Consider the following 57671-nt stretch of genomic DNA (forward strand, 5'->3'; position numbering starts at 1 on the left):
ACGGGGAGGCGCGGGGTGACCGCGGGTTCCCGGTCGGCCGTCGGCCGCTCCAGCAGGCTGGTCACCGGAGCACCTCCCTGGTGGGTCTGTCCCTCCCGCCGGGCTGCCGAGCGGCAGACCGCCGGGGGAGCGGCGGCGGCGCGGGCGACCGGTGCTGGTCGCCCTCCGGTGGTCCGGATGCCGTGATCGGACGGTAACGATCCGTCATTGCAACCATCGGCCGGCGCAGGCGCGTGTCGCCTTGTCTGCAACCCGTGTGACGAATGAGCCGGATGAGCAGGGAGCGACACCCGGGGCCCGGCCCCTGACGGGCCGGTCCTCCCGGGCACCGCCCCGAGCGTGCGAGGGCTGGGGAGGGCGTGGCCCTCTTCCAGGGGCCCGCCCCGAGCGTGCGAGGGGTGGGGAGGAAGAGGGTCCTTTCTCAGGCGGCGGCGGTGGTCGCGAGCGGCGCGGCGACCGGCCGGTGCCCGGCGAGGGTCGCGGCCACCTCGTCGAGGACCTGCCGGTGGAACGGCAGGGTCATGTGCCCGATGCCGCGGACCAGCACGTTGCGGACCTGCAGGTCCGGGTGGTCGCAGCGGCCCGCGCGGGTGGGGAGCACCACCTGGTCCAGGTCGCTGTAGACCGCGGTGATCGGGGTCCGGACCCCCGGGGCCGGCCGGGCCAGCTCCTCGAGCACGTCGGAGCCCGGGCGCAGCTGCCGGACCAGCGGGGTGGGCAGCAGGTGGGCGAGCAGGGATCCCTGGTGCGGCGTCCCGAGGGTCACGAGCGAGGCCACCCGTGCGTCGCCGCCCTGCCGCTGGACGTGGTAGCGCGCGATCAGGCCGCCCAGGCTGTGCCCGACCACGTGCACCCGCTCGTAGCCGGTCCGCTGGCAGACCTGCTCCAGGTGCGTGCCGAGGTCGGCGGCGCCGCGGGCGACGTCGTCCAGCAGCGGGCTGTAGTTCCACGAGCAGACGTGGGCGAAGCCGCGCCGGCGGAGGCTGCGCCGCATCACGGCGAAGATCGAGCAGTTGTCGATCAGCCCGTGCACCAGGACGACGGGGGTCCGCGCGGCCAGCGGGTCGGTGGCGAACAGCGCCCGTGCCGCGGGGTTGCCGACGCCGGGCCGGCGGCTGGGATCGGGGCGCACGGGCTCCACCCGCGTGCCCAGCGGGTACATCAGCAGGTGGGCTCCGACGAGGGCCAGCTCGGTGATCCCGCCGGTCAGGGCCGCCCGGGACGCCAGGGACCGCAGACCCCGTGGCGCGGCCGGGAGGACGGCCTCGGTGTGCGAGGCTGGAGCGGTCGACGGGTCGGCGGCCGGACGCACGGTCTGCGCCTCCCGTCCCCGGTCCGGGGGCTCCCCGGCTCGACCGACCCGCCGAGGCGGGTGCACCGCCGCAGCGGTGCCCTGTTCACTCGACGGTAATGCCCGTGTGTGTCGGTCGTCACACGCACGACAGCACCCGGCCGCCGATCGAGGCCGGTTCGTGACCTACCGACGGAAGGGGGACCGTGACCGCCCGAGACGGCTCGACCCGGAGGCGCCCGGCCGCAGGGGCCCGCACGCCGTCGGCCCGGCGGCCGCCGGCCCGGGGTGCGGCCGACGCGCGCGGCGGCGGGGCGCGCCCCGGGCCCCCGCCCGGTGACGGGCTCGTCGTGGGGCCGGTCCCGCCGCTCGCCCGGGCGGCCGGCGTGCTGCTCGTCCTCGCCGGGGTGGTGGGGCTCGTGGCACCGTTCCCGACCTACCTGGTCGTCGGCGGGCAGGAGCTCGTCCGGGGGGACGGGGTGGCCGGCGTCCTCGCGGCGTGGGTGGTGCCCGCGGTCTCGGCCGCGGTGGGGGCCGGGCTGGCCGCCGGGCGGGTGCCGCGGTTCGGGCTGGCCTTCGCCGGCGTCCTCGGCGCACCCGCCCTCGGGCTGCTGGTCATCGAGCTGTACCGGGCCCGGGACTCGACGGTGCGCCCGGCGGTGGAGGTGCTCGCCGGCGAGCGGGTGCTCACGAGCTCGGTCGAGGTCGGCGCCGGCTGGGTGCTCGGTGCGGTGTCCCTCGGCCTCCTCGTCCTGGCCGGGGTGGTGGCCGCGGCGGCGTGGGGTCGCACGGTCATGGAGGACGGCGGCGCCCTGGACCCGCTGCGCCCGGTGCTCGCCGGGGCCGGCGCGGTGCTGGGGGTGGCGACCGTGCTGTGCCTGGTGCTGCCGGCGGCCGACGTGCCCGACCGGATCGTGACCGACCCCGTCACCGGCCTGCAGACCGTGGTCGGGCAGCCGGGCCCGCAGGGGCTCCTCGAGCGCCCCGGGCTGGCGCTGCTCGGCGGCTTGCTGCTGGCCGCGGCCCTGGTGCTGGGAGCGGTCGTGGCGCCGTCCCTGCGCCCCCGGCTGGCGGCGGTCGGCGGGCTGCTCGCGATCACCGTCGTCGTCCTGGCCGCCGGTCTGGGCGGGCTGCGGGACGCCGGTTCGCCCGACCTCCGGTGGACGGTCGCCGGCGCGGGCCTGCTGGTCGCCGGCCTCGCGTGGGCGGGGCTCACCGCGGTGGCCTGGCGTGCCCGCCGCGCACCCGCGGCAGATCCGGGAGGGCGCTGAGCAGGGCCTCCGCCCGGCGGTGCTGTGATGCGGCCCACGACCCCCGACGTCGGGGGGACGGTGCCCGCGCGCGGGGTCTACGGTGCCTTCCCGTGGATCTCTTCGAGTACCAGGCCCGTGACCTGTTGGCCTCGCACGGCGTGCCCGTGCTGCCCGGCGGCGTCGCCGAGACCCCCGAGCAGGCCGAGGCGATCGCACGGGAGATCGCCGCCCCCGTCGTCGTCAAGGCGCAGGTGAAGACCGGTGGCCGGGGCAAGGCCGGGGGCGTCAAGCTCGCCGACGACGCCGAGACCGCCCGGGCCCGTGCGGAGGACATCCTGGGCCTGGACATCAAGGGCCACATCACCCACCGCGTGATGGTCGCCCAGGCCAGCGACATCGCCGAGGAGTACTACTTCTCCTACCTGCTCGACCGCTCCAACCGGACCTTCCTGGCCATGGCCAGCGTCGAGGGCGGCATGGAGATCGAGCAGCTGGCCGTCGAGCGGCCCGAGGCGCTGGCCCGGGTCCCGGTCGACGCCACGGTCGGGGTCGACACCGCCAAGGCCGCCGAGATCGTCGACGCCGCCGGCTTCCCGGCCGAGGTCCGCGACCAGGTGATCGCCATCGCCGTCCAGCTGTGGGACGTCTTCAGCAAGGAGGACGCCACCCTGGTCGAGGTCAACCCGCTGGCCAAGGCCCCCGACGGGACCGTGCTGGCGCTCGACGCGAAGGTGACCCTCGACGACAACGCCGCGTTCCGGCACGAGAGCCACGCCGCCCTGGAGGACAGCGCCTCGGCCGACCCGCTCGAGGCGGCGGCCAAGGAGAAGGACCTCAACTACGTCAAGCTCGACGGCGCGGTGGGCATCATCGGCAACGGCGCCGGCCTGGTGATGAGCACGCTGGACGTCGTCGCCTACGCCGGCGAGGAGTTCGGGGGCGTCAAGCCGGCCAACTTCCTCGACATCGGCGGTGGCGCCTCGGCCGAGGTCATGGCCAACGGCCTGCACATCATCCTCTCCGACCCCGCCGTGAAGAGCGTCTTCGTCAACGTCTTCGGCGGGATCACCGCCTGCGACGCGGTGGCCAACGGCATCGTGCACGCGCTGCAGCTGCTCGGGGACGAGGCGACCAAGCCGCTGGTGGTCCGGCTCGACGGCAACAACGTGGAGGAGGGCCGGCGGATCCTCGCCGAGGCCAACCACCCGCTGGTGACCCTGGTGGACACGATGGACGGCGCCGCCCGCCGGGCCGCCGAACTCGCCGCCTAGAAGGACCCCCTTCCTCCCCACCACTCGCAAGCTCGCGGCGGGCCCCTGGAAGGGGGCCGCTCCGTGCTCCTCCGAACAGGACCAACAGAGATGTCGATCTTCCTCAACGAGAACAGCAAGGTCATCGTCCAGGGCATGACCGGCTCCGAGGGGCGCAAGCACACCCAGCGCATGCTCTCCTCCGGCACCGCGATCGTCGGCGGGGTCAACCCGAAGAAGGCCGGCCAGAGCGTCGACTTCGAGGGCGCCAGCGTGCCGGTGTTCGGCTCGGTCGGCGAGGCGATGAAGGAGACCGGCGCCGACGTCAGCGTCATCTTCGTGCCGCCGGCCGGGGCGAAGGGCGCCGTCATCGAGGCCGTGGACGCGCAGATCGGGCTGGCCGTCGTGATCACCGAGGGGATCCCGGTGCACGACTCGACCTCCTTCTGGGCGCACGCCCAGGGCGGCTCCACCCGGATCATCGGCCCGAACTGCCCGGGGCTGATCAGCCCCGGGCGCTCGAACGCCGGGATCATCCCGGCCAACATCACCAAGCAGGGCACGATCGGGCTGGTCAGCAAGTCCGGCACGCTGACCTACCAGATGATGTACGAGCTCCGGGACATCGGGTTCTCCACCTGCGTGGGCATCGGCGGTGACCCGGTCATCGGCACGACGCACATCGACTGCCTGCAGGCCTTCCAGGACGACCCGGAGACCGAGGCCATCGTGATGATCGGCGAGATCGGCGGGGACGCCGAGGAGCGGGCCGCCGACTTCATCAAGGCCAACGTGACCAAGCCCGTCGTCGGGTACGTCGCCGGTTTCACCGCCCCCGAGGGCAAGACGATGGGCCACGCCGGCGCGATCGTCTCCGGCTCGGCCGGGACCGCGCAGGCCAAGAAGGAGGCCCTGGAGGCCGCCGGGGTCAAGGTCGGCAAGACGCCGTCGGAGACCGCCCGTCTCATGCGCGAGATCGTCGGCTGACCGCTCCTCGCCGACGGCACCGCCCGCTGCCCCACCCCGGGGCAGCGGGCGGTGCTGCGCCGGGGACTCGGTAGCGTCACGGACGTCGGCCGCAGGGCGTGCCGCGATTGCCTGGCGGGGCGCCGCTCGTCAGCATGCGCCCCCGTGAAGCCCGTCCGACGGAGGAGTGCTCCGCGATGACCAGCCAGCCCCCGCCCCCGGGCGGGTACGGAGAGCCGGGGTACGGGCAGGAGCCCCCGGAGGAGCCTCGCCACGGGCAGGCCCCGTACGGCCAGCCGCCCTACGGTCAGCCGCCCTACGGTCAGCCGCCGTATGGTCAGGACCCCTACGGTCAGGTGCCCCCCACGGGTCCCCAGGGTCAGCGGCCGTACGGGCAGCCGCCGACCTGGGGTCAGCCGGGGGCGGGGCAGCACCCCGGCCACGGGCAGCCGGCGCCCTGGGCCCAGCCGGGCCCCGGTCAGCAGGGGCCCTACGGGCAGCCCGGCGGTCCGGCCCCCCACGGCGCGCCGGGGGGAGCCCCGTACGGGCAGCGCCCGGGCGGCGGGCCCCCGTTCGACGTCAGGAAGCTGAGACTGGCCGACCTCGTGGTCGCCGGCGGCACCCTGCTCTTCTTCGTCCTGGCGTTCCTCCCCTGGTACCGGTTCGAGGACGTCTTCTTCGGCGCGGACGTCAGCCTCCGGGGGTGGAGCTCCGGCCAGGTCACCACGGCGTTCTTCCTGTTCCTGCTCGCCTCGGTGTGGGCCGTGCTGCCGGCGTTCGTGCGCCTCGACCTCGGCTTCCCCCGGTCGTGGATCACCGTGGGCCTGGCCGGCCTCGGGTTCCTCATGGCCCTGCTGGCCTGGATCGACACCTTCAGCGACGGGTTGTCCTTCTCGCTGTGGGCGCTGCTCGGGTTCCTCACGGCGCTCGCCGTCCTGGCCTTCGCCGTGCTGTCCCTGCTGCCCGAGCTGACGGCGCGGCCCGCGCTGCCGGGTGGGCTGTCCCACGCCGCGCAGTGGGCCGGCCAGCGGGCTCCGCAGTTCGGCCCCGCGGCCGGGCAGCGGCCCGACGACCGGCAGCCGCCGGCGCCCGGGCAGCCGGCCGCCCACGGTCAGCCCCCGTACGGTCAGCCCCCGTACGGCCAGCCCCCGTACGGCCAGGTCCCGTACGGCCAGGTCCCGTACGGCCGGGCCGCCTCCGGGCAGCAGCCCCAGGCGCAGCCCCCCTACGGCCAGCAGCCTCCGTACGGCCGGGCTCCCCACGGCCAGCAGCCTCCGTACGGCCGGGCTCCCCACGGCCAGCAGGCCGCCTACGGGCAGTTCCCCCCGCCGCCGCCCGGCCGGCCGGCCGGCCCGGCGCCGCACGGGCTGCCCGGCACGCCCCCCGGCGACCACACGCAGCCCGGCGGTGCCGCCCCTCGCGATCCGGGGGCGGACCCGGGTCCCGGGACCCCGTCCGGCGGGTCCACCGCCTCCGGGCAGGAGGAGGACCCCGAGCGGCCGTCGGGGGCCTGACCCGGCGCGCTGCCGCAGGCGGCGGACCGGTGGGGACCGCCGGGTCAGACCGTCGTGCCCGGCCCCGGCGCGGTGCCCACGACCTCCGCCGCGGCTTGGGACAGTGGGGGCGTGGTCTCCCTCCTGGCGCGACTGACCCTGCCCCGGCAGCGCGCGGCCGGTGCCCGCTGGCCGGACCGGGCACCGGCCGTGGCCGCCGTCGCGGCCGCGGCGGTCACCGCCCTCGGCCTGGCCGGTCTGGCGCTGGCCGTGGTGGTCGTGCAGACGCTCGACCCGTCCGGGGGCCTCCCCTTCGGCGGCTCGCTGCGCCTGGCCGGCCAGCTCTGGCTCCTGGCCCAGGGAGGGGAGCTGACGCTCCCCTGGGGGCCCCTGGCGCTCGCTCCGCTGCTCGTCACCCTGCTGCTGGCCTGCGGGCTGGCGAGCGCCGGCCGGGTCGTCGTCCGCGCCTGCGACCTGACCGGCACCCGCGCCGCGGCCACCGCGGTGGGCGTGCTCGCCGCCGTCCACGCGCTGCTCACCGTCGGGGTCGCCCTCGCCGTCGACACGGCGAGCGCCCGCGTCGGCCTGGTGCCCGCGGTCCTGGGCGCGGCCGTCCTCGCCCTCGCCGCGGCCGGGTGGGGGGTCGGCCGCGAGTCCGGGGCGCTCGACCTCGTCGTGGGACGCCTCCCCGACGCCGTGCGCCCGCTGCTGCGCGGCGTGCTGGCCGGCTGGCTCACCGCGGTGGCCCTCGGCCTGGCCGTCGTCGCCGTGGCGCTGGCCTCCGACACCGGGGGCTACGCGGCGGTGTCCCGTTCGCTGGGGGGTGCCGGCGCCGGGGCGCTCGGCCTGCTGGCCCTCGGCGTCCTCCTCCTGCCGAACGCCGCCGCGGGCGCCCTCGGCGTCGCGGCCGGACCGGGCCTGGCCGTCGGCAGCGGGACCCTGGTCTCCGTCCACGGCGTCACCCTCGGCACCGTGCCCGCGCTCCCCCTGCTGGCGGCGCTGCCCGACACCCAGGCCGTGCCGCTGCTGGCGTTCGCCTCTCAGGTGGTGCCCGCGCTGGCCGGGGTCGTCACGGGCACCACGCTCGGCCGGCACCTCGGCGACAGCAGCGCCGGGTCGGTCGTCGCCGGCCTGTGGGGCGTGCTGGCCGGCGTGCTGCTGGGGGTGGCCTGCGGGCTGTTCGCCTGGGTCGCGGGCGGCTCGCTCGGGGACGGCGCCCTGGCCCAGGTCGGGGCGCCCCCGGTGGCGACGGCGCTGTCCGTCGCCGCCCAGGCCGGCATCGCCGCTGGCCTGGGCGCCGCGGTGGCCCGGTGGCGGTCCCCGGCCTGACCGGCCGCGTCCCGGTGCCCGCGCCGCCCCGCGAGGCGTCGGGAGGCCCCGCCCGGGACCCGTCGACGGTGGGGACGGGCTCGTCCCGAGGGCCTCATAGGATCGCTGCCGTGCCCGCACCCGAGCAGTCCCCGCGGGCGCGGGTCGTCGTCCTGCTGTCCGGCACCGGCTCGCTCTGCGCCGCGCTGCTGGCCGCCACCGACGACCCGGCCTACCCCGCGCAGGTGGTCGCGGTCGGCAGCGACCGGGAGGCCGCCGGGCTCGAGCACGCCCGCCGCCGCGGCATCCCGACGTTCACCTGCCGGCTGGGGGAGCACCCCGACCGCGCCTCCTGGGACCGCGCCCTGGCCGGCGAGATCACCGCGCACGCGCCGGACCTGGTGGTCTCCGCGGGCTTCATGAAGATCGTCGGGCCGGCGGTCCTGGCCGCCTTCGAGGGCAGGTTGCTGAACACCCACCCGGCGCTGCTGCCGGCCTTCCCCGGGGCCCACGCGGTGCGCGACGCGCTCGCCGCGGGCGTCCCGGTCACCGGCAGCACGGTGCACCTGGTCGACGCGGGCGTGGACACCGGCCCGGTGCTCGCGCAGCGGGAGGTGCCGGTCGAGCCCGGGGACGACGAGGCCCGGCTGCACGAACGGATCAAGACGGTGGAGCGCGAGCTCCTGGTGGAGACGGTGGCCCGCCTGGTCCCCGCCGTCCGAGGAACGGAGACCCCTGGATGACCGATCGGACCGCGATCCGCCGCGCGCTGCTGGGCGTGTACGACAAGAGCGGCATCGAGGACCTGGCGCGCGGGCTGGCCGCCGCCGGGGTCGAGCTGGTCAGCACCGGGGCGACGGCCCGGCGCATCGCCGACGCCGGGGTCCCGGTCACCCCGGTCGAGGAGGTGACCGGCTTCCCCGAGTGCCTGGACGGGCGGGTCAAGACCCTGCACCCGGCCGTGCACGCCGGCATCCTGGCCGACCGCCGCAAGCCCGACCACGTCGCGCAGCTCGACGAGCTCGGCATCGCCGCGTTCGACCTCGTGGTGGTCAACCTCTACCCGTTCACGCAGACCGTCGCCTCCGGCGCCACCCCCGACGAGTGCGTGGAGCAGATCGACATCGGCGGCCCGGCGATGGTGCGGGCCGCGGCGAAGAACCACCCGTCGGTCGCGGTCGTCGTCGACCCCGCGCGCTACGACGACGTCCTGGCCGCGGTGCGGGACGGCGGCTTCACCCTGGCCGAGCGGCAGCGGCTGGCCGCCGCGGCGTTCCGGCACACCGCCACCTACGACATCGCCGTGGCCTCCTGGATGGGCAACGCGGTGGCCCCGGACGACGACTCGGGCTTCCCCGCCTGGGTCGGCGCGAGCTGGGAGCGGGCCGAGGTGCTGCGCTACGGCGAGAACCCGCACCAGGCCGCGGCGCTCTACCGCAGCGACCGGCCCGGGTTGGCCCACGCCGAGCAGCTGCACGGCAAGCAGATGTCGTACAACAACTACGTCGACACCGACGCCGCGTGGCGGGCCGCGCACGACCACAGCGACCCCTGCGTGGCGATCATCAAGCACGCCAACCCCTGCGGGATCGCCGTCGGGCCGGACATCGCCTCGGCCCACCGCAAGGCGCACGCCTGCGACCCCGTCTCGGCCTTCGGCGGGGTCATCGCCGCCAACCGGGAGGTGGACCTCGCGATGGCCGAGCAGGTCGCCGAGGTGTTCACCGAGGTCGTGGTCGCACCGTCCTTCACCGCCGACGCGGTGGACGTGCTGAGGGCCAAGAAGAACATCCGGCTGCTGCGGCTGCCCGACGAGACCCGGCCGCCCACCGAGCTGCGGCCGGTCGGCGGCGGGCTGCTGCTCCAGGTCGCCGACCGCATCGACGCCGCCGGCGACGACCCGACGACCTGGACGCTCGCGACCGGCCAGCCGCTGGACGCCGCCGGGCTCGACGACCTCGTCTTCGCCTGGCGCAGCGTCCGCGCGGTGCGCAGCAACGCCATCCTGCTGGCCCACGACCGGGCGACGGTCGGCGTCGGCATGGGCCAGGTCAACCGGGTGGACGCCGCCCGGCTGGCGGTGACCCGCGCCGGCGACCGCGCGACCGGGGCGGTGGCGGCCTCCGACGCCTTCTTCCCGTTCGCCGACGGCCTGCAGGTGCTGCTCGAGGCGGGCGTGCGGGCGGTGGTGCAGCCGGGCGGGTCGGTGCGCGACGCCGAGGTGGTCGCGGCGGCGGAGGCCGCCGGCGTGCCGCTGTACCTGACCGGCACCCGACACTTCGCGCACTGAAAGGACCCCGTCCTCCTCACCCCTCGCGAGCTCGGGGCGAGCCTCTGGACGGGGCCGTTCCAGCCCGTCACCGGGCTCGGCGCGGGGCACTGGAGGGCGGCCGTTCCAGCACGTCACCGGGCTCGCGGCGGGCCCCTACCCTGCACGGGTGCACAGCAGCCGACCGCACGTCCGACCGCCCGAGGCCGGGGCGGTGGTCGAGGGGCAGGACCTCGCCCGCGTCGACTGGTGGGGCGCCGAGCTCGAGGCCGTCACGTTCACCGGCTGCCGCTTCGAGGACGCCGGGCTGGAGGAGCTGGTCACCCGGCGCTGCGTGTTCGACTCGTGCGTGCTCACCGGCGTCCGCATGGGCGGCTCCCGGCACACCGGGTCGGCGTTCCTCTCCTGCCGCTTCGACCGGGCCCGGCTGTTCGACACCGTGTGGAGCGGCTGCAAGCTCACCGGCTCGCAGTTCCCCGGCGCGGAGCTGCGGCCCATGACCTCGGTGGACTGCGACTGGTCGTGGACGTCGCTGCGCGGGGTTGACCTCTCCGGCTCCGACCTCTCCGGCCAGCGGTTCCGGGAGGCGGACCTGACCGGCGCCGACCTGCGCGAGTGCGACCCTCACCCGCGCCGACCTCGACAACGCCCGCCTGCAGGGGGCCGCGCTGCGCGGTTCCGACCTCCGGGGCGCCTCCACCGACGCCGTCCCCTGGCGTGCGCTGGACCTCACCGGCGTGCGGCTGGACCTCCAGCAGTCCGTGCAGGTCGCCCGCGCCCACGGCGCGCTGGTCACCGACTGACGGCCCCGGCCGGGCGGGACGACGTCCCCGCCGGCTACCTCCGTGGACCGGTGAACATCGCCTTCAGCGCGCCGAGCAGGCCCAGCGCCGGGACGGCGGCGGCGAACCAGAACCCGGTGTCGACCTGCTCGAGGTCCCACCCCACGTCGTCCAGCGGCACGAGCACCCCCGCGGCCGCCACCAGGCCGACCAGCAGGGCCAGCACCCCCAGGAAGCGGTGCGTGCGGGCCGGCAGCACGGCCAGCAGCCCCAGCACGAAGAGGACCCCGCCGCCGAGGACCACGACGAGGGGCTGCCAGAAACCGGTGTCGAGCAGCTCCCCGAAGCCCTGCTCGAGGTCGTCGAGGCCGCGGGTGACCAGGTCCCAGCCGGACAGCTCGCTGCCGGGCAGCCAGGTCAGGAGCAGGCTCACCGCCGCCGCGATGCCGGCCAGGATGAGCAGCAGGCTGGCCAGCGAGTCCGGGCGCCGGACGGTGACCGGCTTGGTCGAGTACTCCGGGGTGGTGGGCGGCACGCCGTACCCGGGCGCGGTGCCGTACCCCGGCGCGGCGCCGTACCCGGTCGCGCCGGGCGGCCCCCAGCCCGGCCCCGCGCCGGTGTGCTCGCCCACCGGCTGCAGGCCCGGCGTCGTGGTCTCGCGCCAGTCGGCGGCGGGGGACTGCTCGCGCTCGGTCATCTGCGCTCCTCGCGGGTCGGCAGCGGGGGAGGCCCTGCCGTCGAGCGTAGGACCGTCGGCGGCTCCCCGGCCCGATGTCGGGCACACTGTGCAGCCGTGGGCGCGACGATCCTCGACGGCAAGGCCACTGCGGCCGCCATCCGGGCCGAGCTGACCGAGCGGGTCGCGGCGCTGGCCGCCGCCGGCCACCGGCCCGGCCTCGGCACGCTGCTGGTCGGCGACGACCCGGGCAGCCGGTGGTACGTCAACGCCAAGCACTCCGACTGCGCGCAGGTCGGCATCGCCAGCATCCAACGCGAGCTGCCCGCGACCGCCACGCTGGACGACGTCCTCGGGGTCGTCGACGAGCTCAACGCCGACCCGGCCTGCACCGGTTACATCGTCCAGCTCCCGCTGCCGGCGGGCATCGAGGAGAGCACCGTCCTCGAGCGCATGGACCCCGCCAAGGACGCCGACGGCCTGCACCCGGTCAACCTCGGCCGGCTGGTCCTCAACGTCCCCGGCCCGCTCCCGTGCACCCCGGTCGGCATCGTCGAGCTGCTCCGCCGGTACGACGTGCCGATCGCCGGTGCGGAGGTCGTCGTGGTCGGCCGCGGTATCACCGTGGGCCGGCCGCTCGGCCTGCTGCTCACGCGGCGCACCGAGAACGCCACGGTGACGCTCTGCCACACCGGGACGCGCGACCTGGCCGCGCACCTGCGCCGGGCCGACGTCGTCGTCGCCGCGGCCGGCGTGCCCGGCCTGGTCACCGCGGACGTCGTCAAGCCGGGGGCCGCCGTCCTGGACGTGGGGGTGAGCCGGGTCGACGGCAAGATCGCCGGGGACGTCGCGAAGGACGTCGTCGAGGTCGCCGGCTTCGTGGCCCCCAACCCCGGCGGGGTCGGGCCGATGACCCGGGCGATGCTGCTGCAGAACGTCGTCCTCGCGGCCGAGCAGGCGGTCGCCGCCGAGGTCCTGACGTCCTCGTGACCGGGTGGGGCGCGGGGAGCCGGGGCGCGTGGCCGTGACCCGGCCGCCGCTGTACCGGCGACGGCCGGTGCTGGCCGGGGTGCTCCGCCAGCTCCCGCTGTTCGTGGTGCTCCTCGTGGTGGCCGCGGGCATGGTCATGGTGGTGCTCGAGCACTGGCGGCGCGGGCTGGTCGTGCTCGGGGCGGCGCTGGTGCTGGCGGCCCTGCTGCGGCTGCTGCTGCCGGCCCGTCGCATCGGCTTCCTCGCCGTCCGCAGCCGGCCGGTCGACGTCGTCCTCATGGCCGCGGCCGGGGTGACCCTCGCGGCCGTCGCGCTGGCCATCCCGGCCGGCTGACGAGAGGACCCCCTCCCACCCCACGCCCCGCAGGCGCGACGCGGGGCCGTTCCAGGCCGTCACCGCCCCTCGCCGCTCGCACGCTCCGGGAGGGGGTGGGCACCCGCGCGGGCGCCGGGTGGCGACCGGCGATAGGTTCACGCCCATGGCAGAGCAGCCCCGGAACGGCAAGGTCACCGTCGTCGGTGCCGGTTTCTACGGCTCCACCACCGCCCTGCGCCTCGCTGAGTACGACGTCTTCGAGACGGTCGTGCTCACCGACATCGTCGAGGGCAAGCCCGAGGGCCTGGCCCTCGACATGAACCAGTCGCGGCCCATCGAGGGCTTCGAGACGAAGGTCGTCGGGGTCGGCGGGGGGTCCTACGAGGGCACCGAGGGCTCGGACGTCGTCGTCGTCACCGCCGGGCTGCCCCGCAAGCCGGGCATGAGCCGCATGGACCTCATCGAGACCAACGCCAAGATCGTCCGCCAGGTCTCCGAGAACATCGCGCGGACCTCGCCGGACGCCGTCGTCATCGTGGTGTCCAACCCGCTCGACGAGATGACCGCGCTGGCCCAGCTGGCGACCGGCTTCCCGAAGAACCGGGTGATGGGCCAGGCCGGCATGCTCGACACCGCCCGGTTCACCAACAACGTCGCCGAGGAGCTCGGCGTCCCGGTGGGCTCGGTGCGCACCCTGACGCTGGGCTCGCACGGCGACACGATGGTGCCGGTGCCCTCGCGCTGCACCGTCGACGGCAAGCCGCTGACCGACGTCATGGCCGCCGACCGCATCGAGCACCTGGTCGACCGCACCCGCAACGGCGGCGCCGAGGTGGTCGCCCTGCTGAAGACCGGCTCGGCGTACTACGCCCCGTCGGCCGCCGCGGCCCGCATGGCGCGCGCCGTGATGGAGGACGCAGGCAGCGTCATGCCGGTGTGCGCCTGGGTCGACGGCGAGTACGGCATCTCCGGGGTCTACCTGGGCGTCGAGGCCGAGATCGGGCGGGAGGGCGTCCGCCGGGTGGTCGAAGGGGACCTGTCCGAGAGCGAGCTGAACGGACTGCGCGAGGCCGCCGAGGCCGTGCGCGCCAAGCAGGCCGACGTAGCCGACCTCTGAGCCGGACCGGCTCGGAGCATGTAGAGAGGGACCCGCACGTGGCAAAGATCAAGGTCGAGGGCACCGTCGTCGAGCTCGACGGCGACGAGATGACCCGGATCATCTGGCAGTTCATCAAGGACCAGCTGATCCTCCCGTACCTCGATGTCGACCTCGAGTACTACGACCTGGGCATCGAGAAGCGCGACGAGACCGACGACCAGATCACCGTCGACGCCGCGAACGCGATCAAGCAGCACGGCGTCGGCGTCAAGTGCGCGACGATCACCCCGGACGAGGCGCGGGTCGAGGAGTTCGGGCTCAAGCGGATGTACCGCTCGCCCAACGGGACGATCCGCAACATCCTCGGCGGGGTCATCTTCCGCGAGCCGATCATCATGTCCAACGTGCCGCGGCTGGTACCGGGCTGGACGCAGCCGATCGTCGTCGGCCGTCACGCCTTCGGTGACCAGTACCGCGCCACCGACTTCCGGTTCCCCGGCGAGGGCACGCTGACGATCACCTTCCAGCCGAAGGACGGCGGGGAGCCGATCCAGCACGAGGTGTTCCAGTCGCCGGGTGCCGGTGTCGCGCTGGCCATGTACAACCTCGACGAGTCGATCCGGGACTTCGCGCGGGCCTCGATGAACTACGGCCTGCAGCGCGGCTACCCGGTGTACCTGTCGACCAAGAACACGATCCTCAAGGCCTACGACGGCCGGTTCAAGGACCTCTTCCAGGAGGTCTTCGACAGCGAGTTCAAGTCGAAGTTCGACGAGGCCGGCATCACCTACGAGCACCGGCTGATCGACGACATGGTCGCGGCGTCCCTCAAGTGGGAGGGCGGCTACGTCTGGGCCTGCAAGAACTACGACGGCGACGTCCAGTCCGACACCGTCGCGCAGGGCTTCGGGTCGCTGGGCCTGATGACCTCGGTGCTGATGAGCCCCGACGGCCGCACCGTCGAGGCCGAGGCCGCCCACGGCACGGTGACCCGCCACTTCCGCCAGCACCAGCGCGGCGAGGCCACCTCGACCAACCCGATCGCCTCGATCTTCGCCTGGACCCGGGGCCTGGCCCACCGCGGCAAGCTGGACGGCACCCCCGAGGTGACCCGGTTCGCCGAGACGCTGGAGAAGGTCTGCATCGACACCGTCGAGGGCGGTCAGATGACCAAGGACCTCGCCCTGCTGATCAGCAAGGACCAGCCGTGGCTGAACACCCAGGACTTCCTGGCGGCCATCGACGGCAACCTGCAGAAGGCCATGGCCTGACTGCAAGCGATGGCCTGAGCAGGACGGCCTGAACGACAGCCTGAGCGGGACGGTCCGGCTCCGCCTGGCACCGCGTCGACGGGCCCCCGACCCCACCGGGTCGGGGGCCCGTCCGCAGTTGCGGCACCCCGGTGCCGCAGCTGCCGGGAAGTCGCGGCCTGACGCCGTGCCCGGGGCGCGACTTCCCGGCAGTCGTCCACCTGTGGACGACGACGGCGGCGCTGGGTCCCGCGGTGCAGGCTGCGACGGTGCCCACAGCCCGTCGCCCGGCGGCCCTCCGCGGCTGCGTCTTCCGCAAGCAGGACGTCCTCGTCGCGCGGTCGGCCTCGCGGATGGCCGCGCGGAGTCACCCCAGGAATCCCGGGTCCGGGTGCCCCTTGCGCTGGCGGGGCTGATCGCCGTCCCGCAGCACGTGGTGAGGGGCGGGACGGGGGAGTTCGTGGCCCGCGTCGACCTCGCGTTCCCCGGTGAGCGGGTGGCGGTCGAGTACGACGGTGCCTGGCACGGCGAACCGGGGCAGCCGGCCCGCGACCGTCGACGGCTGAACACGCTCGTCGCGGCCGGCTGGACGGTTCTCCACGTCACCGCGCGCGACCTGGCCGAACCCGGGGAACTCATCGCGCGGGTGCGGGAGCCCCTCCGCCGGGCGACTGCGGGGAAGTAGTCGCTCCTCGAGCGCGGCGAGCGACGACTTCCCAGCAGTCGTCGGCCACTGGTAGGGGCGGGAGGGCGCTCGGCGTGCGGTGGTCCCTGCCGGTACCGGTCAGGCGCCGAAGAGCTGGGTCCACCACGGGCCGCCCGGCCCCTCGGCCACACCCACGCCCATGGTGCGCAGGTCGCAGTCGAGGATGTTCGCCCGGTGGCCCTCGCTGCCCAGCCAGGCCGTCACCACGGCCTGCGCGTCGGCCTGCCCGTAGGCGATGTTCTCCGCCCGCGCGGTGTCGATGCCGGCCGCCTCGGCGCGGTCGAACGGGTCGAGGCCGTCGGGGTCGGTGTGCGAGAAGTAGTCCCGGTCGCGCATGTCGGCGCTGTGGGCGCGCGCGACGGCGGCCAGCCCCTCGTCGGGGGCCAGCGCCCCGCACCCGGCCTCGGCCCGGGCCGCGTTGACCAGGGTCAGCACCCCGTCCTCCGCGGCCGGGTCGGCGGCGGGCTGCGCCGCCGCGACGGGCGCCCCGGCGCGGGACCCCGGGGCACCGCCGGTGACCGGGCTGCCGGTCGCGCCGCCCGCCGCGGCGGTCGGCGGCGCCGGCTCGTCGGCCTCGGGGGAGGCGGGGGTGGCGGGGGTGCCGGCGGGACCGGCACTGCCGGGGGCGGACGGCGTCGCCTCGGCGGGCGGCGCGACGGGCGCCGTCCCCTCCGCCACCGCGGACGGCGCCGCCGGCGCCGCCGAGCCACCGGCGGGGGCCTCGACCACCGCCCCGGCGCCCGGGATGCCGTCGACACCCATCCGGACCGGTCCGGTGCTGGTCCCGCCGTCGTGCACTGCCGGCGCGGTGGAGGTGGCGGCGGTGGCGTCCAGGCCGACGACCCGGGAGACGGCCGGCACCCCGACCGCCACCGCACCGGTCAGGACGACGCCGACGAACAGCGGCAGGACGACCCGGCGGGCCCGGAACGCGCGGCGGAGGGTGGAGGGGATCCGGGACGGGGGGCCTGCCGGCATGTGGTGCACGAGGGGGTCCTCACGTGGTGCTGGACTCGGGGACGAGACTTCGGCAAGACTAGCCGTAGGCAAGTGATCACGCACAGTCAGATGTGAGCGGCTTCACCCCGGTTCGACGTCACCCGGACGGGAGCCGTGTCCGGTGTCGGGCCGGGGTCCCGGCAGGCAGCATGGTCGTCGTCCGCTGACCACCCACACCGAGGAGCGCGCCGCCGGTGAGCGACGTCTGGCTCAACATCGTCATGGTCGTGGCCTTCGTGCTGGTCGGGGGTGCCTTCGCCGGCGCGGAGATCGCCCTGGTCAGCCTGCGCGAGTCGCAGGTGCGGGGCATGTCCGACCGGGGCCGGCGCGGCCGCACCGTGGCCCGCCTGCTGGAGGACCCCAACCGGTTCCTCGCCGCGGTGCAGGTCGGCGTCACCCTGGCCGGCTTCTTCTCCGCGGCCTTCGGTGCGAGCACGCTCTCCGAGCCGCTGGCCGACCGGCTGGCCGGGCTCGGCGTCGGCAGCGGCCTCGCCGGCACGCTCGCGTTCGTGCTGGTCACCCTCGCGATCAGCTACCTCTCGCTGGTCGTCGGCGAGCTCGTGCCCAAGCGGCTCGCCCTGCAGCGGGCGGAGGGCTTCTCCCTGCTCGTCGCCTCGCCGCTCAACGCCATCGCGACCCTGTTCCGCCCGGTCATCTGGCTGCTGTCGGTGTCGACCAACGCGCTCGTCCGGCTGCTCGGCGGTGACCCGCGCGCCAGCGGGGAGGCGATCAGCCAGGAGGAGCTGCGGGACCTGGTGGCCGCCCACGAGTCCCTGAGCAGCGACGAGCGCCGGCTCATCGACGAGGTCTTCCGCGCCGGTGACCGGGAGGTCCGCGAGGTCATGACCCCGCGCACGGAGGTGGACTTCCTCGAGGCCTCGACGACCGTCAGCCGGGCGGCCCGGCAGGTGCACGACTCGAGCCACTCCCGCTACCCGGTGGTGGGGCGGGACGAGGACGACGTCGTGGGGTTCGTGCACGTGCGCGACCTGTTCCTGCCCAACCACCCCGCCGGCCGGGCGGCCACGGTGGGGGACCTCACCCGCGACGTCAAGCGGCTGCCGGGCACCGCCGGCGTCCTCACCGCCCTGTCGGAGATGCGGCGGGAGAACCACCACCTGGCCATCGTGGTCGACGAGTACGGCGGCACCGACGGCATCGTCACCCTCGAGGACCTCATCGAGGAGGTCATCGGGGAGATCTACGACGAGTACGACGAGGGCGTGGCGCCCGAGCCGGAGACGGCCCCCGGCGGCCCGCAGGAGGTCGACGGGCTGCTCAACCTGGAGGACTTCCGGGAGGCCACCGGCCTGCACCTGCCCGAGGGCCCCTACGAGACCGTCGCCGGCTACGTGCTCGCCGAGCTGGGCCGGCTGCCCGAGCCCGGCGACCACGTGGAGGTCGAGGGCCGCGCGGTGACGGTCCTGGAGCTGGACGGACGGCGGATCGCCCGCCTCTCGGTGGCCCGGGCCCCCGAGCCTGCGCCGGCCGACTCCTCGGAAGGGTAGGTGGAGGACCCCGTCCTCCCCACCCTTCGCAGGCTCGGGGCGGGGCCCGGGACGGGGCCGCAACGGGTGCCCGCGGCCGGTGGCCGGCTCAGCGACGGGCGCGGGCGGTCTCCCACGCGTCGCGGACGATCCCGGTCAGGTCGGTGTGCCTCGGCGTCCAGCCGAGGTCGGCGCGGATCCGGTCGCTGGAGGCCACCAGCTGCGCCGGGTCACCCGCCCGCCGCTCGCCGACGACGACCGGGATCGGGTGCCCGGTCACCTCGCGCGCCGCGTCGACCACCTGCTGCACCGAGAACCCGGTGCCGTTGCCCAGGTTGTAGATGCGGTGCTCGCCGGGCTCCGGGGCGGTCAGCGCCAGCAGGTGCGCCTCGGCGAGGTCGGCGACGTGGATGTAGTCGCGGATGCACGTGCCGTCGGGGGTCGGGTAGTCCTCGCCGTAGACGGTCATCGACTCGCGGGTGCCGGCGGCGACCTGCAGGGCGATCGGGATGAGGTGGGTCTCGGTGGTGTGCCGCTCGCCCAGGCCGTGGGCGGCGCCGGCCACGTTGAAGTAGCGCAGGCTCACCGCGGCGAAGTCGTGGGCGGTCGCGTAGGAGGTCAGCATCGCGTCGACGGCCAGCTTCGTGGCGCCGTAGGTGTTGGTCGGCCGGGTCGGCGCGTCCTCCGGGATCGGCACCCGCTCGGGCTCGCCGTAGGTCGCCGCCGTCGAGGAGAACACGATGCGCCGGCAGTCCACCGCCCGCATCGCCTCCAGCAGCGCCAGCGTGCCGGCGACGTTGGTGTCCCAGTAGATCTCCGGCCTGACCTGCGACTCGCCGACCAGGCTCTTGGCCGCGAAGTGCAGCACCGCCTCCGGGCGGACGTCGGCCAGCACGGGGCCCGAGTCGTGCAGCGAGGCCTGCACGAACGCCGCACCCGCGGGCACCGCGTCGGCGTGGCCGGTGGACAGGTCGTCGAGCACGGTCACCTCGTGCCCGCCCTCGAGCAGGGCGGCGGTGACTACGCTGCCGATGTAGCCGGCCCCACCGGCGACGAGAACGCGCATGACGCCCACCCTAGGAGGGCGCGCGGGCACCGGCGTCCCGCGATCGGGCGAGAAGCGGTCAGGAGGCAGAACACGTGGTCAGCGCACGACCGGCGATCGAGCAGCTCCCGGCCTACCGGCCCGGCCGCAACCCCGCGGACCTCGCCCGCGAGATCGGCGTCCCCCGCGCGGTCAAGCTGGCCAGCAACGAGGTGGCCTTCCCCCCGCTGCCCGCCGTGGTCGAGGCGCTCGCCGCGACGGCGGCGGAGACCAACCGCTACCCGGACAACGGCGCCGTCGTCCTCACCGGCGCGCTGGCGAAGCGCTACGGCGTCGACCCGGCGCAGGTCGTGACCGGGTGCGGGGCGGTGATGCTGTGCCAGCAGCTGGCCCAGTCGTTCAACGACCCGGGCACCAGCATCGCCTTCGCCTGGCGGTCGTTCGAGATGTACCCGCTGCTGGCCCGGGTGGCCGGCGCGCGGGCGGTCCAGGTGCCGCTGGTGCCGGGCCGCCCGGCCGGCCCGGCCGACACCCACGACCTCGAGGGCCTGGCCGCGGCGGTCGACGACACCACCCGCGTGGTGTTCGTCTGCAACCCGAACAACCCGACCGGGACGGCGGTGCGGCGGGCGGAGCTGGAGCGCTTCCTGGACGCCGTCCCCCCGACCACCCTCGTCGTCCTGGACGAGGCGTACCGGGAGTTCGTCACCGACCCCGACGTCCCCGACGGGATCGAGCTCATGCGCGGGCGGCCGAACGTGGCGGTGCTGCGCACGTTCTCCAAGGCCTGGGGGCTGGCCGGCCTGCGGGTCGGCTACCTGGTCGCCGAGGACCCCGCCGTCGCCGAGGCGGTGCGCAAGACCCACGTGCCCTTCAGCGTGTCCAGCCTGGCCCAGGCGGCCGCGGTCGCCGCCCTGGCCAGCGAGGACGAGGTGCGGCGGCGCTGCGCGGCGGTCACCGCCGAGCGCGACCGGCTGACCGCAGCGCTGCGCGAGCGCGGGTTCGACGTCACCGACAGCCAGGCCAACTTCGTGTGGCTGCCCGTGGGCGAGGCCGCCGCGCCCCTGGCCGCCGCCCTCGAAGGGCGGGCGGTCATCACCCGACCCTTCGCCGGGGAGGGGATCCGCGTCACCGTGGGCACCCCGGAGGAGGACGACGTGTTCCTCGCCGCCCTCGACGAGGTGCGCGAACCGGCCGGGCTGGGCTGAGCGGAACGCCGTGGGGACCAGGCGCGTCGGGGCGCGTGGCGCACGAGGGCCGGGGTGGCTGGTTTGATGGCCGTCGTGCCTCCTCCCCGTGTGCTCTCCGGCATCCAGCCGACGGCGGGCTCGTTCCACCTCGGCAACCACCTCGGTGCGTTGCGGCAGTGGGTCCAGCTGCAGGAGACCACCGAGGCGTTCTACTGCGTGGTCGACCTGCACGCGATCACCGTCCCGCAGGACCCCGAGGAGCTGCGCCGCAACACCCTGGTCTCGGCCGCGCAGCTGCTCGCCCTCGGCGTGGACCCCTTGCGCAGCAGCCTGTTCGTGCAGAGCCACGTCCCGGAGCACCTGCAGCTGTCCTGGGTGCTGGAGTGCCTCACCGGGTTCGGCGAGGCCAGCCGGATGACGCAGTTCAAGGACAAGAGCCAGCGCGAGGGGACGGCCGGCGCCTCGGTGGGGCTGTTCACCTACCCGGTGCTGCAGGCCGCCGACATCCTGCTGTACCAGGCCGACCAGGTCCCGGTGGGGGAGGACCAGCGCCAGCACCTGGAGCTGACCCGCGACCTCGCCACGCGCTTCAACAGCCGGTTCGGGACGACGTTCACGGTGCCCGCGCCGCACATCCCGCAGGGTGCGGCGAAGATCCTCGACCTGCAGTCCCCGGACAAGAAGATGAGCAAGAGCCTGCCCCCGGCCGGCTGCATCTACCTGCTCGACGATCCCAGGGTGACCGCGAAGAAGATCCGGTCCGCGGTCACCGACACCGGCCGCGAGGTGGTGGCCGACCCGGTCGGCAAGCCCGGCGTGACCAACCTGCTGACCATCCACAGCGCCCTGTCGGGGACGACGGTCGCCGAGCTCGAGGAGCGCTTCGCCGGCCGCGGCTACGGGGACCTCAAGAAGGAGGTCGCCGAGGTCGTCACCGACGCCCTCGAGCCGATCCGCACCCGCACCCTCGAGCTGCTCGACGACCGGGCCGAGCTCGAGCGGGTGCTGGCCGGCGGGGCGGCGCGGGCCCGCGAGGTCGGCGCGGCCACGGTCGCCCGGGTCTACGACCGGGTCGGCTTCCTGCCACCGGCGGGGGCGGGGGCGTGAACGACGACACGTTCGTCCCGCGCGACCCGAGCCCGGACCCGCGGTCGGCCGTGCTGGGCGTGGTCGTGTCCATCCCCGAGCCGTGGGCGCAGCTGTTCGTCGACTGGCGCACCAAGGTCGGCGACTCCCAGGCGGCGCTGGTCCCCCCGCACGTGACCCTGCTCCCGCCCACCGAGGTGGCCGTCGCCGACCGCCCGCTGATCTCCGAGCACCTCGCCGCGGTGGCCCGCGCCCACGCGCCGTTCGACATGCACCTGTCGGGCACCGGCACGTTCTCGCCGGTCTCCGAGGTGGTCTTCGTGACCGTCGCCCGGGGCATCGGGAACTGCGAGCTCATCGCCAACGACGTCCGCTGCGGACCGCTGGCCCGGTCGCTGACCTACCCGTACCACCCGCACGTCACGGTGGCGCACGACGTCCCGCCGGACATGCTCGACCTGGCCTACTACGGCCTGGCCGACCTCGACGCCGAGTTCCGGGTCGACCACTTCACCGAGTTCGAGCAGACCCCGAGCGGTGCCTGGGCCGTGGCCCGGGAGTACCCGCTGACCGGCCCGCCGGTCCGGCGCGCGAGCTGACCCGGCCGTCGGGCGCCGGGCCCGCCGAGGGCCCAGACTGGGGCCGGTGAGCTCCGCCCGGACCGCGCCCGAGCGCACCGACGAGCCGCCCGCGGGCAACCGCTGGTCCCGGGTCAGCGGGGGCTGGGAGTCGTTCCTCCGCGGACGTCGGCGGGCCTGGCCGTGGCTGGACCACCTGGCCCGCGCCGGGGGCCGCTACCGCGGCACGCAGGGCGACCTGATGGCCGCCGGCGTCACCTACTTCGTCTTCCTGGGCCTGGTCCCGGTGCTGCTGCTGGCCGCCTCGGTCATCGGGCTGGTCCTGGCCGGGAACACGCTCCTGCAGGAGCAGCTCTACGACGCCATCCGCGACGCCTTCCCGGGCGCGACCGGCCGGCAGATCGTCGCCGAGCTGCAGAGGGCGGTGGACGCGGCCGGCGTGGTCGGGGTGTTCGCCCTGGCCGGCTTCGTCTACGCGGGCCTGCGCGCGATGGACAAGCTCCGGATCGGCATGGAGCGCATCTGGAAGGGGCGCGCGGACGAGCCCGAGTTCCTCAAGGACAACCTGCACGACCTGTCGGCCCTCCTCGCACTCGGCGTGCTGGGCGTGCTCAGCCTCGGGTTCACCGGCCTGGTCACCCAGGCCACCGGCTGGGTGCTGGGCTGGGCGGGCCTGGCCGAGGCGCCCGGCCTGCCGCTGGTCACCGCCCTGCTGGGCATCGCCCTGGCCCTGGCCAGCGACGTGGCGGTCTTCCTGTGGCTGCTCAAGGTGGTGCCGGCGACCGGGCACCCGCTGCGCCGGCTGCTGCCCGGGGCGTTGTTCGGCGCCGCCGGCTTCGAGGTCATGAAACTCGCGGGCAGCCTCTACGTCTCGCTGATCTCCGGCAGCGTGACCGCCTCGGCGTTCGGCGGAGCGGTCGGCATCCTGGTGTGGATCAACCTGGTGTTCCGCTTCGCGTTCTTCACCGCGGCGTGGACCGCGACCCTCCCGGCGGTGGTCCGGGCGACCCCCGGGGGGCCGGCCGGGCCGGGTCGGCCGCTGCCCGACCGGAGCGGGGGCCCCGCCGCCGAGCGCGGCGACGACCCGTGACCGCCAGCGCGGCGACCGCGACCGCGGCCAGCGCCAGGACCGCGGGCAGCAGCGCGGACGGCGGCGGCTCCGCCGGCGCCGCGGAGGCCCCGGGGGCGGCCACGGCGGGCGGGGGCACCGTCGTCCGGGTCGCGGTGCGGGACGGCGGCGGCGGGACGTCGGCCGCCGAGTCCACCAGCACCCCGACCCCCGGCGTCCCGGCGGGGACGGCGAACCCCCAGTCGAGCAGCAGCGCCGCCTGGTCGGCCGCTCGCAGGGGCACGTTCTCGGTGCCCATGACGCTCACGAACAGCCGGCGGCCGTCGCGCTCGGCGGCGGTCACGAAGGTGTGGCGCGCCGCGTCGGTGAACCCCGTCTTGCCCCCGAGGTTGCCCGGGTAGCGGGACAGCAGCGGGTTCTCGTTCTGGATCTGGAAGCCCGCGAAGCGGCCCTCGACCGGCGGCATCTGCGCGGTCGGCGTCACCAGCAGCGCCGCCGCGCGCGGGTCGGCCAGCAGCTCGCGGAAGACGAGCACCAGGTCGTACGGGGAGGAGCTCTGCCCGGCGACGTCGAGGCCGGACGGCGAGCCGGCGACGGTGTCGTACGCGCCGAGGGCCGCAGCGGTCTCGTTCATGGCGCGCAGCGTCACGTCGACCCCGCCGGCGGCGCGGGCCAGCGCGTGGGCGGCGTCGTTGCCCGACTGCATCACCAGCGCCTCGAACAGCAGCTGGACCGGGTAGCGGCCCCCGGCCACCAGGCCGACGCGGCTGCCCTCGATCGCCTCGTCCTCGACCGTCCCCTCGACCACCCGCGCCGGGTCGAGCAGCGGCAGGAGGGTGAGCAGGGTGAGCGTCTTGAGCGTGCTGGCGGGGGCGTAACGACCGTGCGGGTCCCGCGCGGCCAGGACGGTCCCGTCGGCGTCGGCCACCAGCCAGCCGGGCGCGACCACCCCCTCGGGCAAGGGCGGGGTCCCCTCGGCCACCACGGTGCCGCGGGTGTCGAGCCCCTCGCCGCCGACGGTGACCCCACCGGGGCCGCTGCCCTGGGGCGGGCCGCCGGGCGGCGGGGCGGTGGGGGTCGGCGCCAGCGGGTCGGCGGTGGGCCGGGCGGGCGCGGCCAGCGCGCCGCCGGCCGGCGCCCCCAGCAGGGCGGGCAGCGCGACGAGGACGGCCGCCAGGACGGCGACCAGCCCCGATCCCACCTGCTCCCGTCGCCGCACGGGGGCGACGCTAGCCGTCGGCGCCCCCGCCCGCCGGGCGCGCCCCCCGGGCCGGTGACCCCGGCCACCGGCCGGGCGCGCCTTCGCAACGATCCCATCTCGGTGTCGCCCGGAGGTGGCGGGAACGGGCGAGGTCGCGGTTAGCGTGCCGAGGTCGTGCGCACCGCGCCCCGGTGCGGGAGCGCACGGTCCACGCCCCCACGGGACGCGCCCGGCACCTGTCGCGGGCCGTCCCCCCAGAGAGGAGACCGTCTTGCGCCGAGCGCGGAGGATGAAGGCTGCCGCCTTGCTGCTGGCCGGCAGCATGGCCCTCGCGGCCTGTGCCAGCGACGAGACCGACGGTGGCGGCGGCGGCGGCGAGGGCGGCGGCAGCGCAGCCGAGGAGCTCCAGGTCGGGCTGGCCTACGACACCGGCGGCCGCGGCGACCGCTCGTTCAACGACTCCGCGTACGCCGGCGCCGAGGCGGCCACCGAGGCGCTCGGCGGGGAGATCACCGAGCTGTCCCCGAACGCCGACGCCTCCAACCGCGCGGACCTGCTCACCCAGCTCGCCGACCAGGGGTACGACCCGGTCGTCGCGGTCGGCTTCGCCTACGGCGACGTGATCGGCGAGGTGGCCGAGCAGTACCCGGACACCACCTTCGCCATCATCGACTCCTCGGTCGCCGAGATCGGCGCCGAGAACCTCACCGGCCTGCTCTTCGCCGAGGAGGAGGGCTCCTTCCTCGCCGGCGTCGCGGCGGCGCTGAAGACCGAGACCGACCACATCGGCTTCGTCGGCGGTGTGGAGAGCCCGCTGATCCAGAAGTTCGAGGCCGGCTACGTGGCCGGCGCCCAGGCGGTCAACCCGAACATCACCATCGACCGGCAGTACATCTCGCCGGCCGGTGACTTCTCCGGGTTCAACGACCCCGCCCGCGGCCAGATCGTCGCCCAGGGCATGTACGACGCGGGCGCCGACATCGTGTTCCACGCGGCGGGCGGCTCCGGGATCGGCGTCTTCCAGGCGGCGGCGGCCTCCGGCGGCCGGGCGATCGGCGTCGACTCCGACCAGTACCAGACGGTCGACGACCCGGCCCTGCAGGCCGTGATCATGACCTCGATGCTGAAGCGGGTCGACAACGCGGTGGAGTCGTTCCTGACCGACTACGCCGAGGGCAACGTCCAGGGCGGCATCGACATCGTCAACGACCTCGCCAGCGACGGCGTCGGCCTGGCCACCTCCGGCGGCCAGATCGACGACATCCAGGACCAGATCGAGCAGTACCGCCAGCAGATCATCAACGGTGAGATCGAGGTCCCCACGACCCCGTGACGGCCACCGGCTGAGCACGGACACCACGCGGCGCGGGCCCGGGGGCGCATGCCCCCGGGCCCGCGCCCGTGACCGGGGGACCCTGTCCCCCCGCGCACCCGGGAGTGCGCGATCATGCGGCGGGCCGGTCGTCCCCGGTCCCCCGTGACGGTGGCGACGGTCGACCCCGGGCCGCCGGGACTGCACAGTGGACGCGCCGGACACACCCGCGCCGGCGCAGCGAGGGAGAGGGCGGACCATGCCTCGAGGACCCGGGCACGCGTCGGGCGTGCCCACGGGGGAGACGCCGGACGGCCGCGCCGGGGGCGGGGAGCCGCTCGCGGTGGAGCTGCGCGGGATCACCAAGCGCTTCCCCGGGGTGGTCGCCAACTCCGACATCGAGCTGCGGGTCCGCCGCGGCGAGGTGCACGCGATCGTCGGGGAGAACGGCGCCGGCAAGTCGACGCTGATGAAGACCCTCTACGGCGAGCACCGCCCCGACGAGGGGACGATCCTGCTCGACGGGCGCGAGGTGTCCTTCCGCAGCCCGGCCGACGCGATCGCCGCCGGGATCGGGATGGTCCACCAGCACTTCATGCTGGCCGACAACTTCACCGTCCTGGAGAACGTCGTCCTGGGCAGCGAGCCGACCCGGGGCGGTCGCCTGGACCGCGCCGAGGCCCGCCGCCGCATCGCCGAGATCTCCGACCGCTACGGCCTCGGCCTGGACCCCGACGCGCTGGTCGAGGACCTCGGCGTCGGCGCCCGGCAGCGGGTCGAGATCGCGAAGGTCCTCTACCGCGACGCGCGCACGCTGATCCTCGACGAGCCCACCGCCGTCCTGGTGCCGCAGGAGGTCGACGAGCTGTTCGGCAACCTCGCCGAGCTCAAGCGCGAGGGGCTGACCGTCATCTTCATCTCGCACAAGCTCGACGAGGTGCGCCGGGTCGCCGACTCGATCACCGTCATCCGGCGCGGCACCACCGTCGGCACCGCCGACCCGCGGACGACCAGCACCCGGGAGCTGGCCGAGATGATGGTCGGCGCGGAGCTGCCCTCGCCGGAGACCCGGGACTCCACGGTGCGGGAGACCCCGGTGCTCCAGCTGCGCGGGGTCACCGTGCGCGGGGGCGGCCGGACGCTGGTCGACGCGGTCGACCTCACGGTCCGCGAGGGCGAGGTGGTCGGCATCGCCGGGGTCGAGGGCAACGGCCAGGCCGAGCTCGTCGACGCCGTCATGGGGCTGCGCCCGGTGGCCGCCGGCACCGTCGTCCTCGGCGCCGACGACATCACCGGCTGGAGCACCCGCGCCCGCCGGGAGGCCGGGCTCGGCTTCATCCCCGAGGACCGGCACCGGCAGGGGATGCTGCTCGACGCCACGCTGTGGGAGAACCGCATCCTCGGCCACCAGACCCGCCCGCCGGCGGTCCGCGGGCCGTTCATCGACCGCCGGGCCGCCCGCGCCGACACCGCCCGCATCATGCAGGAGTACGACGTCCGCGCCCCGGGGCCGGACACCCTCGCGGTCGCGCTGTCCGGCGGCAACCAGCAGAAGCTGATCATCGGCCGGGAGATGAGCGCGGAGCCCCGGCTGCTGCTCGCCGCGCACCCCACCCGGGGGGTCGACGTCGGCGCGCAGGCGGTCATCTGGGAGCTGCTCAAGGACGCCCGCGCCCGGGGGATGGGCATCCTGCTGGTCAGCGCGGACCTCGACGAGCTCATCGGGCTGTCGGACACGCTGCAGGTGATGCTCCGCGGCCGGCTGGTCGCGACCCTCGACCCGCGCCAGGTCACGCCCGAGGAGCTCGGCGGGTACATGACCGGCGCCCGGACGACGGCGGGTGCGGCGTGAAGGTGCTGCGCCGCCTCGGGCTGACCCTGTTCGCCCCGGTCCTCGCCGTCGTCGTCGCCCTGCTCATCTCCTCGGCGGTCATGGCCGCGCTGCAGGTCAACCCGTTCGAGGTCTTCGCCGTCATGGTCGACTTCGGCGACAGCCCGCGGCAGCAGATGACCGCGGTCGTCGTCGTCCTCAACCGGGCGGTCCCGCTGTTCCTGGCCGGCCTCGCGGTGGCGATCGCCTTCCGGATGGGGCTGTTCAACATCGGTGTCGAGGGCCAGTACCGGCTGGCCACGATCATGGCCGCCGCGGCCGGGGCCGCCGTCGCGCTGCCCGCCCCGCTGCACGTGCTGCTCATCGTCGTGGTCGCGATGGTGGTGGCCGCGTTCTGGGCCGGCATCGTCGCCGTCCTCAAGGTGACCCGCGGGGTGAGCGAGGTCATCAGCTCGATCATGCTGAACTTCATCGCCCTGGGGCTGGCGTCGTTCTTCCTCACCGGCCCGTTCCGCGGCAGCGCCGAGGGTGCGTCGATCATCAGCACGGCGGAGATCCCCGAGTCCGGCTGGATGCCGGGGCTCAACGGGGTGTTCGACCTCCTCGGCCTGTCCAACCCGCCGCGGCAGCTCTACGGGTTCCTGCTGGTCGCCGTGGTGGTCGGCGTCGTGGTGGCGGTCGTGCTGGGGCGCACCCGGTTCGGGTACGACCTGCGGGCCAGCGGCCTCTCGCCCTCGGCCGCCAGCGCCAGCGGGGTCAACGCCCGGACCATGGTCGTGAAGACGATGCTCTTCTCCGGCGCGGTGGCCGGCCTCATCGGGCTGCCGGACCTCCTCGGTGACACCCACGCCTACACCACCGACTTCACCGCCGGCCTGGGCTTCCTCGGCATCGCGGTGGCGCTGCTCGGCCGCAACAACCCCGTCGGGATCGCGCTGGCCGCGCTGCTGTTCGCCTTCCTGGACCGGGCGCTGGTGCCGCTGCAGATCGCCGACTACCCGGCCTCGGTCGTCACGATCTTCCAGGGCACGATCGTGCTGGCCGTGGTGGTGGCCAACGAGATCGCCCGCCGGGTCATCCGCCGCTCCGCCGAGCGCGGCGCCCGGGAGACCGGCCCCGTCGTGGCCTCCGGCGCCGGCGGCACCGGCGAGGGGCAGACCGTGGGCGCCGGCGGCCGGGGCACCGGCGCCGGCGTGAGCCGCACCGCCGGTGCCGGCCAGCAGACCGACGAGCGGCAGGAGACCGGGGCATGAACGCACTCCTCGACAGCGCCCCGCCGGCGCTCCGCGTCGCCGCGGGGGCCCGGCGGTGAGCACCGTGACGACGGCCCCGGGCCGCACCGGGCGGGGCCCGCTGACCGACCTGCTGACCGGGGGCGGCCGGGCGCGGCGGCTGACGCTGATCGTCGTCGGTGGCCTGGCGCTGCTGTCGCTGGTGCGGGTGGTGAGCGGCGAGCAGGCGCTGACCTCGTCGTCCACCATCGCGGCGGCGCTGCTGCTGGCCGTGCCCATCGGCCTGGCCGCGCTCGGCGGCCTGTACTCCGAGCGCGCGGGCGTGGTCAACATCGGCCTCGAGGGCATGATGATCCTCGGCACCTGGGGGGCCGGCTGGGCCGGCTACCAGTGGGGCTGGTGGGCCGCGGTGCTCGGCGGGCTGGCCTTCGGCGCCCTCGGCGGGCTCCTCCACGCGGTCGCCACGGTGACCTTCGGCGTGGACCACGTCGTCTCCGGCGTGGCCATCAACATCCTCGCCGCCGGGGTCGCCCGCTTCCTGTCCGAGCTCTTCTACTCCGACAACCCGGCCGGCGGTGGCGTCACCCAGTCCCCGCCGCTGGCCAGCGACCCGCCGCGGTTCAGCGTGCCGGTGCTCACCTCGGGCCCGGACCTGCTCGGCGACGTCGAGCGGCTGGACTGGTTCCTCGTCAGCGACGCCGCCGGCGTCCTCCGCGGGCTGACCAGCGGCCTCGGGGTGCTGGTGCTGCTGGCCGTCCTGCTGATCCCCGCGACCTACCTGCTGCTGTGGCGCACGGCGTTCGGCCTGCGGCTGCGCTCCTGCGGTGAGAACCCGGCGGCGGCCGACTCCCTCGGCGTCCCGGTCTACCGGCTGAAGTACATCGCGGTGCTCGTCTCCGGAGCGCTGGCCGGCCTCGGCGGGGTGTTCCTGGTCTTCATCGCCGGCATCTACCGGGAGGGGCAGACCAACGGCCGCGGGTTCATCGGCCTGGCCGCGCTGATCTTCGGCAACTGGCGGCCCGGCGGGCTGGCCGCCGGCGCCGGGCTGTTCGGCTACGCCGACGGGCTGCAGCTGCGCAGCCGGACGGCGGTGGTCGCGCTGTTCCTGCTGGTCGCCGTCCTGCTCGCCGGGGTCGCCGTCTGGCAGGTGGTGCGCGGCAAGCTCGTGCAGGCCTCGCTGGCCGCCGGGTTCGCCGTGCTGTGCCTGGTCGGCTTCCTCACCATCGACGAGCTGGCCCCGGGCCTGGTCTCCTTCACCCCCCACCTGACCACGCTGCTGGTGCTCTCGCTGGCCTCCCAACGCCTGCGGATGCCCAAGGCCGACGGGCTCGTGTACCGACGAGGGGAGCACTGACCGTGCCCGAGATCGACTGGGACGCGCTACGGGCGGCGGCCCGGGAGGCGATGACGCACGCCTACGCGCCGTACTCGAGGTTCCCGGTCGGGGTGGCCGGGCTGGTGGACGACGGCCGGCTCGTCACCGGCTGCAACGTCGAGAACGCCTCGTACGGGCTGGGCCTGTGCGCCGAGTGCGGCATGGTGAGCGACCTCGCCCGCACCGGCGGGGGGCGGCTGGTCGCGGTGGCCTGCGTCGGCGGGGACGGGCAGCCGCTCATGCCCTGCGGCCGCTGCCGGCAGCTGCTGTGGGAGCACGGGGGCGCCGAGATGCTCATCGAGAGCGTGTCGCTGGGCATCGTGCCGATGCGCGAGGTCCTGCCCGACGCCTTCGGCCCCGACGACCTCGACGCGGCGGCCGCGCGCGGGACCGGGCAGGTCCCGGCATGAGCGTCGACGCCATCGACGTCATCCGCGCCAAGCGGGACGGCGTCGAGCTGACCCCCGAGCAGATCCGCTGGGTGATCCGGTCCTACACCGACGGGACGATCCCCGACGAGCAGGTCAGCGCCCTGCTCATGGCCGTGTTCTTCCGCGGGATGACGCCGGCCGAGCTCGCCGTCTGGACCCAGGCGATGATCGACTCGGGGGTGCGCAAGGACCTCTCGTCGCTCGGTCGGCCGACGGCCGACAAGCACTCGACCGGCGGGGTCGGCGACAAGATCACCCTCCCGCTGGCGCCGCTCGTCGCCGCCTGCGGGGTGGCCGTCCCGCAGCTGTCGGGCCGCGGGCTGGGCCACACCGGCGGCACGCTGGACAAGCTGGAGGCGATCCCCGGCTGGCGGGCCGACGTGGGCGAGGCCGACTACCTCCGGCAGCTGCGCGAGGTGGGCGCGGTCGTCTGCGCGGCCGGCAACGACCTGGCCCCCGCGGACAAGAAGCTCTACGCCCTGCGTGACGTCACCGGCACGGTGGAGTCGATCCCGCTGATCGCCAGCTCGATCATGAGCAAGAAGATCGCCGAGGGTGCCGACGCGCTGGTGCTCGACGTCAAGACCGGGTCGGGCGCCTTCATGAAGGACGTCGACTCCTCGCGGGAGCTGGCCCGCACGATGGTCGGCCTCGGCGAGGCGGCCGGCGTCCGCACCGTCGCGCTGGTGACCGCGATGGACCGGCCCCTGGGCCGCGCCGCGGGCAACGCCGTCGAGGTCGCCGAGTCGGTGCAGGTGCTCGCCGGGGGCGGGCCGGCCGACGTCGTCGAGCTCACCCTGGCCCTGGCCCGGGAGATGCTCGCCGCCGCCGGGCGGGACGACGTCGACCCGGCCGAGGCGCTGCGCGACGGCCGGGCGATGGACGTGTGGCGGCGGATGATCGCCGCCCAGGGCGGGGACCCGGACGCGCCGCTGCCGACGCCGCCCGAGAAGCACGTGGTGACCGCCCCGGCGACCGGCACCCTCACCCGGCTGGACGCCTACGCGGTCGGGGTGGCGGCCTGGCGGCTCGGGGCCGGCCGGTCCCGCAAGGAGGACCCGGTGTCGGAGGCCGCGGGCGTGGTCTGGACCGCGGGGGTGGGGGAGCAGGTCACCGCCGGCCGGCCGCTGCTCGAGCTGCACACCCACGACGCCGACCGCATCCCGCGGGCCCTGGAGGCGCTGGAGGGTGCCGTCGGTGTCGACACCGGGGACGAGCCGCTCCCGCTGGTGCTCGACCGGATCACCGCCTGAGGTCCGCCGCGATCATGGGCGCCGGGACCACCTCCGGCGCGTCCGGGGCGGTTCCGGCGCCATGATCGTCGGGGGCCGGGCCGCCGGCTCCCCAGGCCGACGGAGCACACTGGGTCCTCGTGCAGAAGGACTCCCTCCTCCCCACCAGGAAAGGACCCCGTCCTCCCCACCCTTCGCAGGCGCAGGGCGGGACCCGGGACGGGGCCGCGGCGGGACCCGGGAGGGAGCCGGACCCCGACGCCGCGATCTCCATCCGCGGCCTGGTGAAGCGTTACGGCCCGGCCACCGCGGTCGACGGCCTCGACCTCGACATCCACCGCGGGGAGATCTTCGCCCTGCTCGGCCCCAACGGCGCCGGCAAGACGACGACCGTGGAGATCTGCGAGGGGTTCCGCCGGCGCGACGGCGGTGAGGTGCGGGTGCTCGGCACCGACCCTGCGCAGGCCTCGCGGCGGTGGAAGGCGCAGTTGGGCATCGTGCTGCAGTCCGGCGCCGGGGACAGCCAGCTGACCTGCCGCGAGCTGGTGCGGGCGGAGGCGTCCTACCACGCCGACCCGCGCGACCCCGACGAGGTGCTGGAGCTGGTCGGGCTGGCGGAGAAGGCCGACGCCCGCGGCCGGTCGCTCTCCGGCGGCCAGCGGCGCCGGCTCGACGTCGCCCTCGGCATCGTCGGCCGCCCCACCCTGCTGTTCCTCGACGAGCCGACCACCGGCTTCGACCCCGAGGCGCGCCGGCAGTTCTGGTCGCTGATCCGCTCGCTGCGCGACCTCGGCACCACGATGCTGCTGACCACCCACTACCTCGACGAGGCCGAGGCGCTGGCCGACCGGGTGGGCGTCATCGCCCGCGGCCGGCTGGTCGAGGTCGCCGTGCCCGCGGCCCTGGGCGGGCGGGGCCAGGCCCCCGCGGTGGTCAGCTGGACCGAGGACGGCGTCCGGCGCACCACCGACACGGCCACCCCCACCGCCTTCGTGCAGGAGCTGGCCGCCCGCTTCCCCGGCGAGGTGCCCGACCTGGCCGTGGCGCGGCCGACCCTCGAGGACGTCTACCTCCGGATGATCGGACACGAGCAGTGACCACGACCGCCAGCCGCACCGACGTCGCACTGCCACCGCTGACGCGCGTCTACCGGTCCCGCGCCTCGGTCGAGCTCAAGGAGTTCTTCCGGCAGCGCGAGTCGGTGGTGTTCACGCTGCTGTTCCCGGTGATCCTGCTCGGCGTCTTCGGGGCGGTGCTGGACTACGACATCGGCGCCGGCGTCAGCTTCACCCAGTACTTCATGGCCGGCATCATCGCGGCCGGGATCCTCGGCGCGAGCCTGCAGAACATGGCGATCAGCATCGCCACCGAGCGCTCCGACGGCACGCTCAAGCACCTCGCCGGCACGCCCATGCCCAAGAGCGCGTACTTCGTGGGCAAGGTCGTGCAGGTCCTGGCGGTGACCGCCCTGATCGTCGTCATCCTGCTCGCGGTGGGACGGCTGGCCTACGGCGTCCCGCTGCCCTCGGGCGCCGACTGGGTGACGTTCGCCTGGGTCGCCGCGCTCGGCGCCGCGGCCTGCACGCTCCTGGGCATCGCGGTCTCCAGCCTGGCCCGCAACGGCCGCTCCGCCTCGGCCATGGTCACCCCGATCGCCCTGGTCCTGCAGTTCATCTCGGGCGTCTTCTTCCAGTTCAGCCAGGTGCCGACGTGGATGCAGACCATCGCCTCCCTGTTCCCGCTGAAGTGGATGGCCCAGGGCCTGCGGTCGGTCTTCCTGCCCGACGTGCTGGCCGCCCAGGAACCGGCGGGGTCCTGGGAGCTGGGCCGGGTGGCCCTCGTGCTCGGGCTGTGGTGCGTCGCCGGGCTGGTGCTGTGCGTGCTGACCTTCCGCTGGCAGGACCGGTGACGTGCAGGACCGGTGACACGGCGGGGGCACCGGGGGCTGTGGCGCGGACGTCCCGGGGGCGGGGCAGGATGACCCGGTGATCCCGCTCGACGCCGACGTCCTCCACGCCGCACCGAAGGTCCTCCTGCACGACCACCTCGACGGCGGGCTGCGGCCGCAGACGGTGCTGGAGCTGGCCGACGACCTCGGCTACCGCGGGCTGCCGGCCGACGACGCCGACGAGCTGGCCCGCTGGTTCCTGGAGGCCGCCGACTCGGGCTCGCTGGAGCGCTACCTGGAGACGTTCGCGCACACCGTGGCGGTCATGCAGCGCCCGGAGGCGGTGCACCGGGTCGCCCGCGAGTGCGCCCTGGACCTCGCCGCCGACGGGGTCGTCTACGCCGAGGTGCGCATGGCCCCCGAGCTCGCCACCGCGGGCGGGACGCCGATCGAGGAGGTCGTCGAGGCGATGCTCGACGGCTACGCGCAGGGCGCGCGGGAGGCGGCCGCCGCCGGGGAGCCGATCGTCGTCGGCACCCTGCTGTGCGCCATGCGCCAGGAGGACCGCTGGGACGAGGTCGCCGGGCTCGTCGTCCGCTACCGCGACGCGGGGGTGGTCGGCTTCGACCTCGCCGGCCCCGAGGCCGGGTTCCCGCCCGACCGGCACCCCTCGGCGATCGCGCTGCTCGACGCGGCCGGCGCGCACCGCACCGTCCACGCCGGCGAGGCGGCCGGCATCGACAGCATCGTGGCCGCCCTGGACGGCGCCCGGGCCGAGCGGCTGGGCCACGGGGTGCGGATCGCCGACGAGGTGGGCCCGGACGGAGCGCTCGGGCCGGTCGCGGCGCGGGTCCGGGACGCCGGGGTGCCGCTGGAGGTGGCGCCGTCGTCGAACGTGCAGACCGGCGCCTACCCCTCGCTGGCCGAGCACCCGGTCGGCCGGCTGCACGCGCTGGGGTTCGCGGTCACGGTGAACACCGACAACCGGTTGATGAGCGGGGTGACGGTGACCGGCGAGCTGGCCGCCGTGGCCGCGGCGGCCGGGTGGGGCTGGGACGACGTCCAGGCCGTCACCGAGCGCGCGCTCGCCGTCGGCTTCGCCGAGGAGTCGGTGCGCCGGCGCCTGCTCACCGAGGTGATCCGCCCGGGCTACGCCGCCCTCCGGGACTGACCCCGGCGTGGCGGGGGCCACCCCGCGCTCGGGAATCCCGGCGTGACCTGCGCTGCTACGGTGGGTGGGCCGGCACTCGCCGGCCATCCTCCCGGACGGTCCGTCCGGGCATGAGCGCATCCGTGCAGATCCGCAGCGTCTCCTGACGTCGTGATCGCCAGTGAGGACGCCGGTCGACGGTGTCCGCGCACCACCACGGGACGCGCCCGAGAAGCATCGGAGTCCCACACCCGCATGACCACGTCCGACCTCGTCGACGTCCAGACCACCCCCGAGAGCGACCTCGGGACCACCGCCCCCGAGACCACCGCCCCCGAGACCCCCGCCCCCGACGCCGCCGCTCCCGAGCCGGCCGGCCCCACCTTCGCCCAGCTGGGGCTGCCCCAGCTGCTGGTGACCGCGCTGGAGCGGCGCGGCATCCGCCACCCGTTCGCCATCCAGGCCTCCGTGCTGCCCGACGCCCTCGCCGGGCGCGACGTGCTCGGCAAGGCCGCCACCGGGTCGGGCAAGACCCTCGCCTTCGGCCTGCCGATGCTCGCCCGCCTGGGCCTCACGGCCCGCCGCGGCCCGCGCGCTCCGCGTGCGCTGGTGCTCGTCCCCACCCGCGAGCTGGCGCAGCAGGTCTCCGACAACCTGGCCCCGCTCGGCCAGGCCATCGGCGTCCAGTTCGCCACCGTGTACGGCGGCGCCTCGATGGGCCGCCAGATCTCGCAGCTGCGCCGCGGCGTCGACGTCGTCGTCGCCACCCCCGGCCGGCTGCAGGACCTGATCGGCCAGGGCGAGGCCACCCTCGCCGATGTCGAGGTCAGCGTCATCGACGAGGCCGACTTCATGTCCGACCTCGGCTTCCTGCCGGTCGTGCAGGAGCTGCTCGACCAGACCCGCCCCGACGCGCAGCGGCTGCTCTTCTCGGCCACGCTGGACGGCGAGGTCGACACGCTGGTCCGCCGCTACCTGACCGACCCCGCCCGCCACGAGGTGCAGCGCCCCGGGGACGACGCCCCGCCGGCCGAGCACCTGGCCTACAGCGTGGCCTTCCGCGACAAGGTCCCGGTGACCCAGGAGCTGGCCGCGCGGCCGGGGCGCACGATCGTCTTCGCGCGCACCCAGCTCGGCGTGGACCGGCTGACCGAGAACCTGCGGGCGGCCGGCATCCGGGCCGAGGCGATCCACGGCGGCCTGCCGCAGGGGGCCCGCCGCCGGGCGCTGGAGGCGTTCACCGACGCCCGCAGCCCGGTGCTGGTCGCCACCGACGTGGCCGCCCGGGGCATCCACGTCGACGACGTGTCGCTGGTGCTGCACTACGACCCGCCGGCCGACCACAAGACCTACCTGCACCGCTCGGGCCGCACCGCGCGGGCCGGTGCCGGCGGCGTGGTCGTCTCCCTGCTCCTGCCCGACCAGGTGGGCCAGGCCAAGCGCCGGTTCCGCCAGGCCCGGGTCGAGCCGGTGGTCAGCCGGGTCCGGCCGGGCGACGCCCCGATCGCCGAGCTCGTCGCCAGCGGCGTGCACGTCGAGCCGGTGCAGCGCCCCGCGCGCGAGCACCGCCGGCCCTCCGGTGGGCCCGGCGGCCGCCGGCCGCGCCGGGACGGCGACCGCCCGCGCCGGCCGTACGGCGAGCGGCCGCGCCGCGACGGGGAGCGCCCGGTGGGGGAGCGCCCCGAGCGTCCCCGCCGGGAGGGCGAGCGGTTCGGCGCCGACCGGCGGGGCGGCGGGGACCGTCGTCCCGGCGGCTACCGCGGCCAGGGCCGGCGGCCCAGCCACACCTCCGCCGACTGAGCACCTGACGCGGCACACCTGACGCACGGCAGCGGCCGGTCCCGGGATCCCGGGGCCGGCCGCTGCCGCGTCCAGGCCCGCCTCCCCGCCGCGTCGAGGGCCCGCTCCGCCGGTGATCACGGGGTTGCTGCCCCGGGACACGCCGGACCACCGCGCGTCGCGGCCAACACCCCCATGATCACCGCGGGAGGGGGAACGGGAGGCGATCGGCGAGGGGGAGCGGGGCCGCTCAGTCGCGGAAGACCAGGGTCCTGCTGACCTCGGTCACGACCTCGTCCCACAGCGGGCGCAGGGTGGCCGCCTCCTCGGCGCGCAGGGCGCGGTCGGGCTCGCTCTCCGCGCTCAGCGCCGCCCGCCCGAGCGGCTCGGTGGGCTGCAGCAGGCGCTCGACCCGGGCCAGCCGGGCGTACTCGGCGACGTCGCGGACCCCCTCGACCGGCTGGGCCAGCGCCCGGTGGTCGACCAGGCCCGGCGCCCCGTCGGCGACCTCGGCGAGCACCTCGGCCAGCTCGGTGAGGTCGTAGCGGTCCTGCTCGGCCGGGAGCGCGCGGGTCTCGGTGTCGGCGACCTCGGGCCACGAGGTGATCTCGGTGAGGTCGTGCTCCTCGTCCCCGGCGCAGAACCGGCGGAGGTCCTCGGGGCTGGGGAAGAGGAACACCTCGCCGTCCCGGCCGAGGAAGCGCGCCCGGTCGTCGACGTAGCAGCGCAGCGTCAGGCCGGCGCCCTCGGGGACCACCAGCTCCACCGGCAGGATCCCGACCGACTCCCAGAACTCCGCGGCGGCGGCCACCTCGGCCGGGCCGGCGCTGATCCGGCCCGGGCGGGCGATGGCGCTCGTGCCGGGTGCCCTGCCGGCCGACTCGACCGCCGCCGGGCGCGCCGGCAGGGAGGCGGCGGTGGCGCCGGCGGGCCGCTGGTCGGCGTCCTCCGGTGTGCCGCCGTCCTCGTCGTCGTCCTCGTCCTCCTCCCCGGCCGTCGGGTAGTCGGCGAGGGTGACGGTGCCGCCACCGGTCCAGTCCAGGTGCGCGTCGAGCTCCTCGAGGACGTCCTCCCAGAGGTCGTCGAGGGCCGAGCCCACACCCAGCCAGGCGTCCTCGCCGGCGCGGCCGACGAACGCCTCCGGACCGAGGCCGAGGGAGCCGATCTCCGGCTTGGCGACCAGGTCGGCGAGGGCGCCGAACTCCGTCTCCCCGCCGTCGGCGTCCTCGTCGGCGGTGTCGTCCTCGGCGTCCTCGTCGACCTCGTCCTCGGTGTCGAGGCACTCGGCGAGCCGGCTGACGATGTCGACGGTGGCCGCCAGCTCCTCGACCGCCCAGCGGTCGGGCTCCTCGGCGGCGACGTCGTAGACCGCGTCGAGGTCGTAGCGGTGGTCGTCGTCCGGGGTCAGGTCGGCCGCGCCGAGGCCCGCCACCACCGGCCAGACCGGGTGGTCGGCGAGGTCGTGGTCGGTGCGGCGGCGGCAGAACGCCGCGAGCGCCGCCGGGGTCGGGAAGAGGTGCACCCGCGCCCGCTCGCCCTCCGAGGTGCCGAGGAAGGCCTGCCACTCCTCGCCGTCCTCCTCCCACGGCGGTGCCCACAGGGTGTAGCCGGTGCGGTCGTCGAGGGTGAGTGCGATGGGCACGATGCTGGGCCTGGCCACGGAGCCCATCCTGCCGCCTCGCCCCGGGAACGCGCCCCCGGGTTCCCCCGGGCCCGCGCGCCCCGGGGGCGGGGCGGGGCGGTCAGGCGGGGGCGCCCGCCGGACGGCGACCGCGCTGGACGGCCAGGACGCCGACGATCGCGACCGCGATCCCGATGACCGGCGGGATGAACCACTGCGCCTCGTTGCTCCACCAGGCGGCGAACGCGGCGACGGCGTACACCCCCACGTTGCGCCACTCGACGCCCGGCAGCTCGGCCGCGGCCCGGGCCATCCCCCCGCGCCAGCGGGCCAGGAAGTCGCCGATGATCACGCCGCCGAGCGGCGGGATCAGCACGCCGAGCCAGCTGAGGTAGCCGATGAGGTTGTCGTAGATCCCGGTGACCGCGAGCAGGGTGCCCAGGACGACGCCGCCGACGACGAAGGGCTTCTTCGACCGGGAGTCGGCGATCTCGGCCCCGGCGACGCCGAAGTTGTAGGCGGTGTTGTCGTTCGTGGTCCACAGGTTCGCCACGAGGAAGACCAGCCCCCAGCCGACGAGGCCGAGCTGGTAGAGGACGAGGACGAAGTCCCCCTCGCCGAACGACAGCGCCCCGATGGCGCCGAAGCCCAGCATGAGCAGCTCACCGATCAGGAAGGCGACCAGGCAGGCCCAGAACCCCGCGCCCGGGGTGCGGGCGAACCGGGTCCAGTTGGGCGCCTGGGTGCCGCCCGAGGCGAAGGTGCCGACGATGACGGTGACGGCGAGCGCGACCGTCATGGACCCGGTGGGCTCGATGGCGGCCAGGCCGGACCAGCCGCCCACCTCCTCCAGGGACCGCCAGGTGACCCAGCCGGCGAGCACCAGCATCAGCGGGACCGACACCAGCGACAGCGCGTACATGCCCTTGTAGCCGTAGTACGCGGTGACGCCCATGACCGCGCCGCCGACGACCATCAGCGCGATCTCGGCGCCGTCGCCCTCCCAGCCCAGCGCGCTCGCGGTGAGGCCGGCCAGGGTCGCCACGGTGACCCCGTACCAGCCGACCTGCGTGCCGCCGAGCAGCAGCGAGGCCAGCTTCGAGCCGCGGGTGCCGAGGGTGTAGCGGCACATCATCACCGTGGTCAGGCCGGTGCGGGCGCCGATCGCACCGATCACCGCGACGTAGCCGCCCAGCACGGCGCTGCCGAGCAGCAGCACGCCGACCAGGGGCCCGAGCGGGAAGGCCGTGCCCACCTGCGCGCCGGCCAGCATCGTGGGGGTGAAGAAGGTGAACCCCAGCAGGACGACGGCCAGCGAGAACAGCGACCGCCGGGCGTGAGCCGGGACGGGGTCGATCGGGTAGTCGGGGTCGACCGCCCCGGCGGCGCGGACCGCCTCGTCGGGGACCGGGGTGCTGCTCATGCCCCGACCTCCGCCCCGTCGTCCTCGCCGATGTCCTCGAACCAGAGGTCCGGGTGCCCGGCGATGAACTCCGCCATCATCCCGGCGCAGCCGGGGTCGTCCAGCACGACGACCTCGACGCCGTGCTCGGCCAGCCAGTCGTGGCCCCCGGAGAAGGTCCGGGCCTCGCCGACGACCAGCCGGGAGATGCCGAACTGGCGGACCAGGCCGCTGCAGTACCAGCACGGCGAGAGGGTGGTGACCATCGTCGTGCCGCGGTAGGAACGCTGCCGCCCGGCGTCCCGGAACGCGGCCGTCTCCCCGTGCACGGACGGGTCGCCGTCCTGCACCCGGCGGTTGTGGCCGCGACCGAGCACCGCCCCGTCGCGGCCGACGAGCACGGCCCCGATCGGGATGCCGCCCTCGTCGCGCCCGGCGCGCGCCTCCTCGACGGCGAGCGCGAGCCAGGACCGCGCCGTCGCCTCGTCCAGCGGGACCGTCATCCCCGCCTCCCCTCTCCCGGGTCCCGGCCGGTGCCGGGACGACGGACCGAGGCTGGGGGAGGGCGCGGCCCGGTCACAATGGCCGCGGTGGCGACGATCGGCGCCGCGATCCGCGACGTCGTGTCAGGGGGTACGGGGTGGCGCTGACCCTCGAGGAGTTCCTCGCGCTGCCCGCCGTCCGGGACGCCGACCCGGGGGTCGCGGTGGCGCCGGAGGCCGCCGGGGCGGCGGTCCGCTGGGTGCACTCCAGCGAGATCTACGAGATCGGCCCGCTGCTGTCGGCCGGGGACCTGCTGCTGACCACCGGCCTGGGGCTGGCCGGCGTGGACGCCGGGGCCCGCCGGCACTGGGTGCGGGAGCTGGCCGGCCGCGGGGTCGCGGCGGTCTGCCTGGAGCTGGGCCGGTCGCTCCCGCAGCTACCCGAGGAGGTGTCCGACGAGGCGCAGCGGGCCCGGCTCCCGCTCTACGTCCTGCGCCGGGTCGTCCCGTTCATCCGCATCTGCGAGGAGGCCAACGGGGCGATCCTGCACGCCGACGCCCGGCGGCTGCGGATGGTCGACGCGGTCGTCGACGAGGTGCACGACGCGCTGGCCGCGGGGGGCGGCACCCCGGCCCTGGTGTCCTGCGTCGCGGCGGCGACCGGCGGCCCGGTCGCGCTGGTGACCCGGTCGGGGCAGGTGGTCGCCGCCGCCGGGGCCCGCGACCAGCGGGCCACGGACCGCCTGCTGCGCCGGCCGGCCGCCAGCGCCGTCGTCCGGCCGTGGGACGTCGACTGGGGGGCGGTGCTGCTGGGGGCGGGCTCCCGCACCGACGACGCCGGGCTGGACCTCCTGGCGGCACGGGTGGCCAAGCTCGCCGCGGTCGCCGTGGCCCGCGCCGGCACCGGGTCCTCCGGGGACCCGGCCGCGGCGCTGCTCACCGACCTCCTCGCCGACACGGTGCCCGGGACGCGGGAGCTGCTGCTGCGGGCGGGGCTCGGCGACTTCCACCCGCCGCCGGCCGCGCGGGTGGTCGGGCTGGCGGCCTCGGCCCCCGACCCCCGGCAGGTGCTGGCCGGCTGGGCGCGGACGGCGCACGGCTGCAGTCTGGAGCTGCTGGCCGACCGGGTGCGCGGGGAGGCGCTGGGGCTGGTCGCCGTCCCGGCGGCCCCGGACCGCAGCGACCCCGCCGGGTGGCTGGCGGGGCGGCTCCCGGCGGAGGGCGCGGTCACCACCGTGGGCCCCGCCGTGCCGCTGGCCGAGGCCGGCCACTCGCTGCGCCAGGCCCACGCCGCGCTGCCCACCGCGACCCTGCTCGGCCGGGGCACGGTGCTGACCCGGGAGCTCACGCTCGCCCAGCTGCTCGGCCGGCTCGACGACCGGGCCCTGGGGCGGCTCGTCGACGACGCGCTGGCCCCCCTGGTCGCCTGGGACGCCGCGAAGGGCAGCGACCTGGTGCACACCCTGGCGGTGCACCTGCGCCACGGCGGCAACCGGACCCGCACCGCGGCGGCGCTGCACGTCCAGCGCCAGTCGCTGCACCAGCGGTTGCGCCGCATCGCGACCGTGCTGGGCCGGCCGGTCGACGACCCGGCGTCGCACGACGACCTCGTGGTGGCCACCACCGCGGCCCTCCTGCTGCACGCCCGCGACCGGCAGGGGGACCGGCCGCGCCGGCGCTGAGGAGGGGAGGGGCCGTCAGACGCCCATCGGATGCCACACCGACTTGGTCTCGAGGAAGGGGGTCAGGCGGGAGGTGCCCGGGTCGGCGGTCCAGTCCGGCTCCTCGGCCGGCGGGCGCACCACCCGCTTGATGCTCCCGGCCGCGAGGCGCTCGAGCTCCATGGCCTGGCCGGCGGGCGCGCCGGTGAGGTCGATGGCGTCGACGTCGTCGTGCTCGGCCAGCCAGGGGCCGAGCTCCGCGGCGTCCCCGGTGAGCAGGTTGACCACCCCGCCCGGGACGTCGCTGGTGGCCAGCACCTCAGCGAGGGTCACGGCGGGCAGCGGCCGCTCCTCGGACGTGACGACGACGGCGGTGTTGCCACCGGCCAGCACCGGCGCCAGCACGCTGACCAGGCCCAGCAGCGACGAGCGCTGCGGCGCCAGGACGGCGACCACCCCGGTCGGCTCGGGCGTCGAGAAGCCGAAGTAGGGACCGGCGATCGGGTTGGTCCCGCCGAGCACGGCGGCCAGCTTGTCGGTCCAGCCCGCGTACCAGACCCAGCGGTCGATGGCGGCGTCCACGGCGGCCCGCGCCCGGGACGACGACAGGCCCTCGCCCGCGGCGACCTCCTCGCAGAACTGGACGTGCCGGCCCTCCATCACCTCGGCCACCCGGTAGAGCACCTGGCCGCGGTTGTAGGCGGTGGCGCCGGACCACTTGCCGAAGGCGGCGCGGGCGGCGACGACGGCGTCCCGGGCGTCCTTGCGGCTGGCGCGCGCGGCGTTGGCGAGGAAGTGGCCCTTGGCGTCGGTCACCGCGTAGGTGCGGCCGGACTCCGAGCGGGGGAAGGCCCCGTTCACGTACAGCTTGTAGGTCTTGCGGACGGCGAGACGGTCGGAGCTCACCGGTCCGTCACACTCCCTCGCTCCGCTCGGCCGAACGCTGCGCTCCTCGCTCGCCGGCGCTCGCTGCGATGCTCACTCACTGGTCGGCACCCCTCAGGTACGCGGCCAGCCCCTGCCGGCCGCCCTCGCGGCCGTAGCCGGACTGCTTGTAGCCGCCGAAGGGCGACGTCGGGTCGAACTTGTTGAACGTGTTGGCCCAGACCACCCCGGCGCGCAGCCGGTCGGTGATCGCGAGGATCCGCGACCCCTTCTCCGTCCAGATGCCGGCCGACAACCCGTAGGTCGTGTTGTTGGCCTTGGCGACCGCCTCGTCGGGCGTCCGGAAGGTGAGCACCGAGAGCACCGGGCCGAAGACCTCGTCGCGGGCGATGCGGTGGGCGGGGGAGACCTCGGTGAAGACGGTCGGCCGGAACCAGAACCCGCGGTCGGGCAGCGCGCACGCCGGCTGCCAGCGCTGCGCGCCCTCCGCCTCCCCGATCTCGGACAGCTCGCGGATCCGGGCCAGCTGCTCGGCGGAGTTGATGGCCCCGATGTCGGTGTTCTTGTCCAGCGGGTCGCCCAGCCGCAGGGTGCCGATCCGCCGCTGCAGGCGCGCGACGACCTCGTCGTGCACGTCCTCCTGCACCAGCAGCCGGGAGCCGGCGCAGCACACGTGGCCCTGGTTGAAGAAGATCCCCTGGACGATCCCCTCGACGGCCTGGTCGACCGGGGCGTCGTCGAAGACGATGTTGGCCGCCTTGCCGCCGAGCTCGAGCGTCAGCTTCTTGCGGGTGCCGGCGACGGCCCGCGCGATCGAGCGGCCGACCTCGGTCGACCCGGTGAACGCGACCTTGTCGACGTCCGCGTGCTCGACGACGGCCCGGCCGGTGTCGCCGGCGCCGGTCACGATGTTCACCACGCCGGGCGGCAGGTCGGCCTGCCGGCAGACCTCGGCGAACAGCAGCGCGGTCAGCGGGGTGGTCTCGGCCGGCTTGAGGACGACGGTGTTGCCGGTGGCCAGCGCCGGGGCGACCTTCCACGCGAGCATCAGCAGCGGGAAGTTCCACGGGATGACCTGACCGGCCACGCCCAGCGGCTTGGGGCCGGGTCCGAGGCCGGCCCAGTCCAGCTTGTCGGCCCAGCCGGCGTGGTAGAAGAAGTGCGCCGCGGCGAGGGGGACGTCGACGTCCCGGGACTCGCGGATCGGCTTGCCGTTGTCCAGCGACTCCAGGACGGCGAACTCCCGGGCCCGCTCCTGCAGCAGCCGGGCGATGCGGAACAGGTACTTGCCGCGGTCGGCCGGGCGCATCGGCCCCCAGGTGCGGGTGAACGCGCGCCGGGCGGCCCGCACGGCGCGGTCGACGTCGGCCTCGGTGCCGACCGCGACCTCGGAGAGGACCTCCTCGGTGGCCGGGTTCACCGTCTTCATCGCCTCGCCGGTGCCGTCGACGAGCTCACCGTCGACGAACAGGCCGTAGGACGGCGCGATGTCGACGATCGAGCGCGACTCGGGCGCGGGGGCGTACTCGAAGACGGTCATCAGTCGACGCTCACGTGGTCGGGGCCGGAGTAGTGGCCGGTGCGGAGCTTCTGCCGCTGCAGGAGCAGGTCGTTGAGCAGGCTGGAGGCGCCGATGCGGAACCGGTCGGGGGAGAGCCAGTCGGGCCCGGCGACCTCGTTGACGAGGACGAGGTGCTTGACGGCGTCCTTCGTCGTGCGGATGCCGCCGGCGGGTTTGACGCCCACCCGGCGGCCGGTGGCGGCGTGGAAGTCGCGGACCGCCTCCATCATCACCAGGCAGACCGGCAGGGTCGCGGCGGGGGAGATCTTGCCGGTGGAGGTCTTGATGAAGTCGCCGCCGGCCAGCATCGCCAGCCAGGAGGCGCGGCGGACGTTGTCGAGGGTGACCAGCTCGCCGGTCTCGAGGATGACCTTGAGGTGTGCCTCTCCGCAGGCCTCCTTCACCGCGACGATCTCGTCGTGGACGTCGAGGTACCGGCCGGCGAGGAAGGCGCCGCGGTCGATGACCATGTCGATCTCGTCGGCGCCGTTGGCGACGGCGTCCCGCACGTCGGCGAGCTTGACCGCCCGGCTGGCCCGCCCGCTCGGGAAGGCGGTGGCGACGGCGGCGACGTGGATGCCGGTCCCGGCCAGGGCCTCCTTCGCGACCCCGGCGAGGTCGCCGTAGACGCAGACGGCCGCCACCCGCGGCGTCGACGGGTCGGTCGGGTCGGGCTGCCGGGCCTTGGCCGCCAGGCTGCGCACCTTGCCGGGGGTGTCGGCGCCCTCGAGGGTGGTCAGGTCGACCATCGAGATCGCGGTGTCGATCGCCCACGCCTTCGCGGTGGTCTTGATCGAGCGGGTGCCCAGCACGCCCACCCGGGCCTCGGCGCCGACCTGGTCGACGCCCGGCAGCCCGTGCAGGAAGGCCCGGAAGGCGGCCTCGGACCGGGTCACGTCGCCGAACGGCGCCGGGGGTTCCCGCCGTGGCGCGGCGTCCGCGGCCGCCGCCCGGGGATCGAGCAGGTGGGTCATGCCCGCATTCTCCCCTGCACCGGGCCGGGCCCGTCGGCGCTTCCCCCTGCGGAGCGATGAGTCCCCCGCCGCGGCGGGGTCCTCAGCAGTGCCCGTTCCCGCGCGCCCCGGTGGAGGACCCGTGAGCCGACCCCGCGTCCGCATGCTCCCCGAGGTGGCCGCCCAGCGGCGGGCCCTCGCGGACCTCCTGGACGACCTGCACGTCCGGGAGTGGGCGGTCCGGTCGCTGTGCCCGGCCTGGACCGTCCAGGAGGTGCTCGCGCACCTCAGCCTCTCCACCCGCCAGTCGACGGCGGCCACGCTGCTGCGCGTCGTGCGGGCGGGCGGCAGCTTCGAGCGGGCCGACGCCCGCTGGGCGCAGGAGCGGGCGGCCGCCTTCCCCCCGGCGGCCCTGGTGGCGCAGCTCCGCGAGACCGCGGACGCCGACCGGCGCCTCGGGATCTCCAGCCCCTGGGACCCGCTGGTCGACGTCCTCGTCCACGCGCAGGACGTCGTCCGTCCCCTGGGGCGCGCGTTCCCCACGCCGCCGGACCTCGCCGTCGCCGGGCTGCGGCACGTGTGGCGCGACGTCTTCTACGGCCGGCCGGAGCGCAGGTTCCGCGGGCTGCGGCTGGTCGCCACCGACGGGGACTGGGACGCCGGGGAGGGGCACGAGGTCCGCGGGTGCGCCGGTGACCTCCTGCTCCTGGCGACCGGCCGCCCCCTCGCGGCGGTGGAGGTGCACGGCCCGGGGGTCAGACGCGTGGGTGCCCGGCTCGGGCCCTGATCACCGGGCGGCCGGCGGCTACGGTGTGCGCCGTGAAGCTGACCGTCGTCGACCACCCGCTGGCCCGCGCCCGACTGACCCGCATGCGGGACGAGCGGACCGACAACGCGGCCTTCCGCGCGGCGTTGCGCGAGCTGACGCAGATGCTGGTCTACGAGGCCACCCGCGACCTCGAGGTCGCCGAGGAGCCGATCACCACCCCGGTGACCGCGACGACCGGCTACCGGCTGGCCGCGCCGCCGCTGATCGTGCCGGTGCTGCGCGCCGGTCTCGGGATGGCCGACACCGCGCACGGGATGCTGCCGGAGTCGCAGATGGGCTTCGTCGGGCTGGCCCGCAACGAGGAGACCTTCCAGCCCGAGGCGTACATGGCCTCCCTGCCGGAGACGCTGGTCGACCGGCACGTGTTCGTGCTCGACCCGATGCTGGCCACCGGCGGCTCGCTGGTGCACTGCTGCGGGTTGCTGACCTCCCGCGGCGCCACGGCGATCACCGTGCTCTGCGCGCTGGCTGCACCCGAGGGGCTGCGCCGGCTCGAGGAGAGCGGGCTGCCGCTGCGGGTGTTCACCGCCTCGGTCGACGAGGGGCTCAACGAGAAGGCGTACATCGTGCCGGGCCTCGGGGACGCCGGCGACCGCCAGTTCGGGGCGGTCTGACCGTGCGGTTCGGGGTGCTCGGCACCGGCTACTGGGCCCAGCACGTGCACGCCGCGGCGCTGGCCGAGCACCCGACCGCGTCCCTGGCCGGGGTGTGGGGGCGTGACCTCGCCAAGGCCGAGGCGGTCGGTGCGGAGTTCGACGTCCCCGGCTACGACGACCTCGACGCGCTGCTCGACGTGGTCGACGCCGTGGCGGTCGCCGTCCCGCCGGACGTGCAGGTGGGGCTGGCCGAGCGGGCCGCCGCGGCGGGCAAGCACCTGCTGCTGGAGAAGCCGATCGCGCTGACCCCCGCGGACGCCGACCGGGTGGTCGCCGCGGTGCGCGACGCCGGGGTCGCCTCGGTGGTGTTCTTCACCTTCCGGTTCCAGACGGCCACCCAGACGTGGCTGGCGCAGGCGGGGCGGACCCGGCTGGCCGGCGGTGCCGGCTCGTGGCTGAGCGCGCTGGCCGGCAGCCCGTTCGACTCGGCCTGGCGACGGCAGCACGGCGCGCTGTGGGACATCGGGCCGCACGCGTTGTCGCTGCTGGTGCCGGCGCTGGGGCCGGTCGAGGCGGTGCAGGCCTCCGCCGGGCTGGGCGACACGGTGCACCTGCTGCTGCAGCACCCCCGCGGGGTCGCCTCGACGGTGACGCTGTCGCACACGGTCGCGGAGATGTCGACCGGCATCGAGTTCTTCGTGCACGGTGACGCCGGCCGGCTGGTGCTGCTCCCGCAGACCGACGCGGCCACGGCGGCGCTCTCGGTCGCCGTGGACGAGCTGGCGGCCGCCGCGATGACCGGCGGCACGCACGCCTGCGACGTCGGGTTCGGCCGCGACGTGGTGGCCGTGCTGGCCGCGGCGCAGCGGGCGCTCTCGACCGGCAGCCGGGAGACCGTGGCCTCCTGACCCCGGCCCGGTCAGCCGGCCTCCCGGGCGTGGCGCAGCTGGACGACGCCGTTGCCGAAGGTGCGGGTCTCGACCAGCCGGAGGCCCGCAGGCCGGTCCGCCTCGCCGAACAGGGGGCGGCCCCTCCCGAGCAGCACGGGGTGGACGTAGAGCCGGTACTCGTCGACCAGGTCGAGCCGGCGGAACTCCGCGGCGAGGTCGGCGCCGCCGAGCGCCATGTCGCCGCCCGGCTGCGCGGCCAGCTCCCGGATCCGGTCGGCGTCGACCTCCCGGAGCAGCTCCGCGTTCGGCCCGACCTGGTCGAGGGTCCGGGAAAAGACGAGCTTGGGCGTCCGTCGCCAGATGTCGGCGAACTCCGCCATCGGGCCGGTGGCGGCCGGGTCGGCGTCGGCCGTGGGCCAGAAGGCCTCCATCAGCTGGTAGGTGCGCCGTCCCTCGAGGAACGCGCTCATCGCGGCGAGCTCCTCGTTGAAGTGGCTGTGCAGCTCGTCGTCGACCCGGTGCCACCCGATGTCGCCGTCCGGGCCCTCGAAGAACCCGTCGAGCGAGATGGACGTGTGCAGGACGATCTTCCTCATCGGCGGTCTCCTCTCCCGGGAAGGTGGACGCCCCGAGAGGCCCGGACTGATCGGTGCGGTTTCAGTCGTGCGGGTTGGTGAGCACCGGGCGGGCCTCCAGCACGTCGAAGGTGACCGGTGGGCCGTCGGTGGTCGTGGTGCCCGGGACGTCGGCGCTCGCGCCGCCGTCGACGCTGAAGGTGCCGCTCCACGTCGTGGTCAACGAGGCCGTGTAGCTGCCGCTGGCGTAGTCGTGGGTCACGGTGTGGGCCGGGTAGGGCGCGCCGGGGTCGGCGGTGGTGAGGACGGTGCCGTCGCCGGTGTGCCAGGCGAAGGAACTGGCCGTGGCGACGATGTCGACGGTGAAGCCGCGGATGTCGACGGTGAAGGTCTGGGTGGTCGGGCTGTCGGTGTAGAAGATCACCGGCAGGCCGACGAGGGCGTCGCCGGGGGGCTGCTGCTGTGTGACGAGTTCGGGCAGCGGCAGGGTCTGGAAGTAGCGGTAGACCTCGCCGGGCGATGGGGGCGGGTTCAGCGCCGTGATGTCCACGCAGGCGCGCGCCAGCGGCAGCCAGGGTCCAACGGGTGATCCGGGTGCCATGCCGCTGGGATCGAACCCGTCGGTCGTCGTCCCGTCGGGTAGGACCAGCCGTTGCCGTTCGACCACCATGACGAGAATGATCTGGCCCGGGGGCGACTCGCACAGTGCGTCGTCATCCGGGCGGCACACGCCACCGGCGGCCGTGTCCACCTCGCATGGCGTCAACAGTCGGTACGTGTACGGATGTGCGGCGGGAGAGGCATTGGAGGCAACCCAGGAAGTACCGTTTGACACCTCAACGTAAGCAGCGGTTATCGCTCCGGTCGAGTGTTCAACGATAGGGCAAAATCGTCTGTTGCACTCCTCGGCGGCGAACGCCGGACGGGAGGGCATTAGTACCCATCCCAATAATAGAAGTGCGACAAGTAGCCGGCTCACTCGAGAGTCAACGTCCTCATGAGCCAAGAAGCTCGGGCGCTATCCCAGGAGAGCGCTGCCCCTCCTGACAAGTTAGTGTAGGCACGGCTGCTCAATTCTTCGGCTACTGTCCCGTCGGGGGCGTGAACCGAGAGCGCTGCTATGTTGGCGCGCATAGCTATCTCTGCTGTAGCTGACCGCAGGAGCGGTTCGCCCAGGTCAATTATGGATACCTGCCCGCCGGAGTAGCTATAGCCGGCCTCGGCGTCACCTTCGACTGCTGATGCAATCCGCTCACAATCACGGCACCCGCTGCTGAACTCGCGGAGAGGGGCGGCGTCCATCACCGTCGACGTCCGGTTGATGAGCGCGATGTAGTACCGCACGAAGGCCTGCGCCCCGGCGGCGTCCTGGGTGCGCGCCTCTGCCGGCATGGGGAGGTCCGCGGGTCCGAGCGGCTCGAGCGCCGCCTCGGTGGTCGGCGTGGAGGGGCTCGCCTCGGGCAGCGTCCCGCTGGCCGGTCGCTCGTCCGAGCAGCCGCCGAGCAGTGCCGAGCCCACCAGGAGGCAGGCGGCCCACCGCCGCGTGCCGCGCAGAGTCACGTCGTCCCACCCCCGTGCCGCCCACCTGGTCGCGGGGAGACTACGGAGAGCCGGCGCTTCGGGCACGGACCCCTGTGGACAGGTCACCCGATCGCATGGGCGGCGGGCCCTCCGTCAGATCCGGAGGTGCGGGAGCGGCGGCCGGACCTCGCTGCCGTCGGGCCGCCAGGTGTGCCAGGTGCTGGTGCCGGGGTCACGGCTGACGTTGAAGCCGCCCTCGTGGCAGGCGGTGTGGTGGCGTTCGCAGAGCAGGGCGCCGTTGTCGCAGGTGGTCGGCCCGCCGAACGCCCAGTGGACGACGTGGTGCACGTCGCACCACTCGGGCAGGGCGTCGCAGCCGGCGAAGACGCAGTGGCCGTCGCGCAGCTCGACGGCGCGGCGGATGGCGGCGGTGGCGGTGCGCTGCGCGCGGCCGACATCGAGGGGGAGCCCGTCGGGCCCGGTGATGATGCGGACCACCTGCGCGTCGCAGGCCAGCCGGCGGGCCGTCTCCGGGGTGATCGGACCGGCCCAGCCGAGATCGCCGCCGGCCACGCCAGGGGCGCCGCGGGCCGCGCACAGGGCCTGCCAGTCGATGCTGACGCGCACGTGCGCCCGTTCGCCGCGCACCGCGGGCAGCGCACCGCCGTCGAGCGCACCGCGGGCCAGCGCCACCAGGGCGTCGGCCCGCCGCTCGGCGTACCCGCGCAGGTCACCGGCCGGGCGGTCGCCGTTCATGAGGGCGGTCAGCGCGGTGCGCACGAACTCCCCGCCGACCGCGTCGAGCTCACCGCGCAGGTGGACCCGCCCGTCCGTGCCGGCGGCGAGGGTGAGCCGGCGGCGGGTGTCGGCCGCGTCGTCGAGGGTGCCGTCGGGGTCGACGCCGGCCACCCAGCGGGCCACGCCCTGGGCTGTCTCGTCGGGGCCGGTCTGGCCGGCGAGCTCGGCCAGGATGCGGTCGGTGACGGCGTGGTCGACACCGGCTTCGGCGGCCTTGGCGACCCGGCGCGGGGTCATGGCCTTGGTGATCACCCGGGCGTGGACGGCGGTGATCTCGCCGGCGGCGAAGGCGGCGGAGACGGCCGGCATGCCCTCCAGGCGCCGGCCGGTGGACACGATCGCGGAGGCGTCGGCCGGCGCCAACCGGCACTGCCCGCGCAGCCAGGCCCGCATCGACACCGCGCCGTCGCGGCGGTGGGCCTCGCGGCGGTCGGCCGCGCGCACCGCGGTGGTGAGGGCGGCGGCCACCCGGTTCGCCGCGGTCACCAGCTCGCCGACGAGCTCCAGCAGCGGTTCGTCGCCCAGCCGGTCGAGGTCGAGACCGGTCAGCTCGTCGAGGGCGGAACGCAGCTCGGACACCCTGCCCTCCCTCCTCCGCGATGCCACCGGTCGACCTGCCGACACGCCCACCGTAGGGGAGGGGTACGACACAAACGCCCTGGTCAGGGGCATGCTGGGGCGCCGGGGAGCGGGTGTCCAGGTCGGCGTGCGTGCCGCCCGGGATCGCTCGGTCGTCCACGTCTCGACGGGGCCGGAGGCGTGGCGGAGCGCGCACCGCCGCCGGAACCGCAGCGGGACCCGCCGGGCGTACCCGCGGGCGGACGCGCAGCCGGGGCCGAGCCGCTCAGTCGCCTCCCAGCGAGGCCCCAGCGGAACGCAAGCGCTCCCCGCGAACCTCCTCCCGACGCACACGGACCCCACGCGGGGCGGACACGGGAGAAGGACATGGACTCGGGCAACTGGTACGTGCGGCGGGGCCGCATCGGCCGCAGGACCTACTGGCTGCACTACGTGCTGCCGATCGCCGCGGCGTCGCTCGTCGCCGCGGTGCTGGACTTCCGGCTCGGGCTGGCCTGGTACACGACGAGCTACACCTCCGACGGCTCGTCGTTCGACTTCTCGGCCACCAGCAGCGGTGGCCCGATCCTGCTGGCCACGAACCTGCTGCTGTTCGCGCCCTCGTTGAGCGCCACCGTCACCCGGCTGCACGACCGCGGGCACTCGGCCTGGTGGCTGCTGTGGGGGCTAGTCCCCATCGTGGGTCCGCTGGTCCTGCTGATCACGGTCGGCTTCCTGGAGGGCGAGCAGGGGATCAACGCCTACGGCCGGCCGCCGTGGCTCCGGGGCGTCCCGGCGACGCGGCCGCACCGGCAGCCGGTCCTCCGCTGACGGAGCGCCGTCAGGCGCCCAGCCGGTCGGCGAGCTCCTCGAAGGAGGAGACCGACAGGTCGGCGTCCGGGTCCTCGGCGGGCGGCACCAGCCGCCCGCCGAACTCGTCGGGCCGGTGCACGTAGGCGGTGCGCAGCCCGCGGGCGCGCGCGGCGGCGAGGTCGTCGTCGTGCGCGGCCACCATCAGCACCGCGGACGGCGGGACGGCCAGCAGCCGCGGCACCGAGTCGTACACCTCCGGGTCCGGCTTGTACCGCCCGGCTATCTCCGCGCCGAGCACGAGGTCCCACGGCAGCCCGGCCCGGCGGGCCAGGTCGACCTGCAGGGCCACGTTGCCGTTGGACAGCGGCGCCAGCACGAAGCGGCGGCGCAACCGCGCGAGCCCGGGGAGGACGTCGGGCCAGGGGTCGAGCCGGTGCCAGGCCAGCACCAGCTCCTCCCGCACGGCCGGCGGGACGTCGGGCACCCCGGCGTCGGCGAGGACGGCGTCCAGCGACTCGCGGTGCAGGACGTCGAGCGGCACGAAGCCCCGGCGTCCGGACCGCACCTCCTCCATCGAGGGCTCGTAGCGCCCCCGCCAGTCGTCGGCCAGGGCGAGCGGGTCGACGGCGTCCCCCAGCAGCCGCGCGGCCTCCCGCGCGACCCCGCCGCGCCAGTCGACCACCGTGCCGAACACGTCGAAGACCAGCGCCCGGACCTCCACGCCGCCAGCCTGCCAGGCCGGCACGACCTGCGGGATCACCAGCCGGTCAGGGCGAGGAGGTCCCGTTCGAGCAGCGGGGTCACCGTGCGCATGTAGGTGCCGGAGACGTGGTTGAAGTCCATGTAGACGCGGACGTTGCCCACCACCGCGGGGCAGGTGTCCCGGGTGCAGAAGTAGGAGCTGGTGTCGAGCAGGTCGACGCCGTCCGGGAGCACCTCGGCCGCCTGCTGGAGGACGGCGTCGGTGTAGGCCACCCCGCGGCTCAGCGTGCACACCTCCGCGTCGTCGCCCCAGCGGGCCAGGCAGTCGGGGACGTCCTGCTCGTGCCGCGGGTTGTCCCGCACACCGACCACCCGGATGCCCCGCTCGGCCAGCTGCTGCCACGCGGCGACGAACCCGGGCGGGAGGACCTCCTCGTCCGGGCCCACCGCGGTCCGCGTGCCCAGGGCGACGACCAGGTCGGGGTCCAGCGCGACGATCCGGTCGACCAGCCGGGCGCGCCAGGCCGCGCACTCCTCGTAGTCGGGCCAGCCCTCCTGGATGAACTCGGACTCCGTGGAGAGGTTGCACCCGCCGCGGACGATCGAGACGACCTCCCACGAGTGGCGGGCGCCGAGCGCGGACACCGGGGGCAGCCACTGGGCGGCGTGCGAGTCGCCGACGACCACGACCCGGCGCTGCGGGTCGGCGGGCCGCTCGACGCACACCTCCGTGACCACCGGGACCGGTTCGCCGGGCGCGTCCTCGGTCGTGCACGCCCCCTCTGGCAGTGCCGGCCAGTCGTCCCGGATGACGATCGGCGAGGGCAGCGGCGTCACCCCCGGTACGCCGCCGGTGGCCGGGGTCGCGGTGCGGAGGGCCAGGGCTCCGGGGTAGGCCGGGTCGTCGGCGACCCGCGCCATCCGGTCGAGCTCGCGGTCGACCCACGCGGTGCCGGCCGCACCGGCGCCGGCCACGGGGAGGGCGCAGGCGAGGACCACCGCCATCGCCCGGACGGGGGAGCGGGCCTGCAGGCGCTCGGCGGCCGGCCGCTCCACCAGGCGGGACGTGACGGCGCAGAGGACCAGCGAGAGCGCGACGACGCCGACGCCGCCGTGCACCGACGGGGACTCCCGGCCGGTCCACACCAGGTAGAGCACCAGCAGCGGCCAGTGCCAGAGGTAGAGCGCGTAGGACCGGACGCCGAGCCACTGCAGCGGCGCCGACCCCAGGAACCGGTGCACGCCGAACCGGCCCCCGGAGCTCCCCGCGACCAGCACCGCCACCGCGCAGAGCACGGGCCAGGCGGCCTGCCACCCCGGGAAGGTGTGCGCGCCGTCGAGGACCGCGCCGCAGGCGACGAGCGCCACGACGCCGCCCCAGCCGGACAGCAGCGCCGTCCTCGTCCCCGGCCGCAGGCCGGCCAGGGTCAGCGCCACGAGAGCCCCGACACCGATCTCCCACACCCGGGGGAGCGTGGAGAAGTAGGCCACCTGCTGGTCGGCGGCCGTCGCCACCACCGACCAGGCGAAGGAAGCCGCCGTGGCGACCGCGACCGCGGCGACCGCCGTCCGCCGCCCGGCGCGCAGCCCGGCCCGGTGCAGCACCGCCATGCCGGCCGCCACCACCAGCGGTGCGGCCAGCAGGACCTGCACCTGCACCGACAGCGACCAGAACTGCTGCACCGGGCTGGCGGCGGCGTTGCTCGCGCTGTAGTCCACCGCCTCGTGGACCAGGCGGTGGTTCTCGGTGAAGGTCATCGACGCGACCAGGTGCGCGGCGAGCTCGGGCCACCGTGACCGGGGCACGACCGCCAGGCCGAGCAGGGCGGTGGCCGCGAGCACCAGCGCGGCGGCCGGCACGAGCCGCGACAGCGTCCGGGTGACCGTCGACAGGACCCGCACCCGCCCGGTGCGGCGGACCTGCCCGGCCATGCCGTGCACGAGGAAGAAGCCGCTGAGCACCAGGAAGACGTCCACGCCGCCCGACACCCGGCCGGTCGCCACGTGGTAGAGGACGACGAGGGAGACCGCGAGCGCCCGCAGCCCGTCGATCTCCGGCCGTCGGCGCGGGGTACGGGGACCGGCGGTCGCCGGCGGCCCCTGGTCGACCAGGACGGACACGGCCGGCGTCAGAGACCCAGTGCTGCGGCCATCTCGACGCGCAGCTGGTCCAGCTCGTCGGCGCCGCGGCCGCGCGCGGCGATGACCCCGGCGTCGTCGTGCACCGGCACCACCGTCTCGAGGTAGGCCTTGAGCTTCGGCTCGGTGCCGCTGGGCCGCACCACGACCCGCACGCCCTCCCCGAGCAGGCGGACGGCGTCCACCGGCGGGTCCTCCTCGCGCAGGTCGGTGGTGACCACGTCCCGGCCGAGCAGGCGGGACGGCGGGGCGGCCCGCAGCCGCTCCATCGCCGCGGAGATCAGGGCGAGGTCCTCCACCCGCACCGACAGCTGCCCGGTCGCGAACAGCCCGTGCTCCACCGCCAGCTCGTCGAGCCGGTCGAGCAGGGTGCGCCCGGTGGCCCGCAGCTCGGCGGCCAGCAGGGCGACGGCCAGCACCGCGGAGATGCCGTCCTTGTCGCGGACCACCTCCGGGGCGACCGCGTACCCCAGCGCCTCCTCGTAGCCGAACACCAGCGGCTCCCCCGGCGCACCGGCGCGGATGATCCACTTGAACCCGGTCGGGGTCTCGGCGAACCGCACGCCGTGCGCGACGGCGAGGGCGTGCAGCAGCGAGCCGCTGACCAGGGAGGCCGCGTAGGTCCCGCGGACCCCGCGGCGCAGCAGCCAGTCGGCCAGCAGCGCGCCCACCTCGTCGCCGGTCAGCCGCCGGGCGCCGCAGACCACCGCGCAGCGGTCGGCGTCCGGGTCCTGGGCCACGGCGACGTCGGCGCCGACCCGCTCGGCGAGCGCGGTCAGCAGGTCCACCGCGCCGGGCTCCTCCGGGTTGGGGAAGGCGACGGTCGGGAAGGCCGGGTCGGGCGAGTCCTGCTGCTCGACGCCGACGGGCGGGGCGAACCCCGCGGCCGCCAGCACGGCCCGCGTGGTGTCGGCGCCCACCCCGTGCATCGCGGTGTAGGCGACGGTCAGGGCGGCGCGGTCGGCGGCCGGCACCCGCCCCGGGTCGAGGGCCCGCACCACCGCGGCCACGTAGTCGTCGCGGACGTCGTCCCCGAGGGTGACCCGGTCGTCGGAGAGCGGGACCTCCCGCGCGGGGCCGACCGCGGCGATCGCGGCCTCGATCTCCCGGTCGGCCGGGGGCACCAGCTGCGCGCCGTCGCCCAGGTAGACCTTGTAGCCGTTGTCCTCGGGCGGGTTGTGGCTGGCGGTGACCATCACGCCGGCCGCGCAGCCCAGGTGCCGCACCGCGAAGGCCAGCACCGGCGTGGGCAGCGGGCGGGGGAGCACCTGCACCGCGAAACCGGCGCCGGCCAGCACGGCCGCCGAGACGTGCGCGAACTCGTCGGAGCGGCGCCGGGCGTCGTAGCCGATCACCACCCCGCCGCCGGCGTGCCCGGCCGCGGCCAGCCAGGAGGCCAGGCCGGCGGCGGCGCGGGTGACCACGGCGGCGTTCATCCCGGCCGGCCCGGCGCGCAGCGGCCCGCGCAGCCCGGCGGTGCCGAAGGTCAGCGGACCGGCGAACCGGCGCTCGAGCTCCTCGGTGTTCCCGGCCTCGATCAGCGCCTCGATCTCGGCCCGGTCGCCGGGGTGCGGGTCGGCGTCGGCCCAGTCGCGGGCCCGGGCGAGCACGGTCACGAGAACTGCTCCGCGTCGAACTCAGGCAGCGTGTACTGCCCGCCGACCAGCCGGTGCACCGGGTCGGCGGGGTCGGGCTCGCCGTGCGCCTCGACGAGCGCCTCGGCGAAGACCTCCGCGTCGTCGACCGGTTCGTAGCCCAGCGCCCGGGCCGCGGTGAGGTCCCACCAGTTGCGGGTGTTGGCCGACACGCCCCACACGACGGCGAAGCCGGGGGACGGCGCCCGCAGCGCGGCGTCGACGAGGCCGACCTGGTCGCGCGGGGAGAGCCAGGTGGCGAGCATGCGGACCGTCGTCGGCTCGGAGAAGGCGCTGCCGATCCGCAGGCAGACGACGTCCATGCCGTAGCGGTCGGCGTACAGCGAGCCGAGCGCCTCCATCGCCACCTTCGAGACCCCGTAGTACGTGTCGGGCCGCGGCGGGGCGTCGACCTCGCGCAGCAGCCCGCCGTCCGGGCGCGGGGTGTACCCGGTCGCATGGTTGCTCGAGGCCAGCACCACCCGCCCGACGCCGGCCCGCCGGGCGGCCTCCAGGGCGCAGTAGGTGCCCTCGATGTTCGCGTGCGAGATCACCGGCCAGGTGCTCTCGCCGGAGACGCCGGCCAGGTGGACGACGGCCGAGGCGCCCGCGACGGCGTCCTCCACCGCGGCCAGGTCGGTGACGTCGGCGACCACCTCCTCCTCGCCGGGCCGGACGTCGGTCAGCGGGGCGACGTCGAGGCTGCGCAGCGCCCACCCGCGCTCGGGCAGCCCGCCGCGCAGGACCGTGCCGATCCGCCCCCCGGCGCCGGTCAGCAGCACCGGCCCGCTCACGGCAGCCGCCCCGCGAACTCGACGAGGAACTCGCCGAGCCGGCCGGCCGCGGCCTTCCCCGCCGCCAGCACCTCCGCGTGGTCCAGCGCCTCCCCGGTGATCCCGGCGGCGGCGTTGGTGACCATGGACAGCGCCAGCACCTCGCAGCCGACGGCCCGCGCGGCGATCGCCTCCAGCGCGGTGGACATGCCGACCAGGTCAGCGCCGAGGGCCCGCAGCATCCGGATCTCGGCCGGCGTCTCGTAGTGCGGGCCGGGCAGCGCCGCGTACACGCCCTCGGTCAGCGACGGGTCGAGCTCCCGGGCCAGGTCGCGCAGCCGCGCCGAGTAGAGGTCGGTGAGGTCGACGAACGTGGCCCCCACCAGCGGGGACCGGGCGGTCAGGTTGAGGTGGTCGCTCACCAGCACGGCCTGCCCGACCCGGTGCTCGGGGGCCAGCCCGCCGGCGGCGTTGGTGAGGACGACGGTCCGCACGCCCGCCGCGGCCGCCGTCCGCACGCCGTGCACGACGGACGCCACACCGCGCCCCTCGTAGAGGTGGGTGCGGCCGAGGAAGAGCAGCACCCGGCGCTCGCCCACCCGCACCGAGCGGATCTCCCCGCCGTGACCCACCGCGGTCGGGGCGGCGAACCCGGGCAGGTCGCCGATCGCGACGGTGGCCGCGGGCTCGCCGAAGGCGTCGGCCGCCGGGGCCCACCCCGAGCCCATGACGACGGCGACGTCG

The 57671-nt window shown here is 75.5% G+C and carries 52 protein-coding genes and 3 pseudogenes (2 of these 55 running past the window's edge); 34 read left to right on the forward strand and 21 right to left on the reverse strand.

Annotated elements, in window-relative coordinates:
* Together ACI8AC_RS01190 and ACI8AC_RS01195 are read right to left on the reverse strand one after the other, a co-directional pair.
* Positions 1-65: the 5' portion of a M23 family metallopeptidase gene (locus ACI8AC_RS01190; RefSeq protein ID WP_456894406.1), read on the reverse strand. The gene continues 730 nt to the left of window position 1, outside the view; only the first 65 of its 795 coding nucleotides appear in the window; its start codon is at positions 63-65; its stop codon lies beyond the left edge, outside the window.
* Positions 66-421: 356 nt separating this feature from the next.
* Positions 422-1312 carry an esterase/lipase family protein gene (locus tag ACI8AC_RS01195; RefSeq protein WP_456894407.1) on the reverse strand — a complete coding sequence of 297 codons (891 nt, stop codon included), beginning with the start codon at positions 1310-1312 and terminating at the stop codon, positions 422-424.
* Between the two features lie 329 nt (positions 1313-1641).
* Between ACI8AC_RS01195 and ACI8AC_RS01200 the strand changes: the two genes are divergently transcribed.
* The 9 genes and pseudogenes from ACI8AC_RS01200 to ACI8AC_RS01240 form a co-directional block, all read left to right on the forward strand.
* Positions 1642-2562 carry a hypothetical protein gene (locus ACI8AC_RS01200; RefSeq protein ID WP_456894408.1) on the forward strand — a complete coding sequence of 307 codons (921 nt, stop codon included), beginning with the start codon at positions 1642-1644 and terminating at the stop codon, positions 2560-2562.
* A 92-nt stretch (positions 2563-2654) separates the two neighbouring features.
* Positions 2655-3815 (forward strand): ADP-forming succinate--CoA ligase subunit beta, encoded by a 1161-nt coding sequence (gene sucC / locus ACI8AC_RS01205; protein ID WP_456894410.1) that lies wholly within the window; start codon positions 2655-2657, stop codon positions 3813-3815.
* 90 nt (positions 3816-3905) lie between these two features.
* Positions 3906-4781 carry a succinate--CoA ligase subunit alpha gene (gene sucD, locus ACI8AC_RS01210; protein WP_456894411.1) on the forward strand — a complete coding sequence of 292 codons (876 nt, stop codon included), beginning with the start codon at positions 3906-3908 and terminating at the stop codon, positions 4779-4781.
* Between the two features lie 584 nt (positions 4782-5365).
* Positions 5366-6274 carry a hypothetical protein gene (locus tag ACI8AC_RS01215; RefSeq protein ID WP_456894412.1) on the forward strand — a complete coding sequence of 303 codons (909 nt, stop codon included), beginning with the start codon at positions 5366-5368 and terminating at the stop codon, positions 6272-6274.
* A gap of 111 nt (positions 6275-6385) precedes the next feature.
* On the forward strand, positions 6386-7582 hold the full coding sequence (locus ACI8AC_RS01220; protein ID WP_456894413.1) for a cell division protein PerM: 1197 nt from the start codon (positions 6386-6388) through the stop codon (positions 7580-7582).
* 110 nt (positions 7583-7692) lie between these two features.
* On the forward strand, positions 7693-8304 hold the full coding sequence (gene purN, locus ACI8AC_RS01225) for a phosphoribosylglycinamide formyltransferase (protein WP_456894414.1): 612 nt from the start codon (positions 7693-7695) through the stop codon (positions 8302-8304).
* On the forward strand, positions 8301-9851 hold the full coding sequence (purH, locus tag ACI8AC_RS01230; protein ID WP_456894415.1) for a bifunctional phosphoribosylaminoimidazolecarboxamide formyltransferase/IMP cyclohydrolase: 1551 nt from the start codon (positions 8301-8303) through the stop codon (positions 9849-9851). The genes purN and purH overlap by 4 nt, the downstream gene beginning before the upstream one ends.
* A gap of 475 nt (positions 9852-10326) precedes the next feature.
* A pseudogene (locus ACI8AC_RS01235) lies at positions 10327-10371 on the forward strand (hypothetical protein); the annotation flags it as partial.
* Positions 10372-10480: 109 nt separating this feature from the next.
* Positions 10481-10633, forward strand: a pseudogene (locus ACI8AC_RS01240) (pentapeptide repeat-containing protein); the annotation flags it as partial.
* A 34-nt stretch (positions 10634-10667) separates the two neighbouring features.
* On the opposite strand, the gene ACI8AC_RS01245 reads toward ACI8AC_RS01240, so the two are convergent.
* Positions 10668-11309, reverse strand: a complete 642-nt coding sequence (locus ACI8AC_RS01245) for a hypothetical protein (protein WP_456894416.1) — start codon at positions 11307-11309, stop codon at positions 10668-10670.
* A gap of 96 nt (positions 11310-11405) precedes the next feature.
* On the opposite strand from ACI8AC_RS01245, the gene ACI8AC_RS01250 reads away from it, so the two are divergent.
* The 5 genes from ACI8AC_RS01250 (at position 11406) to ACI8AC_RS01270 (ending at position 15628) form a co-directional block, all read left to right on the forward strand.
* On the forward strand, positions 11406-12278 hold the full coding sequence (locus tag ACI8AC_RS01250) for a bifunctional methylenetetrahydrofolate dehydrogenase/methenyltetrahydrofolate cyclohydrolase (protein ID WP_456894417.1): 873 nt from the start codon (positions 11406-11408) through the stop codon (positions 12276-12278).
* A 28-nt stretch (positions 12279-12306) separates the two neighbouring features.
* Positions 12307-12612: a DUF3017 domain-containing protein gene (locus tag ACI8AC_RS01255; protein ID WP_456894418.1), complete on the forward strand. Its 306-nt coding sequence runs from the start codon at positions 12307-12309 to the stop codon at positions 12610-12612.
* Positions 12613-12757: 145 nt separating this feature from the next.
* Entirely contained in the window at positions 12758-13711 is a 954-nt protein-coding gene (mdh, locus tag ACI8AC_RS01260; protein WP_456894419.1) for a malate dehydrogenase, read from the forward strand.
* A gap of 38 nt (positions 13712-13749) precedes the next feature.
* Positions 13750-14964, forward strand: a complete 1215-nt coding sequence (locus tag ACI8AC_RS01265) for an NADP-dependent isocitrate dehydrogenase (RefSeq protein WP_456894420.1) — start codon at positions 13750-13752, stop codon at positions 14962-14964.
* 370 nt (positions 14965-15334) lie between these two features.
* Positions 15335-15628 carry an endonuclease domain-containing protein gene (locus ACI8AC_RS01270; protein WP_456894421.1) on the forward strand — a complete coding sequence of 98 codons (294 nt, stop codon included), beginning with the start codon at positions 15335-15337 and terminating at the stop codon, positions 15626-15628.
* A gap of 99 nt (positions 15629-15727) precedes the next feature.
* On the opposite strand, the gene ACI8AC_RS01275 is transcribed toward ACI8AC_RS01270, so the two are convergent.
* Positions 15728-16627, reverse strand: a complete 900-nt coding sequence (locus ACI8AC_RS01275; RefSeq protein ID WP_456894422.1) for a CAP domain-containing protein — start codon at positions 16625-16627, stop codon at positions 15728-15730.
* Between the two features lie 215 nt (positions 16628-16842).
* Between ACI8AC_RS01275 and ACI8AC_RS01280 the strand changes: the two genes are divergently transcribed.
* Entirely contained in the window at positions 16843-18156 is a 1314-nt protein-coding gene (locus ACI8AC_RS01280) for a hemolysin family protein (RefSeq protein ID WP_456894424.1), read from the forward strand.
* Positions 18157-18244: 88 nt separating this feature from the next.
* On the opposite strand, the gene galE is transcribed toward ACI8AC_RS01280, so the two are convergent.
* Complete coding sequence (gene galE, locus ACI8AC_RS01285) at positions 18245-19201, reverse strand: UDP-glucose 4-epimerase GalE (RefSeq protein ID WP_456894425.1); 957 nt, start codon at positions 19199-19201, stop codon at positions 18245-18247.
* A gap of 74 nt (positions 19202-19275) precedes the next feature.
* Between galE and hisC the strand changes: the two genes are divergently transcribed.
* The 4 genes from hisC (at position 19276) to ACI8AC_RS01305 (ending at position 23124) form a co-directional block, all read left to right on the forward strand.
* Positions 19276-20388 (forward strand): histidinol-phosphate transaminase, encoded by a 1113-nt coding sequence (gene hisC, locus ACI8AC_RS01290; protein WP_456894426.1) that lies wholly within the window; start codon positions 19276-19278, stop codon positions 20386-20388.
* A gap of 66 nt (positions 20389-20454) precedes the next feature.
* On the forward strand, positions 20455-21477 hold the full coding sequence (gene trpS, locus ACI8AC_RS01295) for a tryptophan--tRNA ligase (RefSeq protein ID WP_456894427.1): 1023 nt from the start codon (positions 20455-20457) through the stop codon (positions 21475-21477).
* A complete protein-coding gene (locus tag ACI8AC_RS01300) occupies positions 21474-22055 on the forward strand; it encodes a 2'-5' RNA ligase family protein (protein ID WP_456894429.1) in 582 nt (193 codons plus the stop codon). Before trpS ends, ACI8AC_RS01300 begins: the two co-directional genes overlap by 4 nt.
* A 46-nt stretch (positions 22056-22101) precedes the next feature.
* Positions 22102-23124: a YihY/virulence factor BrkB family protein gene (locus tag ACI8AC_RS01305; RefSeq protein WP_456894430.1), complete on the forward strand. Its 1023-nt coding sequence runs from the start codon at positions 22102-22104 to the stop codon at positions 23122-23124.
* A gap of 325 nt (positions 23125-23449) precedes the next feature.
* Here the strand turns inward: ACI8AC_RS01305 and ACI8AC_RS01310 are convergent.
* Positions 23450-24628, reverse strand: a pseudogene (locus ACI8AC_RS01310) (D-alanyl-D-alanine carboxypeptidase family protein); the annotation flags it as partial.
* Here ACI8AC_RS01310 and ACI8AC_RS01315 point away from each other — a divergent pair.
* From ACI8AC_RS01315 to ACI8AC_RS01360, 10 genes are all read left to right on the forward strand, one after another.
* The gene (locus ACI8AC_RS01315) at positions 24594-25637 is read left to right on the forward strand and encodes a BMP family lipoprotein (protein WP_456894431.1); all 1044 of its coding nucleotides are present in this window, start codon (positions 24594-24596) and stop codon (positions 25635-25637) included. The pseudogene ACI8AC_RS01310 and the gene ACI8AC_RS01315 overlap by 35 nt on opposite strands.
* 268 nt (positions 25638-25905) lie before the next feature.
* Positions 25906-27468, forward strand: coding sequence for an ABC transporter ATP-binding protein (locus ACI8AC_RS01320; RefSeq protein WP_456894432.1), 1563 nt, complete (start codon positions 25906-25908; stop codon positions 27466-27468).
* A complete protein-coding gene (locus tag ACI8AC_RS01325) occupies positions 27465-28700 on the forward strand; it encodes an ABC transporter permease (protein ID WP_456894433.1) in 1236 nt (411 codons plus the stop codon). The genes ACI8AC_RS01320 and ACI8AC_RS01325 overlap by 4 nt, the downstream gene beginning before the upstream one ends.
* A gap of 64 nt (positions 28701-28764) precedes the next feature.
* Positions 28765-30033, forward strand: a complete 1269-nt coding sequence (locus ACI8AC_RS01330; RefSeq protein ID WP_456894435.1) for an ABC transporter permease — start codon at positions 28765-28767, stop codon at positions 30031-30033.
* Between the two features lie 2 nt (positions 30034-30035).
* Entirely contained in the window at positions 30036-30464 is a 429-nt protein-coding gene (locus tag ACI8AC_RS01335) for a cytidine deaminase (protein ID WP_456894436.1), read from the forward strand.
* On the forward strand, positions 30461-31738 hold the full coding sequence (locus ACI8AC_RS01340; protein ID WP_456894437.1) for a thymidine phosphorylase: 1278 nt from the start codon (positions 30461-30463) through the stop codon (positions 31736-31738). Before ACI8AC_RS01335 ends, ACI8AC_RS01340 begins: the two co-directional genes overlap by 4 nt.
* Positions 31739-32001: 263 nt before the next feature.
* On the forward strand, positions 32002-32814 hold the full coding sequence (locus ACI8AC_RS01345; protein ID WP_456894439.1) for an ABC transporter ATP-binding protein: 813 nt from the start codon (positions 32002-32004) through the stop codon (positions 32812-32814).
* Positions 32811-33626, forward strand: a complete 816-nt coding sequence (locus ACI8AC_RS01350) for an ABC transporter permease (protein WP_456894440.1) — start codon at positions 32811-32813, stop codon at positions 33624-33626. Before ACI8AC_RS01345 ends, ACI8AC_RS01350 begins: the two co-directional genes overlap by 4 nt.
* A 76-nt stretch (positions 33627-33702) precedes the next feature.
* Entirely contained in the window at positions 33703-34776 is a 1074-nt protein-coding gene (locus tag ACI8AC_RS01355) for an adenosine deaminase (RefSeq protein ID WP_456894442.1), read from the forward strand.
* 234 nt (positions 34777-35010) lie between these two features.
* Positions 35011-36555, forward strand: coding sequence for a DEAD/DEAH box helicase (locus ACI8AC_RS01360; RefSeq protein WP_456894443.1), 1545 nt, complete (start codon positions 35011-35013; stop codon positions 36553-36555).
* Between the two features lie 229 nt (positions 36556-36784).
* Here the strand turns inward: ACI8AC_RS01360 and ACI8AC_RS01365 are convergent, their stop codons facing one another.
* From ACI8AC_RS01365 to ACI8AC_RS01375, 3 genes are all read right to left on the reverse strand, one after another.
* Positions 36785-38194 (reverse strand): hypothetical protein, encoded by a 1410-nt coding sequence (locus ACI8AC_RS01365; protein ID WP_456894445.1) that lies wholly within the window; start codon positions 38192-38194, stop codon positions 36785-36787.
* A gap of 82 nt (positions 38195-38276) precedes the next feature.
* Complete coding sequence (gene codB / locus ACI8AC_RS01370; protein WP_456894447.1) at positions 38277-39578, reverse strand: cytosine permease; 1302 nt, start codon at positions 39576-39578, stop codon at positions 38277-38279.
* Positions 39575-40060: a nucleoside deaminase gene (locus tag ACI8AC_RS01375; protein WP_456894448.1), complete on the reverse strand. Its 486-nt coding sequence runs from the start codon at positions 40058-40060 to the stop codon at positions 39575-39577. Before ACI8AC_RS01375 ends, codB begins: the two co-directional genes overlap by 4 nt.
* A 137-nt stretch (positions 40061-40197) precedes the next feature.
* On the opposite strand from ACI8AC_RS01375, the gene ACI8AC_RS01380 reads away from it, so the two are divergent.
* Positions 40198-41721, forward strand: coding sequence for a PucR family transcriptional regulator ligand-binding domain-containing protein (locus tag ACI8AC_RS01380; RefSeq protein WP_456894449.1), 1524 nt, complete (start codon positions 40198-40200; stop codon positions 41719-41721).
* A gap of 15 nt (positions 41722-41736) precedes the next feature.
* Here ACI8AC_RS01380 and ACI8AC_RS01385 read toward each other — a convergent pair whose 3' ends face one another.
* The 3 genes from ACI8AC_RS01385 to deoC all read right to left on the reverse strand — a co-directional run bounded on the left by ACI8AC_RS01385 (position 41737) and on the right by deoC (position 45120).
* Complete coding sequence (locus tag ACI8AC_RS01385) at positions 41737-42606, reverse strand: aldehyde dehydrogenase family protein (protein WP_456894451.1); 870 nt, start codon at positions 42604-42606, stop codon at positions 41737-41739.
* Between the two features lie 76 nt (positions 42607-42682).
* Positions 42683-44125, reverse strand: coding sequence for an aldehyde dehydrogenase family protein (locus ACI8AC_RS01390; RefSeq protein ID WP_456894452.1), 1443 nt, complete (start codon positions 44123-44125; stop codon positions 42683-42685).
* Complete coding sequence (deoC, locus tag ACI8AC_RS01395) at positions 44125-45120, reverse strand: deoxyribose-phosphate aldolase (RefSeq protein ID WP_456894454.1); 996 nt, start codon at positions 45118-45120, stop codon at positions 44125-44127. Before deoC ends, ACI8AC_RS01390 begins: the two co-directional genes overlap by 1 nt.
* Positions 45121-45241: 121 nt before the next feature.
* Here deoC and ACI8AC_RS01400 point away from each other — a divergent pair, with 121 nt between their 5' ends.
* The 3 genes from ACI8AC_RS01400 to ACI8AC_RS01410 are packed head-to-tail and all read left to right on the forward strand — an operon-like array spanning position 45242 to position 47432.
* Complete coding sequence (locus ACI8AC_RS01400) at positions 45242-45886, forward strand: maleylpyruvate isomerase family mycothiol-dependent enzyme (RefSeq protein WP_456894456.1); 645 nt, start codon at positions 45242-45244, stop codon at positions 45884-45886.
* Positions 45887-45918: 32 nt separating this feature from the next.
* Complete coding sequence (gene upp / locus ACI8AC_RS01405) at positions 45919-46542, forward strand: uracil phosphoribosyltransferase (RefSeq protein WP_456894458.1); 624 nt, start codon at positions 45919-45921, stop codon at positions 46540-46542.
* Between the two features lie 2 nt (positions 46543-46544).
* Complete coding sequence (locus ACI8AC_RS01410; protein ID WP_456894460.1) at positions 46545-47432, forward strand: Gfo/Idh/MocA family protein; 888 nt, start codon at positions 46545-46547, stop codon at positions 47430-47432.
* A gap of 11 nt (positions 47433-47443) precedes the next feature.
* On the opposite strand, the gene ACI8AC_RS01415 is transcribed toward ACI8AC_RS01410, so the two are convergent.
* From ACI8AC_RS01415 to ACI8AC_RS01430, 4 genes are all read right to left on the reverse strand, one after another.
* Positions 47444-48010 carry a dihydrofolate reductase family protein gene (locus ACI8AC_RS01415; protein ID WP_456894462.1) on the reverse strand — a complete coding sequence of 189 codons (567 nt, stop codon included), beginning with the start codon at positions 48008-48010 and terminating at the stop codon, positions 47444-47446.
* A gap of 61 nt (positions 48011-48071) precedes the next feature.
* Positions 48072-48659, reverse strand: a complete 588-nt coding sequence (locus ACI8AC_RS01420; protein WP_456894463.1) for a hypothetical protein — start codon at positions 48657-48659, stop codon at positions 48072-48074.
* A gap of 305 nt (positions 48660-48964) precedes the next feature.
* Positions 48965-49549: a hypothetical protein gene (locus ACI8AC_RS01425; protein WP_456894465.1), complete on the reverse strand. Its 585-nt coding sequence runs from the start codon at positions 49547-49549 to the stop codon at positions 48965-48967.
* A 114-nt stretch (positions 49550-49663) separates the two neighbouring features.
* Entirely contained in the window at positions 49664-50887 is a 1224-nt protein-coding gene (locus tag ACI8AC_RS01430) for a DUF222 domain-containing protein (RefSeq protein WP_456894466.1), read from the reverse strand.
* Positions 50888-51253: 366 nt separating this feature from the next.
* On the opposite strand from ACI8AC_RS01430, the gene ACI8AC_RS01435 reads away from it, so the two are divergent.
* Entirely contained in the window at positions 51254-51697 is a 444-nt protein-coding gene (locus ACI8AC_RS01435) for a DUF805 domain-containing protein (RefSeq protein ID WP_456894468.1), read from the forward strand.
* 10 nt (positions 51698-51707) lie between these two features.
* Here the strand turns inward: ACI8AC_RS01435 and ACI8AC_RS01440 are convergent, their stop codons facing one another.
* The 5 genes in view from ACI8AC_RS01440 to ACI8AC_RS01460 are tightly spaced (at most 35 nt apart) and all read right to left on the reverse strand, a layout consistent with a single transcriptional unit that may run on beyond the window.
* Positions 51708-52400 carry a haloacid dehalogenase type II gene (locus ACI8AC_RS01440; RefSeq protein ID WP_456894470.1) on the reverse strand — a complete coding sequence of 231 codons (693 nt, stop codon included), beginning with the start codon at positions 52398-52400 and terminating at the stop codon, positions 51708-51710.
* A 35-nt stretch (positions 52401-52435) separates the two neighbouring features.
* Positions 52436-54502, reverse strand: a complete 2067-nt coding sequence (locus ACI8AC_RS01445; RefSeq protein ID WP_456894471.1) for an acyltransferase family protein — start codon at positions 54500-54502, stop codon at positions 52436-52438.
* Positions 54503-54510: 8 nt separating this feature from the next.
* Positions 54511-56136, reverse strand: coding sequence for a phospho-sugar mutase (locus tag ACI8AC_RS01450; protein ID WP_456894473.1), 1626 nt, complete (start codon positions 56134-56136; stop codon positions 54511-54513).
* The gene (locus ACI8AC_RS01455; protein ID WP_456894475.1) at positions 56133-56948 is read right to left on the reverse strand and encodes an NAD-dependent epimerase/dehydratase family protein; all 816 of its coding nucleotides are present in this window, start codon (positions 56946-56948) and stop codon (positions 56133-56135) included. The genes ACI8AC_RS01450 and ACI8AC_RS01455 overlap by 4 nt, the downstream gene beginning before the upstream one ends.
* Positions 56945-57671, reverse strand: partial view of a purine-nucleoside phosphorylase gene (locus ACI8AC_RS01460; RefSeq protein ID WP_456894477.1) — the 3' portion only. The gene runs 83 nt beyond the window's last position; only the last 727 of its 810 coding nucleotides appear in the window; its start codon lies beyond the right edge, outside the window; it ends in the stop codon at positions 56945-56947. Before ACI8AC_RS01460 ends, ACI8AC_RS01455 begins: the two co-directional genes overlap by 4 nt.

The sequence above is a fragment of the Geodermatophilus sp. SYSU D00758 genome (assembly GCF_054049955.1).

Bases quoted from the DNA above. Each gene is read 5' to 3' on its own strand.
- ACI8AC_RS01245 (WP_456894416.1), bottom strand. From the start codon at position 11,309: ATGACCGAGCGCGAGCAGTCCCCCGCCGCCGACTGGCGCGAGACCACG.
- ACI8AC_RS01420 (WP_456894463.1), bottom strand. From the start codon at position 48,659: ATGGTGGTCGAACGGCAACGGCTGGTCCTACCCGACGGGACGACGACC.
- ACI8AC_RS01315 (WP_456894431.1), top strand. From the start codon at position 24,594: ATGAAGGCTGCCGCCTTGCTGCTGGCCGGCAGCATGGCCCTCGCGGCC.
- galE (WP_456894425.1), bottom strand. From the start codon at position 19,201: ATGCGCGTTCTCGTCGCCGGTGGGGCCGGCTACATCGGCAGCGTAGTC.
- purH (WP_456894415.1), top strand. From the start codon at position 8,301: ATGACCGATCGGACCGCGATCCGCCGCGCGCTGCTGGGCGTGTACGAC.
- codB (WP_456894447.1), bottom strand. From the start codon at position 39,578: ATGAGCAGCACCCCGGTCCCCGACGAGGCGGTCCGCGCCGCCGGGGCG.
- deoC (WP_456894454.1), bottom strand. From the start codon at position 45,120: ATGACCCACCTGCTCGATCCCCGGGCGGCGGCCGCGGACGCCGCGCCA.
- sucD (WP_456894411.1), top strand. From the start codon at position 3,906: ATGTCGATCTTCCTCAACGAGAACAGCAAGGTCATCGTCCAGGGCATG.
- ACI8AC_RS01375 (WP_456894448.1), bottom strand. From the start codon at position 40,060: ATGACGGTCCCGCTGGACGAGGCGACGGCGCGGTCCTGGCTCGCGCTC.
- mdh (WP_456894419.1), top strand. From the start codon at position 12,758: ATGGCAGAGCAGCCCCGGAACGGCAAGGTCACCGTCGTCGGTGCCGGT.
- trpS (WP_456894427.1), top strand. From the start codon at position 20,455: ATGGCCGTCGTGCCTCCTCCCCGTGTGCTCTCCGGCATCCAGCCGACG.
- ACI8AC_RS01435 (WP_456894468.1), top strand. From the start codon at position 51,254: ATGGACTCGGGCAACTGGTACGTGCGGCGGGGCCGCATCGGCCGCAGG.
- ACI8AC_RS01340 (WP_456894437.1), top strand. From the start codon at position 30,461: ATGAGCGTCGACGCCATCGACGTCATCCGCGCCAAGCGGGACGGCGTC.
- ACI8AC_RS01275 (WP_456894422.1), bottom strand. From the start codon at position 16,627: ATGCCGGCAGGCCCCCCGTCCCGGATCCCCTCCACCCTCCGCCGCGCG.
- ACI8AC_RS01360 (WP_456894443.1), top strand. From the start codon at position 35,011: ATGACCACGTCCGACCTCGTCGACGTCCAGACCACCCCCGAGAGCGAC.
- ACI8AC_RS01415 (WP_456894462.1), bottom strand. From the start codon at position 48,010: ATGAGGAAGATCGTCCTGCACACGTCCATCTCGCTCGACGGGTTCTTC.
- ACI8AC_RS01390 (WP_456894452.1), bottom strand. From the start codon at position 44,125: ATGACCGTCTTCGAGTACGCCCCCGCGCCCGAGTCGCGCTCGATCGTC.